59 protein-coding genes, 1 pseudogene and 1 riboswitch (2 of these 61 running past the window's edge) are annotated in these 56,489 nt (G+C 49.4%); of the genes and pseudogenes, 51 read left to right on the top strand and 9 right to left on the bottom strand.

All coding sequences use genetic code 11. The annotated features are described in order from the left end of the window. The 8 genes from T504_RS0101120 to T504_RS0101155 all read left to right on the top strand — a co-directional run. A protein-coding gene (locus T504_RS0101120) for a flavodoxin family protein (RefSeq protein WP_033169182.1) crosses the window boundary here: on the top strand, positions 1-294 show its 3' portion. Its footprint begins 246 nt before the window's first position; only the last 294 of its 540 coding nucleotides appear in the window; its start codon lies off the left edge, out of view; its stop codon occupies positions 292-294. A 50-nt stretch (positions 295-344) separates the two neighbouring features. After that, complete coding sequence (locus T504_RS0101125) at positions 345-842, top strand: cyclophilin-like fold protein (RefSeq protein ID WP_051635121.1); 498 nt, start codon at positions 345-347, stop codon at positions 840-842. A gap of 50 nt (positions 843-892) precedes the next feature. After that, positions 893-2,017, top strand: a complete 1,125-nt coding sequence (locus T504_RS0101130) for an MBL fold metallo-hydrolase (protein WP_033169183.1) — start codon at positions 893-895, stop codon at positions 2,015-2,017. A 186-nt stretch (positions 2,018-2,203) separates the two neighbouring features. After that, the gene (locus T504_RS0101135) at positions 2,204-3,478 is read left to right on the top strand and encodes a purple acid phosphatase family protein (protein ID WP_033169184.1); all 1,275 of its coding nucleotides are present in this window, start codon (positions 2,204-2,206) and stop codon (positions 3,476-3,478) included. A 19-nt stretch (positions 3,479-3,497) separates the two neighbouring features. Next, positions 3,498-3,878 (top strand): PH domain-containing protein, encoded by a 381-nt coding sequence (locus T504_RS0101140; protein ID WP_033169185.1) that lies wholly within the window; start codon positions 3,498-3,500, stop codon positions 3,876-3,878. A 246-nt stretch (positions 3,879-4,124) separates the two neighbouring features. After that, positions 4,125-5,063 (top strand): NAD(P)/FAD-dependent oxidoreductase, encoded by a 939-nt coding sequence (locus T504_RS0101145; protein ID WP_033169186.1) that lies wholly within the window; start codon positions 4,125-4,127, stop codon positions 5,061-5,063. A gap of 1 nt (position 5,064) precedes the next feature. Further along, positions 5,065-5,295 (top strand): glutaredoxin family protein, encoded by a 231-nt coding sequence (locus tag T504_RS0101150; protein ID WP_033169187.1) that lies wholly within the window; start codon positions 5,065-5,067, stop codon positions 5,293-5,295. A 26-nt stretch (positions 5,296-5,321) separates the two neighbouring features. After that, entirely contained in the window at positions 5,322-5,873 is a 552-nt protein-coding gene (locus tag T504_RS0101155; RefSeq protein ID WP_033169188.1) for a glutathione peroxidase, read from the top strand. A gap of 53 nt (positions 5,874-5,926) precedes the next feature. Here the strand turns inward: T504_RS0101155 and T504_RS0101160 are convergent, their stop codons facing one another. After that, the gene (locus T504_RS0101160) at positions 5,927-6,769 is read right to left on the bottom strand and encodes an alpha/beta hydrolase (RefSeq protein ID WP_081823327.1); all 843 of its coding nucleotides are present in this window, start codon (positions 6,767-6,769) and stop codon (positions 5,927-5,929) included. 35 nt (positions 6,770-6,804) lie between these two features. Next, positions 6,805-7,725 carry a hypothetical protein gene (locus T504_RS0101165; protein ID WP_033169189.1) on the bottom strand — a complete coding sequence of 307 codons (921 nt, stop codon included), beginning with the start codon at positions 7,723-7,725 and terminating at the stop codon, positions 6,805-6,807. Positions 7,726-8,060: 335 nt separating this feature from the next. Between T504_RS0101165 and T504_RS0101170 the strand changes: the two genes are divergently transcribed. Next, positions 8,061-9,095 (top strand): Gfo/Idh/MocA family oxidoreductase, encoded by a 1,035-nt coding sequence (locus tag T504_RS0101170; RefSeq protein WP_033169190.1) that lies wholly within the window; start codon positions 8,061-8,063, stop codon positions 9,093-9,095. Between the two features lie 69 nt (positions 9,096-9,164). On the opposite strand, the gene T504_RS0101175 is transcribed toward T504_RS0101170, so the two are convergent. Further along, the gene (locus T504_RS0101175; RefSeq protein ID WP_033169191.1) at positions 9,165-9,731 is read right to left on the bottom strand and encodes a PadR family transcriptional regulator; all 567 of its coding nucleotides are present in this window, start codon (positions 9,729-9,731) and stop codon (positions 9,165-9,167) included. A gap of 193 nt (positions 9,732-9,924) precedes the next feature. Here T504_RS0101175 and T504_RS0101180 point away from each other — a divergent pair, with 193 nt between their 5' ends. The 8 genes from T504_RS0101180 to T504_RS0101210 all read left to right on the top strand — a co-directional run bounded on the left by T504_RS0101180 (position 9,925) and on the right by T504_RS0101210 (position 17,346). Continuing rightward, a complete protein-coding gene (locus T504_RS0101180) occupies positions 9,925-11,034 on the top strand; it encodes an alpha/beta hydrolase (RefSeq protein WP_033169192.1) in 1,110 nt (369 codons plus the stop codon). Between the two features lie 27 nt (positions 11,035-11,061). Continuing rightward, on the top strand, positions 11,062-11,208 hold the full coding sequence (locus tag T504_RS14855; RefSeq protein WP_072022678.1) for a phenolic acid decarboxylase: 147 nt from the start codon (positions 11,062-11,064) through the stop codon (positions 11,206-11,208). A gap of 202 nt (positions 11,209-11,410) precedes the next feature. After that, positions 11,411-12,601, top strand: a complete 1,191-nt coding sequence (locus T504_RS0101185; RefSeq protein ID WP_033169193.1) for an MFS transporter — start codon at positions 11,411-11,413, stop codon at positions 12,599-12,601. A gap of 164 nt (positions 12,602-12,765) precedes the next feature. After that, positions 12,766-13,494, top strand: coding sequence for an ABC transporter ATP-binding protein (locus tag T504_RS0101190; RefSeq protein ID WP_033169194.1), 729 nt, complete (start codon positions 12,766-12,768; stop codon positions 13,492-13,494). Between the two features lie 15 nt (positions 13,495-13,509). After that, positions 13,510-14,436: a SufB/SufD family protein gene (locus T504_RS0101195; RefSeq protein WP_033169195.1), complete on the top strand. Its 927-nt coding sequence runs from the start codon at positions 13,510-13,512 to the stop codon at positions 14,434-14,436. 129 nt (positions 14,437-14,565) lie between these two features. Then, the gene (locus T504_RS0101200) at positions 14,566-15,051 is read left to right on the top strand and encodes a MarR family winged helix-turn-helix transcriptional regulator (RefSeq protein WP_033169303.1); all 486 of its coding nucleotides are present in this window, start codon (positions 14,566-14,568) and stop codon (positions 15,049-15,051) included. A 59-nt stretch (positions 15,052-15,110) separates the two neighbouring features. Next, positions 15,111-16,205, top strand: coding sequence for an HlyD family secretion protein (locus T504_RS0101205; protein ID WP_033169196.1), 1,095 nt, complete (start codon positions 15,111-15,113; stop codon positions 16,203-16,205). Continuing rightward, positions 16,186-17,346 carry an ABC transporter permease gene (locus tag T504_RS0101210; protein WP_033169197.1) on the top strand — a complete coding sequence of 387 codons (1,161 nt, stop codon included), beginning with the start codon at positions 16,186-16,188 and terminating at the stop codon, positions 17,344-17,346. The genes T504_RS0101205 and T504_RS0101210 overlap by 20 nt, the downstream gene beginning before the upstream one ends. On the opposite strand, the gene T504_RS0101215 is transcribed toward T504_RS0101210, so the two are convergent. Next, a complete protein-coding gene (locus T504_RS0101215) occupies positions 17,327-17,857 on the bottom strand; it encodes a hypothetical protein (RefSeq protein ID WP_033169198.1) in 531 nt (176 codons plus the stop codon). The two genes, T504_RS0101210 and T504_RS0101215, sit on opposite strands and share 20 nt — an antisense overlap. A gap of 187 nt (positions 17,858-18,044) precedes the next feature. Between T504_RS0101215 and T504_RS0101220 the strand changes: the two genes are divergently transcribed. Genes T504_RS0101220 through T504_RS0101230 form a run of 3 tightly spaced genes read left to right on the top strand, consistent with a single transcriptional unit; the run spans position 18,045 to position 21,094 of the window. Further along, positions 18,045-19,034: an ROK family protein gene (locus T504_RS0101220; protein ID WP_051635122.1), complete on the top strand. Its 990-nt coding sequence runs from the start codon at positions 18,045-18,047 to the stop codon at positions 19,032-19,034. A gap of 1 nt (position 19,035) precedes the next feature. Continuing rightward, positions 19,036-19,902 (top strand): histidinol-phosphatase HisJ family protein, encoded by an 867-nt coding sequence (locus tag T504_RS0101225; protein ID WP_033169199.1) that lies wholly within the window; start codon positions 19,036-19,038, stop codon positions 19,900-19,902. A 19-nt stretch (positions 19,903-19,921) separates the two neighbouring features. After that, positions 19,922-21,094 carry an MFS transporter gene (locus T504_RS0101230; RefSeq protein WP_369793593.1) on the top strand — a complete coding sequence of 391 codons (1,173 nt, stop codon included), beginning with the start codon at positions 19,922-19,924 and terminating at the stop codon, positions 21,092-21,094. A gap of 89 nt (positions 21,095-21,183) precedes the next feature. On the opposite strand, the gene T504_RS0101235 is transcribed toward T504_RS0101230, so the two are convergent. Continuing rightward, positions 21,184-21,837, bottom strand: coding sequence for a YczE/YyaS/YitT family protein (locus T504_RS0101235; RefSeq protein ID WP_072022679.1), 654 nt, complete (start codon positions 21,835-21,837; stop codon positions 21,184-21,186). 103 nt (positions 21,838-21,940) lie between these two features. Between T504_RS0101235 and T504_RS0101240 the strand changes: the two genes are divergently transcribed. Both T504_RS0101240 and T504_RS0101245 read left to right on the top strand, forming a co-directional pair. Continuing rightward, on the top strand, positions 21,941-22,831 hold the full coding sequence (locus tag T504_RS0101240) for a DMT family transporter (protein ID WP_197018653.1): 891 nt from the start codon (positions 21,941-21,943) through the stop codon (positions 22,829-22,831). 40 nt (positions 22,832-22,871) lie between these two features. Next, positions 22,872-23,255, top strand: coding sequence for a VOC family protein (locus T504_RS0101245; RefSeq protein WP_033169200.1), 384 nt, complete (start codon positions 22,872-22,874; stop codon positions 23,253-23,255). 9 nt (positions 23,256-23,264) lie between these two features. Here T504_RS0101245 and T504_RS0101250 read toward each other — a convergent pair whose 3' ends face one another. Further along, positions 23,265-24,191, bottom strand: a complete 927-nt coding sequence (locus T504_RS0101250; RefSeq protein ID WP_033169201.1) for a ketopantoate reductase family protein — start codon at positions 24,189-24,191, stop codon at positions 23,265-23,267. 85 nt (positions 24,192-24,276) lie between these two features. Between T504_RS0101250 and T504_RS0101255 the strand changes: the two genes are divergently transcribed. The 6 genes from T504_RS0101255 (at position 24,277) to T504_RS0101280 (ending at position 31,233) form a co-directional block, all read left to right on the top strand. Then, complete coding sequence (locus tag T504_RS0101255; RefSeq protein WP_033169202.1) at positions 24,277-25,152, top strand: ATP-binding protein; 876 nt, start codon at positions 24,277-24,279, stop codon at positions 25,150-25,152. Between the two features lie 73 nt (positions 25,153-25,225). After that, positions 25,226-27,160, top strand: a complete 1,935-nt coding sequence (locus T504_RS0101260) for an LTA synthase family protein (RefSeq protein ID WP_051635123.1) — start codon at positions 25,226-25,228, stop codon at positions 27,158-27,160. A gap of 140 nt (positions 27,161-27,300) precedes the next feature. After that, on the top strand, positions 27,301-27,681 hold the full coding sequence (locus T504_RS0101265; RefSeq protein WP_033169203.1) for a methylglyoxal synthase: 381 nt from the start codon (positions 27,301-27,303) through the stop codon (positions 27,679-27,681). 316 nt (positions 27,682-27,997) lie between these two features. After that, the gene (locus tag T504_RS0101270) at positions 27,998-29,470 is read left to right on the top strand and encodes a class I adenylate-forming enzyme family protein (RefSeq protein ID WP_033169204.1); all 1,473 of its coding nucleotides are present in this window, start codon (positions 27,998-28,000) and stop codon (positions 29,468-29,470) included. Positions 29,471-29,667: 197 nt separating this feature from the next. After that, positions 29,668-30,915, top strand: coding sequence for a GspE/PulE family protein (locus tag T504_RS0101275; protein ID WP_033169205.1), 1,248 nt, complete (start codon positions 29,668-29,670; stop codon positions 30,913-30,915). A 36-nt stretch (positions 30,916-30,951) separates the two neighbouring features. Then, positions 30,952-31,233: a DUF1294 domain-containing protein gene (locus T504_RS0101280; protein WP_033169206.1), complete on the top strand. Its 282-nt coding sequence runs from the start codon at positions 30,952-30,954 to the stop codon at positions 31,231-31,233. Positions 31,234-31,291: 58 nt separating this feature from the next. On the opposite strand, the gene T504_RS14500 is transcribed toward T504_RS0101280, so the two are convergent. Further along, a complete protein-coding gene (locus tag T504_RS14500; protein WP_033169207.1) occupies positions 31,292-31,975 on the bottom strand; it encodes a hypothetical protein in 684 nt (227 codons plus the stop codon). Between the two features lie 118 nt (positions 31,976-32,093). Between T504_RS14500 and T504_RS0101290 the strand changes: the two genes are divergently transcribed. From T504_RS0101290 to T504_RS15015, 4 genes are all read left to right on the top strand, one after another. Next, positions 32,094-32,708, top strand: a complete 615-nt coding sequence (locus tag T504_RS0101290; protein WP_033169208.1) for a hypothetical protein — start codon at positions 32,094-32,096, stop codon at positions 32,706-32,708. Between the two features lie 121 nt (positions 32,709-32,829). Next, the gene (locus T504_RS0101295; RefSeq protein WP_033169209.1) at positions 32,830-34,632 is read left to right on the top strand and encodes a UvrD-helicase domain-containing protein; all 1,803 of its coding nucleotides are present in this window, start codon (positions 32,830-32,832) and stop codon (positions 34,630-34,632) included. A gap of 128 nt (positions 34,633-34,760) precedes the next feature. Further along, entirely contained in the window at positions 34,761-35,375 is a 615-nt protein-coding gene (locus tag T504_RS0101300) for a flavin reductase (protein WP_033169210.1), read from the top strand. A gap of 78 nt (positions 35,376-35,453) precedes the next feature. Next, positions 35,454-35,831 (top strand): ATPase, T2SS/T4P/T4SS family, encoded by a 378-nt coding sequence (locus T504_RS15015; RefSeq protein ID WP_033169211.1) that lies wholly within the window; start codon positions 35,454-35,456, stop codon positions 35,829-35,831. 7 nt (positions 35,832-35,838) lie between these two features. Here T504_RS15015 and T504_RS0101310 read toward each other — a convergent pair whose 3' ends face one another. Beyond that, the gene (locus T504_RS0101310) at positions 35,839-36,060 is read right to left on the bottom strand and encodes a helix-turn-helix transcriptional regulator (protein WP_033169212.1); all 222 of its coding nucleotides are present in this window, start codon (positions 36,058-36,060) and stop codon (positions 35,839-35,841) included. 391 nt (positions 36,061-36,451) lie between these two features. Here T504_RS0101310 and T504_RS0101320 point away from each other — a divergent pair, with 391 nt between their 5' ends. The 4 genes from T504_RS0101320 (at position 36,452) to T504_RS0101335 (ending at position 41,905) form a co-directional block, all read left to right on the top strand. Beyond that, positions 36,452-36,976 (top strand): helix-turn-helix domain-containing protein, encoded by a 525-nt coding sequence (locus T504_RS0101320; protein WP_033169214.1) that lies wholly within the window; start codon positions 36,452-36,454, stop codon positions 36,974-36,976. A 94-nt stretch (positions 36,977-37,070) separates the two neighbouring features. After that, positions 37,071-39,167 (top strand): tetratricopeptide repeat protein, encoded by a 2,097-nt coding sequence (locus T504_RS0101325; protein WP_033169215.1) that lies wholly within the window; start codon positions 37,071-37,073, stop codon positions 39,165-39,167. A gap of 469 nt (positions 39,168-39,636) precedes the next feature. Continuing rightward, a complete protein-coding gene (locus T504_RS0101330) occupies positions 39,637-40,659 on the top strand; it encodes a type IV pilus twitching motility protein PilT (protein ID WP_033169216.1) in 1,023 nt (340 codons plus the stop codon). Between the two features lie 25 nt (positions 40,660-40,684). Beyond that, entirely contained in the window at positions 40,685-41,905 is a 1,221-nt protein-coding gene (locus T504_RS0101335; RefSeq protein WP_081823329.1) for a type II secretion system F family protein, read from the top strand. Positions 41,906-41,915: 10 nt separating this feature from the next. On the opposite strand, the gene T504_RS0101340 is transcribed toward T504_RS0101335, so the two are convergent. Then, positions 41,916-42,731, bottom strand: coding sequence for a tRNA 2-thiocytidine biosynthesis TtcA family protein (locus T504_RS0101340; protein WP_033169218.1), 816 nt, complete (start codon positions 42,729-42,731; stop codon positions 41,916-41,918). A 91-nt stretch (positions 42,732-42,822) separates the two neighbouring features. Between T504_RS0101340 and T504_RS0101345 the strand changes: the two genes are divergently transcribed. From T504_RS0101345 to T504_RS0101410, 15 genes and pseudogenes are all read left to right on the top strand, one after another. Next, the gene (locus T504_RS0101345; RefSeq protein WP_051635125.1) at positions 42,823-44,040 is read left to right on the top strand and encodes an MFS transporter; all 1,218 of its coding nucleotides are present in this window, start codon (positions 42,823-42,825) and stop codon (positions 44,038-44,040) included. 47 nt (positions 44,041-44,087) lie between these two features. Continuing rightward, complete coding sequence (locus T504_RS0101350; protein WP_033169220.1) at positions 44,088-45,419, top strand: TrkH family potassium uptake protein; 1,332 nt, start codon at positions 44,088-44,090, stop codon at positions 45,417-45,419. Positions 45,420-45,434: 15 nt separating this feature from the next. After that, positions 45,435-46,085 carry a potassium channel family protein gene (locus T504_RS0101355; protein ID WP_033169221.1) on the top strand — a complete coding sequence of 217 codons (651 nt, stop codon included), beginning with the start codon at positions 45,435-45,437 and terminating at the stop codon, positions 46,083-46,085. A 14-nt stretch (positions 46,086-46,099) separates the two neighbouring features. Continuing rightward, complete coding sequence (locus tag T504_RS0101360) at positions 46,100-47,452, top strand: MATE family efflux transporter (RefSeq protein ID WP_033169222.1); 1,353 nt, start codon at positions 46,100-46,102, stop codon at positions 47,450-47,452. An 18-nt stretch (positions 47,453-47,470) separates the two neighbouring features. Beyond that, complete coding sequence (locus T504_RS0101365; protein WP_033169223.1) at positions 47,471-47,884, top strand: peptide deformylase; 414 nt, start codon at positions 47,471-47,473, stop codon at positions 47,882-47,884. Between the two features lie 91 nt (positions 47,885-47,975). After that, a complete protein-coding gene (gene queC, locus T504_RS0101370) occupies positions 47,976-48,659 on the top strand; it encodes a 7-cyano-7-deazaguanine synthase QueC (protein ID WP_033169224.1) in 684 nt (227 codons plus the stop codon). An 81-nt stretch (positions 48,660-48,740) separates the two neighbouring features. Further along, a riboswitch (ZMP/ZTP riboswitch) is annotated at positions 48,741-48,822 on the top strand. 74 nt (positions 48,823-48,896) lie between these two features. Further along, a complete protein-coding gene (locus tag T504_RS0101375; RefSeq protein ID WP_033169225.1) occupies positions 48,897-50,108 on the top strand; it encodes an L-lactate MFS transporter in 1,212 nt (403 codons plus the stop codon). A 97-nt stretch (positions 50,109-50,205) separates the two neighbouring features. Then, the gene (locus tag T504_RS0101380) at positions 50,206-50,778 is read left to right on the top strand and encodes a nitroreductase family protein (protein ID WP_033169226.1); all 573 of its coding nucleotides are present in this window, start codon (positions 50,206-50,208) and stop codon (positions 50,776-50,778) included. 133 nt (positions 50,779-50,911) lie between these two features. Then, a pseudogene (locus T504_RS15050) lies at positions 50,912-51,034 on the top strand (hypothetical protein); the annotation flags it as partial. Between the two features lie 222 nt (positions 51,035-51,256). After that, positions 51,257-52,264: a cobalt transporter CbiM gene (cbiM, locus tag T504_RS0101385; protein WP_033169227.1), complete on the top strand. Its 1,008-nt coding sequence runs from the start codon at positions 51,257-51,259 to the stop codon at positions 52,262-52,264. A gap of 24 nt (positions 52,265-52,288) precedes the next feature. Next, the gene (locus tag T504_RS0101390) at positions 52,289-53,089 is read left to right on the top strand and encodes an energy-coupling factor transporter transmembrane component T (RefSeq protein WP_033169228.1); all 801 of its coding nucleotides are present in this window, start codon (positions 52,289-52,291) and stop codon (positions 53,087-53,089) included. Next, the gene (locus T504_RS0101395; protein ID WP_033169229.1) at positions 53,086-53,754 is read left to right on the top strand and encodes an energy-coupling factor ABC transporter ATP-binding protein; all 669 of its coding nucleotides are present in this window, start codon (positions 53,086-53,088) and stop codon (positions 53,752-53,754) included. Before T504_RS0101390 ends, T504_RS0101395 begins: the two co-directional genes overlap by 4 nt. Before the next feature lie 107 nt (positions 53,755-53,861). After that, positions 53,862-55,316, top strand: coding sequence for an aminotransferase class I/II-fold pyridoxal phosphate-dependent enzyme (locus T504_RS0101400; protein ID WP_033169230.1), 1,455 nt, complete (start codon positions 53,862-53,864; stop codon positions 55,314-55,316). Between the two features lie 65 nt (positions 55,317-55,381). After that, positions 55,382-56,242, top strand: a complete 861-nt coding sequence (gene speE / locus T504_RS0101405) for a polyamine aminopropyltransferase (RefSeq protein WP_033169231.1) — start codon at positions 55,382-55,384, stop codon at positions 56,240-56,242. Next, on the top strand, positions 56,239-56,489 hold the start of the coding sequence (locus T504_RS0101410) for a saccharopine dehydrogenase family protein (RefSeq protein ID WP_033169232.1). The gene runs 1,009 nt beyond the window's last position; only the first 251 of its 1,260 coding nucleotides appear in the window; it begins with the start codon at positions 56,239-56,241; its stop codon lies off the right edge, out of view. The genes speE and T504_RS0101410 overlap by 4 nt, the downstream gene beginning before the upstream one ends.

Genomic DNA, 56,489 nt, shown 5'->3' on the forward strand with positions numbered 1-56,489 from the left:
GCGACGCCGGTCTATTACTATGGCATGTGTGGCCAGCTAAAGACGCTCTTGGACCGGGCAAATCCCTTGTTCCCAGCGGATTATCGCTTCCGCGAAGTTTACCTGCTGGCCACGGCGGCAGAAGATGAGGAAGACACGGTGGCCGGAACCCGCATCGGCGTGCAGGGCTGGGTGGACTGCTTTGACAAGGCTGAACTGAAAGCGACGCTGTTCTGTGGCGGTGTGACGGATACAGGCGATATTGCCGGCAATGCCGCCTTAGAAAAAGCCCGGCAGGCTGGCAAGAATATTTGAAGTCTGCAAAATAATGTCTTGCAGCTGTATTTGCATAAGGAGAGAGGGCAATGCCAAATCGGAAAATCATAAGTGTGGTCATGCTGTCGGTGATGCTGCTGCTATCCGGCTGTACAGGTGCGCAGGAGACTGCTGCGGATACTGGCAGTAAGGTGCAGGAGGCCGTTCCACAGGAAAATAAATCCGTGGCAGAACCTAAGAAGGAGCAGGCGATGAAACTCATCATTGAGGATAAAGTTGTTCCCGTTACCTGGGAACAGAATGCTTCTACGGCGGCGATGCAGAAATTTTTGCCGTTGACCATCAAAATGTCACCTTATGGCGGCTTTGAGCAGGTGGGTTCTATTGGTCATAGTATTGACAGTGCAGATGAGCAGATGACCACGCAATATGGTGATATCGTCCTCTATGCGGGGAACAAGCTGGTCATTTTTTATGGCTCCAATTCCTGGTCTTACACGCGATTGGGGCATATTGAACTGTCACAACAGGAAATGACAGCTTTATTAAGCCATGATGAAGTAACGGTCGCACTTGTGGCAGAGTGAAAAAGGAATTGCGGGGGATAAGCTAGTCATTTAGCAGAAAGGTTATCTATATGAAGCGAAGGACTTTTATTTTGGGAGGTTTGGGCGCATTGGGCATGATGGCTGGAGGTGGGGCGTTGTTTGTGAACCGCCCGGAATTTGGCAGGCCGCCCCAGGGAGCGCGGCTGGCCCGTATGGAGGCATCGCCTCACTATATGAACGGTCAGTTCCAGAATCTGGTGCCGGTGCAGGTGATGAATGAAGATAACGGCGAAAGCCGTTTGACTGCCACGGCGAAATTCCTGTTCGGCGATAAGTCCCAGCTCTCACCCCAAGAGGCAATGCTCTCGGATAAAACGGATTTGAAGACATTGGACGTTTCGCAGGATGCGGTTGTCTGGATGGGACACTCCACGTTTTTCCTGCAGCTGGGCGGCCGGCGCATCCTGATCGATCCAGTGTTCAGTTCTTACGCTTCACCAGTGTTTTTCATCAACAAGGCCTTTCCGGGCAGCAATATCTATACGGCAGCGGATATGCCGGAGATTGATGTGCTTGCCATCTCCCATGACCATTGGGATCACCTGGACTATCCCACGGTAATGGCACTAAAAGATAAGGTGAAGAATGTTGTCTGTCCGCTGGGCGTGGGGGAATATTTCGAGCAGTGGGGCTTTGACCTCTCCATTATCCATGAGGAAGATTGGGATACGGAAATCAGGTTGGCGGATGATTTTTCCGTCCATATCCTGCCCTCCCAGCATTTTTCGGGGCGTTTTCTGAGGCGCAATCCGACGCTGTGGTGCGGCATGACTTTTGTGACACCCACGCGCAAGGTTTACTACACCGGCGATGGCGGCTATGGGGAACACTTCAAGGCCATTGGGCAGAAGTTTGGCGGCTTTGACCTGATGCTGGGGGAAAACGGCCAGTACAACATGGCCTGGCACGCCATCCATATGCTGCCCGAGGAAACGGCCCAAGCAGCGGTGGATGTGGGGGCCAAGCTGCTCCTGCCTGCCCATGGCGGCAAATTCGCTCTGTCTCGTCACCCTTGGCAGGAGCCCTATCGCAGGCTGACTGAAGCCAGCCAGGATAAGGACTATAAGCTGCTGACCCCGGCAATCGGGGAGCTGGTCCATATAGATAGTAAACAGAGGCGGTCCTTTGACGCTTGGTGGGAAAAGATGGCGTGAAGAATATTTAGACCAATGATGAGATAGAATTTGCACTATCAGTTGACCGGTCAACTTGACGAGTCAATTCGCCGTTGGTCCGAGCAGATTGAGTATAGTACCGAGAATGTCAAAATCTTGTTGGAATTGCCGGCGTGATAAGAGGCTATTGGGGCTGATAGAAGTTGATAGAAAACAGGTGGAGCGATGAATAGAAGAACATTTATTATCGGCGGCGTGGGCACGCTGGGGCTGCTAGCGGGCGGTGCGTTCTTAGCCCCAGGTACTTTGTATCGCAAGGCGGCTAATGGGGTTCGTAGTCTGGCGGGAGATTTGGATGCCCAATATCTGCGCCAGCTGATTACAGCCGATGCGGCCCATAGCCGGACGATTATGTGGCAGGCGGAGGATGTTTTAACTAGGCCGGCCATCGAATACCGCATCCAGGGGCAGGCGGAAGTGCAGCAGGTTCCTGCCCGGGAGGATTTTTTCAGCGATGATGGGGTCAAGAACAAGCAGTATCTGGCACAGTTGCAGGATTTGCAGGCCGCTGCTACTTATGAATATCGGGTGGTGACAGAAACAGCTGCCAGCGACTGGCATACCTTGCAGACGGCGGGGGATGGTGATTTTGAGTGCCTGCTGTTTCCCGATTCCCAGTCCAGCGATTACAGCGATTGGGAGAATTTAGCGCAAAATGCGGCAAAGCGCAATCCCCAGGCGGCCTTTTTCATCAATATGGGGGATATCGTGGACAATGGCGAAGACCATACCCAGTGGCAGGCCTGGTTTCATGGCGTCGAGGGTATTATTGACCGCCTGCCTTTTGTGCCCCTGATGGGCAATCACGAAACCTATGACCAGAACTGGAAGGTGCGGCTGCCGGAGGCCTACCTGCATTACTTTGCGGTGCCGGAAAATGGCAGCCAGGATTTTTCTCGCTACTATTATTCCTTTGACTATGGCCCAGTGCATTTTATCGTGCTTAACAGCCAGTGGCAGGAGACGGAGGACTTTAAGCCAGGTCTCATGGAAGAACAGCTGAACTGGCTGCGGCAGGATGCCAGCGCGAGCCGCAAGAAATGGAAGATTGTGCTGGTGCATAAGGATGTCTTGCAATACCGCATCCACAAGCGTCCCGAACGGCAGGAGGGGATTTCCGATTTAGGCAGGAACTTTATGCCCTTATTTGATGAGCTGGGCATTGATCTTGTCTTTACGGCCCATCTGCATACCTACCGTAACCGAGGACATATCAAGAACTTCCAGCGGGATGGTTCAGGGCCGCTCTATATCCTGACAGGAGTAGCCGGTAACGTCCGCTATCCTGGCCTATGGGTGGACCATCAGCTGGACGAAGTGGTGGCGCCTCAGCCGGAAACGGATAATTATCTCACCCTAAAGGTGACGGATAGGGAAATAACGGTCAAATGTTTCCTGCCGGATGGACAGGAGATTGATAAGGTAAAGGTGACGAAATAGCTTAAGGAGGCGTATTTTCGTGGGGATTATCAGTGGTTTGATTGGCAATGCAGCGGAGACGGATATTGAGGCTGTCAAGAAGGAGTATGGCAAACTCTTGGGCCGCAGTGAAGATGTGCTCCAAGCCTATCAATGGGTCAGGGATCTGCTGATTTTTACTGACTTCCGGCTTATCCTGGTGGATATTCAGGGGGCCACGGGGAAGAAAGTGGATTATCATTCCATTCCTTATAAGAGTATTCGGCATTTCGCCGTGGAATCCACAGGCCACTTTGATTTGGAGGCGGAGCTGAAAATCTGGGTAGCAGGGCTGGGGGCAGAGCCACTGGTCTACACTTTCAGTAAAGATGCGGATGTCTATAAGGTGCAGGCCTTGCTGGCCGAATGTGTAGGTAAGTGAGGCCGTAGGATTAAGTCGTATATTAAAAAAGCCAGCTTTAGTCGCTGGCTTTTTTGACATGTCAATTTGACGTTTGGTTAACTTATTTTGTGAGATGTCAGTGAGTGGTGTTGACAAGTCAACAACGTTTTTTTATATCTGTTTTTACAAAATAAAAGATACTAAAATTATAATTGACAAAATTGAATTTTGGTATATAATAAAGCCATAAGAACACAGAGCAATGAGGTTGAAGGAGTTGATGATATGGAAAAAAAGCGTATCCACAAGGATATTGTCATTATCGGCGCCGGCATGGCTGGGCTGACTGCCGCGCTTTATGCAGGACGTATGAATCTTGATGTACTGGTGCTGGAAAACGGCATTATCGGCGGTCAGATTGCTAATGCCACTGGCATTGAGAATTATCCGGGCTTTGCCAAGGTTTCCGGCAGGGAGCTGATTGGCACATTGCAGCAGCAGGCGGAGAGCTTTGGCGCTGTCATTGACGAATTTGACTCCATTGTGAAGGTATCCCTCAAGGCAAATCCCAAACTGGTGGAGACTGAGGAATACATCTACGAAGCCGATGCCCTGATTATCACTTCGGGCATGAATCGCCGCAAGCTGCCCCTGCCGGAGGAAAGCAGATATGCAGGCAAGGGCGTGCACTATTGCGAGCTTTGCGATGGTCATATGTATCAGAACAAGGTCATCGCGGTCATGGGCGGCGGCAATGCAGCCGTGGATGCGGCAAACTTCCTAAGTAAGTATGCCAAGAAGCTCTATCTCATTCACCGCTCGGAGATCCGGGCGGATGAGGTTTCCTGGCAGCGCCTGCAGGAAAATCCCAAAGCGGAGGTCTTCCTGCAGACGGAAGTCAAAAGCCTGCATGGGGAAGGCCGCTTGGAGTCCATCGAGATATTCGACAAGGCAGCGGGGGAGACTCGCCAGCTGCCGGTGGACGGCATCTTCGTCAATATCGGCGTGGTGCCCAATACGGAGCTCTTTGCAGATGAATTATCGCTGACTCCCAGTGGCCGTATTGCGGCAGGTGAGGATTGCCGCACTTCCATTCCCGGCGTATTTGCCGCCGGTGATGTGCGGGAAAAAGAAATACGCCAGCTGACTACCGCTGCTGCGGATGGTACCACGGCAGCCCTGCTGGCAGAGAAATATATCGTGAAGTTGAAGGAGGGGAATTAATATGGTAAAGGTTTATTCGATTAACAACTGTCCCTGGTGTGACAAGGTCAAGAAGTATCTGAAGAGCAAGAACGTGGAATTTGAGGAACACAATATCGAGGAGAACGATGCCGATCGTGATGCCTGCTATGCCCTCACAGGAGATTTGGTGGTGCCGATTACCACGGTTAATGATAAGGATTATGTGCTCAGCTTTGACAAAGCCAAACTGGATGCAATGCTGGGACTATAAGACAGGAACGGTAAGGAGGAGACACAATGGGGATTTATGATTTCGAAGTCAAGACGAGTAAAGGTGAGCCGAAATCTTTGGCTGATTATAAGGGTAAGGTGATGTTGATTGTCAATACTGCCAGCAAATGTGGTTTTACGCCGCAGTTCAAGGAGTTACAGGATCTTTATATGAAGTATAAAGATCAGGGATTGGAAATCCTGGGCTTTCCCTGCAATCAGTTTGCCGAGCAGGATCCTGGAACCAATAGTGAAGTACAGGAATTCTGCCGCCTGAACTATGGCGTTACATTCCAGATTTTCGAGAAGGGCGATGTACGCGGCGATACGGCCCAGCCTTTGTTCAAGTATTTGGTGGAGCAGCAGGGCTTCAAAGGCTTTGACGAAAATCATCCCATTGCGGCTAAGCTTATTGGTGCCTTGGAGGAAAACTTCCCAGAGATTCTGGAAGGGGATGGCATCAAGTGGAATTTTACCAAATTTCTGGTAGACCGCGAAGGAAAGGTAGTGGCCCGTTTCGAGCCCACAGCTTCGCCGGCAAATATGGCTGCGGACATTGAGAGATTACTTGGCCAATAAGTGTATAAATAAGAACTCACTGCGAACTTGGGAAAGTTGCAGTGAGTTCTTGTTTATTTTAATTGCTGTTTAAAGAAGTCGGTAACAAGCTTAGCGGCTCCCTGGATATCCTTGGAGAAGCCATGGTCTTCCGCAGGGATGAGTTTGACTTGACTGTTGAAGTATATTCGCTGATAGCGGAGGCTGTAGGTGTAGGGGACCAACATATCCCCAGTACCATGCAGTATGAAGGCCGGTCCCTGATATTGGGCGGATGTTTCGTAGATAGGCAGATCGCGGGCGGTTTTCACATAGTTTGCACCTAGTTTCAATCCGTTGAAAAGTTCTACGGTTTCAGGCGGATTGAGGGAGTCATACTGCTTGCCCAACAGCAGGCCGCGGATAGCATCTTCCCGTAATACAGCGGCCGGAGCCATGAGGGCAATGCTTTTTACATTCTGGGTTCCGAGGATGCCGGCGGTCATGCTGGTGACGACGCCACCTTGGGAATGGCCGGCCATGGATATGGAAGTAACCTGGGGCAGTTTGCGGGCATATTCGTAAACATGCTTGGCATCTTCGATTTCATTGGGCACGGTCATGTCCTGAAAGCGGCCTTCACTCTGGCCGTGGCCGTTGAAGTCAAAACGCAGGGAGGCAATGCCTTCTTTTTCCAAGTCATCCGCTAAATTCGTCAGCAGTTCAAATTCTTTGTTGGACGTGAAGCCATGCATGAGAATGACTAGCGGATAGTTCTTCGTTTTATTGGGAGTTTGCAATATGGCGGCGAGTTTGCCATGGTCACCATCGATAGTGATGTTCTGGCTTTGGGCGAAACTGCTGCCTGTGGTGCCAGCAATCATACTCATAGTCAGCACTGCGGTTAAAGTGATTTTTTTCCAACGATTTTTCTGCAAGTGAAATCCCTCCCATACGATATGTTCTGCTGATGTTAGGAGTTGGTATTGGCAAGTGTTGCATACCAGTCCTGCATAACGGAAAGAGCTTCCGCGTGTTCTTCGATGGGAATGCTCTTATAGAGTGTGTCTTCCAGCCCAGAACGTCTTTCCAGAACGTAGGTGATACCTTCGCTTTGAAAGAAAACCAGCGCAACATTTTCCCCAGGCAAGGTGAGGGTTATAGATTCGCCTTTGGGGGAGTGCTTTTTCGGAACCATTTCAAAGCTGTTCCCGTATAGCAGCATGTTGATAAAGGAAGTGGCTTCGTCAACATCTCCGGTTAGCGTTTTTCCTGACTTGGACACGGTATAATTCGTTCCCCGTTTGTAGAGAATGCGTGCCAGATAAATGCCGATAGAGCTATTATCGGCGCTTATGGATAATAGGTCGTTATCGGCGATAAACTGTTTGGGTACATCGTTCCATGCCCAATGACACAGTTTGCTCCAAAGCTCCTGATCTTTTTGCATTGCCTCAGGTGTTTCACGCATATAGCGTACATCGGTGGGATGATAGAAAATGTAATAGTTTCCCGTGCGATCCTGGGCAAAAAGTTTCCGGCCGGTCATGTCTTCACAGAGCATTTTATGTAGCTCTTGGGTGGATACCTTGCCAAGAGCAAAGAGCCATCCAGCACCTTCATATTCGGGATATTCCTTTTTCGCGGCTTCGAGGGAAGCGCGTTCGGTAACGGAAAAGAGCATTGGGCAAGTTCCGACTTTTGTTACGAGCAAGGAATCATAGTTGCGTGGGATTCGCAGACAAAGCCCGTCCTGCCGATAAAAAGAATCGCTATAGTTTGCGGTATAGCTGGCAGGCGGATGGTTGGAGCAGGTTGGCTCGCAACAGGTCGCAGATGGCAAAAGGGAACAAGCAGCCATGGCCGTTACAGCTATCAAAATCCTGTGCTTCATAGTGACTCTTCCTTTCTATACGTCAAATACTATCTATGCGGGATATTCTTCAAGAAAGAAGGATTTCCTTCTGTGTTAGCAGTTTTTGGCTTGAGGAATTAAGGCCGCCAGGCAAGCGAATTGCTTCCTGACGGCCTTCTATGGTATTTAGTTCCTGGCTAGGCGAGAGATATGGATGGCGAGGAAGGCTTTTTCCTCGGCGCTGATTTCCTTGTGATAGCGGTTCAGCAGGTGGGGGGGGATTTCAGCAGCGATGGTTTCTTCGATGACATTGCGGATAAATAAAGGAAATGATAAGTTGGATAACGAATTGATTGCTTTGAGGTGATAGGATAATGCAAAATCGAAAATTAGTGATTGGCTATATTGGCAATGGCAAGAGCACGAACCGCTATCATTTGCCCTTTGTGCTGAACCGGCCCGATAAGATTCGCGTGAAGATGATCTACCAGCGGAATCTGGCCAAACAGGACTGGGCGCAGATTGTGGGGGTGGAATATACGGATGACCTGGAAAAGATCCTGCATGACCCGGAAATCGATGTGCTGGTCGTGACGACGGCTACGGCAGCCCATTATCCGCTGGCCAAGAAAGTGCTGGAAGCCGGGAAGAACTGCGTGGTGGAAAAGCCCTTTGCCACAAGTGCAGAGGAAGCAGCGGAGCTGTTCCAACTGGCCAGGGAAAAGGGCGTAATGGTGCAGTGCTATCAGAACCGCCGCTTTGACAGCGATTTCCTGACCGCACAGAAGGTATTGGCCTCCGGCAAATTGGGTGAGCTCTTTGAAGTCAATATGAACTATGACTATTACCGGGCCTATGTGCCGGAGGGGGCAGAGAGCTATCGGAAGGAGGATGCCTTCCTCTATACCCATGCCTGCCATACCGTCGATCAGGTGCTTTCCTGGTTTGGCAAGCCTTTGGAGGTTCGCTCGGATGTGCGGCAGCTTCTGGGCCAGGGCCATATGAACGATTATTTTGATCTGGATCTGTTCTATGAGGGGTTCAAGGTATCCGTGAAGTCCAGCTACTTCCGGGCCAAATCCCGTCCAAGCTTCGAGCTTTACGGACGGCGCGGCTATTTTATCAAGGAAACCGAAGATAGGCAGGAAGCAGATTTGAAGAAGTTTTACCTGCCCGCCGGCCATCCGGATTTTGGCCTTGACCTGCCGGAGCATTACGGCACGTTGATCTACTATGATGAAGCGGGAAATTACCATGAAGAAAAAGTCCCCAGTGAAAAAGGGGACTATGCCAGGTTCTATGATGCGCTTTATGAAACGTTACTCCATGGTGTGGCACCGCTGGTGACGGAAGCGCAAACCATGGAGCAGATGCGGATCCTGGCCGAGGCCGGGAAAGTGCTTGGCTGAATGACGACGGCGTTATAAAGGGAGCGATATTTTATTGTAAAAACATCGTATAAGATAGCTTTTTTTGACCTAGATGGCACCTGGATTGACAGTCTGCTTAATATTTTTCAATTCTTGATGCAGCCATTCGAGACGCTGTTTTTCCCGCAGAATGGCCTGCTGCAGGATGCAGCGGTGGCCGAAGTGTTTGTGCTGCTCTTTTTCATCGGCAAACAGCAGCTGCCAGCGGGCCTGCAGGTATTGGTATTTTTCCTCGTGCCGGGCGATTTCTTCCTGGAAGAGCCGGGTGACCAGTGGATGGTCGGCTGAGTCAAGCAGATAGAGTTTCATCGTGAACTCATCACGGGTAGGTACCGGGGGATTTAGGGGTTCATCCATCCAGGCGGACAGAAGTTTCTGTCCGTCTTTTGTGATTTGGTAGAATTTCTTTTCGAGTTTTTTGCCGACGAGTTCCGTGCGCGAGGAAATCAGGCCGTCTTCCTCCATGCGCCGCAGCTCGGGATAAATCTGGCTGTGGTTGGAGTACCAGAAGTCACCAAGTTCCTCTTCAAACAGCTTTTTGATATCGTAGCCGGCCAGTTCTTCGCGGTTCAGCAGGCCGAGGATAATATATTTCAAAACATTTTTTTGTGCCATGATAAGTCGACTCCTCATTAAATATCTGACATTAGTATAGCATAGAAAAAAAGAATAAACATGTATCTTTTTACATGATGTTGACAAGTCAAGAAAAAATGGTTATGATAGGAGTATGGTTATTATGTAAATAAATACATGATAACATAAAAGATTGCCTAGGTAAGTCAAAAAGATAACAGGAGGTATTCGGATGAAAGCAGGCAAATGGCGGAAGCTGTCGGTGGCAGTGTTGCTATCGTTGGCTTTGGCGGTGCCGATGGCTGGTGGCAGCTGTGAGGCGGCGGATAAGGTAGCGAATCTTATCGATATGCAACCAACCTATCGGGATGTAGTAGTGGCCAATGTGCAGAATGACAATGGTGCAACGCGACAGTTGCGCATGAATGTCTTTGTGCCGCCGAAGGCCAAGGCGGAAAAAGTTCCTGTGCTGGTGTTTGTCCATGGTGGCGGTTGGGCCAAGGGCACCTATGAAGGCGATGATGCCCCAAAGAAAGCAGCTGATTCATCTCAGAGCAGCACGAATGCTCTGATGGCGCAGGATAATAATTCGTCTTATAAGATTTTCAAGGATGTGCTGAATCATGGAATCGCCTTTGTTTCTGTAGATTATCGGCTGAACAGTGAAGCGGCTTTTCCTGCCCAGATCTATGATGTGAAGGCGGCGGTGCGCTTTGTCCGCGCCCATGCCGATGAATATGGACTGGATGCGGAGCGGATTGCCATTGCCGGAACTTCCGCCGGCGCCCATTTAGCTGCAGAGCTTGCCGTGACCAGCGGCAACAAGGCACTGGAAGGTGACGAAGGCGGTAATCTGGAATACAGCAGTCGCGTCAAAGCCTGCGTGGACTATTATGGGCCGACGAATCTTTTGACTATGGCGCCGGAGATGAATCCTGCGCTGGAGGCTCCGGATAAGGCAGCAGAGACGCATGATTCCGTCCGGGCGAATGAGTCCATCCTGCTGGGATTCACCGGCGAGGGACAGGGCGTAGGCACCCTGCGCAAGCTTGATGAAGCAGGAGATACAGCTTCGCCTTATTGGCATATGGTGGAAATGGCCAAACTGGCAAGCCCCGTGTATCAGGTGACGAAGGATGCACCGCCGTTCTTCATTGCCCATGGTGGTCATGATTCGCTCGTGCCCATCCAGCAGAGCATCAGCCTGCAGAAGGCTTTGACTGATGCCGGCGTGGAAAATATCTTTATGTGCAATTCTAAAGCTCCGCACGGCTATCAAGGCGAAGATACCAACAAGGCCATGATGCGCTGGCTCTGCCGTCAGCTTGGCGTTACGTATTGATTTCATTTATATGAGGAGGAACTAGGTATGAAATTTAAGGAGCTGGATGATTTTTTAGGAACGCATTTTATCTACACGTATGATAATGGCTGGGAAATGGGGCTTTTCTATCTGGAAGATGGCCATGCAGAAATCCGTGGCATGCTTGAACAGAAGGAAGCCTTTGACGTTTGAGGATAAAAAGGAACTGGCGGGCAGTTGACCGGTCAATATGACTGGTCAGTTGCCCCTTTTTGTTGTCGGCAATCCATTTATTCCGCATTGACTGGTCAAATTTTGACATGTCAAAATTGACAAGTCATTTTCAGCGTGTTATAGTAGCAATTGCACTATATATGTAAATAATTACTTATTTTAGGAAAGGGATGTATCGCAAGTGACTCGTGAAAAACTCTGGACAAGAAATTTTATCGCGTTGATTGCGGCAAATGGTTTTCTGTTTGCCAGCTTTCATTTTCTACTGCCAACCATTACGGTGTATGCGGCTAGCCTAGGGGCTACGGGCGTGCAGATTGGCTTGATCGGCGGCATCTTCGGTTATTCGGCGATTTTTATCCGCTTGTTTACGGATACGGGGGTGCGGGCTTTCGGCAAGAAGAAGTGTTTGTATGCCGGCTTGCTGCTCTGTGTAGCGGCGGTGCTCGGCTATATGATTTTTCCAAATGCAGATGCGATTATTTTTGCCCGCGTGCTTCATGGCCTGGGCTTTGGTCTTTCGACTACTTTTGCGGCAGCGATTGCGGCTGATGTCATTCCGGCGGCGCGCCGTGGGGAGGGGATTGGTTACTTCGGTATGGGAAGTACCGTGGCTATGGCGCTGGCACCGGCCTTTGGACTGTATCTGCTGGCCGAAAGTGCGACTTGGCTGTTTACGGCATCCATTGTGGTGAGCCTTTTGGCAATCCTGATGGCGTATGTCTGCAAGACACACGAGGCCGTGACAGAATTGCCACCAACACCGCCGCTGCATTCTTCCATTCGCAACCGTATCTGCGAGCATGGCACAGCGGGTCCATCGCTGTTGACAATTTTGTTTGGTGCAGGTTATGGCAGTGTCAATACCTTTATTGCCATGCTGGCGGCCGAAAAATCCGTGGAGAATGCGGGGCTTTTCTTTGTGATTGGCACCTTGTTTGTCTTTATCTCTCGTCCGTTTGGCGGACGGTTGCTGGATAAGTATGGTGCCTTTGCAGTAGTCCTGCCCGGTGCGGTTTCCTATCTGTTAGCATTGGGAATTATGGTTATGGCCGATTCCCTTACGGGTTTGCTCGTCGCTTCGGTATTCTATGGACTGGGGGCAGGGGCGCTCTTGCCGGCGCTTCTAACCTGGATGCTGAACATGGTGCGTCCGGACAGACACAGTGCTGCTAGTGCTACCTTTTATAATATGCTGGATATCGGCACAAGCACCGGTTTGATCGTTTTGGGAGCTGTAGCGGGCAGTGTAGGCTATACCAACATGTTCTGGTATGTGATTGGCATCATGTCGATGTTCCTGGTACTGGCAGTATTCCAATATTACCATCGCAGCGAACAAGTGCTGGAAGAAGTAGAGGAAATTTCATGAACAAAGAACCGCAGGAATTATCTCAGTTCCTGCGGTTTTTGCTGGAAAAAGTGGTATTTGTGTGAGGGAGAATCTATCAGTCGACAAAAAGGAAACAATAGAGTTATAATATAAAAAAGAGCGAGAGCATAAATTATGCAAATAAAAGGGAGAGCTGAATATACATGTTGGAATTGAAGAATATTTCCTTCCATGTCACTGAGGGCAACAGCCAGGTGGATATTATCCAGAACCTGAGCCTCACGGTTGACAACCGGAAGTTTGTGGTCATCACAGGACCGAACGGCAGCGGTAAGTCCACCTTGGCCAAAATCATTGCGGGCATTGAGCAACCCACGTCTGGTCAGATATTGCTCGATGGTGAGGATATCACGCATAAGAGCATTACGGAACGCGCCCAGCTGGGCATCAGCTTTGCCTTCCAGCAGCCTGTGCGCTTCCGCGGCTTGCAGGTCATTGACCTCTTGCGTCTGGCAGCTGGGAAAAAGATTTCCCATATCAAGGCCTGCGATTATCTCGCGGAAGTGGGACTCTGTGCCAATGATTATCTCAACCGCGAGGTGAATAGCTCGTTATCCGGTGGCGAGCTCAAGCGTATCGAGATTGCTACCATTCTGGCCAGAAAGACCAATCTTTCCATCTTTGATGAACCGGAGGCGGGCATTGACCTTTGGAGCTTCCAGAATCTTATCCGCATCTTTGAAAAAATGCGGGAGGAAATCGAGGACAGCTCGATTATCATCATTTCCCACCAGGAGCGCATCCTGCAGATTGCAGACGAAATCATTGTGCTGGCCGATGGCCGTGTGCAGGAACATGGTGCTGGCAAAGATATCCTGCCGAAAATCATGGACACGGAAGCCAGTATGCCAATGTGCCGGAAGTTTCAGTAAGGGGGAAGTCACGCAATGTTGAAGATGGATGAAATACAGAAAAGACTGTTGCTGGAGGTGGCCGACCTCCACGATGTTCCGATGGGAGCCTACAATCTGCGGGCTAATGGCAAGTCCGTGGGCCGCAGCAGCAGTGCCAATATTGAAATAACGCCGAAGGAAGATGGCTCGGGCATCGATATCCATATCAAGCCTGGCACCAAGAATGAGAGCGTGCATATTCCCGTGGTCATGAGCGAAAGCGGCATGAAGGAAACGGTGTATAATGATTTCTATATCGGCGAGGGAGCCGATGTGGTAATCGTGGCTGGCTGCGGCATTGACAACTGCGGTACCCAGGATTCGGAACACGACGGCGTGCATCGCTTCTTCGTCGGGGAAAATGCCAAGGTCAAGTACGTGGAAAAACATTATGGTTCCGGTGATGGCCAGGGGAGCCGTATCTTGAATCCCGTTACGGAAGTGACCATGGAGGCCGGCAGCTCCATGGAGATGGAAATGGTGCAGATCAAAGGCGTAGATTCCACCAGCCGTACCACCAAGGCCAATCTCAAGGCAGATGCCAGCCTCATCGTACGCGAACGCCTCATGACGCATGGCAAGCAGTATGCATACAGCGAGTACGAAGTTTCGCTGGATGGCGAAAATGCCAGTGCTGATGTGGTATCCCGTGGCGTAGCCAAGGATAAGTCCTACCAGAAACTGGATTTGCGCATTGTGGGCAATGCTGCCTGCCACGGTCATACGGAGTGCGACTCCATCATCATGGACGAGGGACGGATTCTGGCCGTACCTTCCCTGGAAGCCAACAACGTGGATGCCATGCTCGTGCATGAAGCCGCTATCGGCAAGATTGCCGGAGACCAGCTCATCAAACTGATGACATTGGGCTTGACGGAAAAAGAAGCCGAAGAACAGATTGTCAATGGCTTCCTGAAGTAAGAGATATGGGGCTGTTCTTTAAGTGTGTTGCACTTGAGGAACAGCTTTTTGCATTCGATGGCGTTGACAAAAGGAAAAAAATCAATATAATAAATAGTTAGCAAGCTAATTATTTTAATGGAGAAGATTATGAAACGAGAATTGGTACCGACCTTTGCCGAGTTGGAACGCCATAAGAAAATGGTGCCGGAAATCAATCCGGCGGCAGTCATTGCCATGCTGGGCATCAAGACGGCCAGCGAGGAAATCCAGCAGTCCATTTTGGATGTGCTGCAGCGGGACTATCAACTGTCAGAGGGCAAGTTCTGTGCGCTGGTGGTACTTCATCAGTACGGCAAGGAGGGCATTGCGCCATCGCTTTTGGCAGCGAAAGTGGGGGTTACCCGGGCCACCATCAGCAATATGCTCCAGCGCATGGAGCGGGATGGCCTGGTGGATATCCGTCCCGCAGCGCAGGATGGCCGCGCGAAAGTCGTGCGCTTGACGGAAGCAGGCTGCGACTTCATGGAGGAAATCCTGCCGCCGCATTATCTGCGGGTCAGCAAACTGATGGAGAAGCTTACAGAAGCGGAGCAGAAAGAACTCATCATGTTGTTGGAAAAATTAAGTGCCTAAGGCACTTATTTTTTGTTAAAGTAGTTAGTTAGCAAACTACAACGAGGGGAGAATGGAGTATGAATACGAAGGAAAAAGCCAAGCGCACGGGAATGCTATTTATTGCCCTGTTACTCATCGGAGGGCTCGTGCTGATGTATACGGGCAATGATGCCCTGGTTCTGGCTACGGAAAAAAAAGAAGGGATCCTCACGGCGGAACAGGTCAAGATGTCTTTTGATTCCGTCAGCGGCCGGCTTATCAAAGAGGCGGTGAAGGAAGGAGACTATGTCAAAAAAGGCGATGTAATCATGGAGCTGGATTCCACGGATACTGACCTTGCCATCGAGAAACTCAAGACCCAGATCGCGCAGATGGAAGCGCAGATAGCATCCACCAGCGGTACGCAGGGCATCAACTATCTCAAAGCGGATACGGATGCAAGCCAGAATTACCGTGGTATCGATCAGCAGCAGGCGGCGGTACAGTCGGCTGCTGTGACCTTGAAAAATGCCCAGCTTGACTATAATCGCAAGGCTGCTTTGGTAGAGGCAGGTGCTATTGCTCAATCGCAGCTTGACGATGCGGAAATGGCCCTTAATGTGGCTCAGGCTAACGTGGAGCAGCAAAAACAGCTGCTGAATAAATTGACGGCGGTTACCAATGGCAGTGGCACGGACGCCATCGCTCAGGAGCGCTTGGCTGCCGCTAATATGAGCAATGATGTAGAAGCCCTGCGCCAGCAGAAGGAGGCTTTGGAAGTTCAGCTCAAAGAACTCGAAGTTGCTAAGGAACGGTTAACGCTGCGGGCCCCTGAAGATGGCAAGATTCTCAAGGTGCTCGCCAAGGAAGGCGAGATGATTTCGCCGTCTACGCCAGTGGTACTGCTCGAAAGCAGCCGCAGCTATTACGATATTTATGTCAGTGAAAAGCAGGCGGCTCACCTTGCCGAAGGCAAAGCGATTACAGGGACTACGGTAGCCGGAGATAAAGAAGTGACTGGAACGATACGTCTGTTGACGCAAGCGCCGGGCTTTGCAGATTTGAAGAATTCCCGGGAAAAGGGCCAGTCGGATCTGTCGGCCTTCCAGGTGCGCATCTATGTCGATAAGCAGGAAGGCATCATTCCCGGCATGACGATTGAGGTGAAAGATAGTGAATTCACTAAGAGATGAGATAAAGTTCTTATTTTCCGGTCAGGGGATGCCTTATGAAAAAGTCTGTCTGATGGTGGCCATGGTCATCACGGTCATCATGTCAGTGCTGCTCAGTGGCAACATTGCCAAAGATGCCAAGGTCGCTGTTATCGATTTGGATAACTCGGCGTATTCGCGCGAATTGATTAACCATATCGAGGCTTCCGAGTTTATGAAGGTCACAGCGGTACTCAATACCCCGCAGGACCCCAAGGATTTATTCTATCAGGATAGGGCAGTAGCCGTGGTCTATTTCCCCCAAGGGCTGGAAAAAGCCCGCTATACCGGCATGGCGGCGAATATCGGTGTTTTCTACGATAACACCAGTTCAGCTGCTACCAGCAATGTCAAGGAGGCCTTGAATGAAATCGTAGGGCTCGACAATGCGGCGGCTAATGGCGATGTGGGCAGTACCAACGACAGCCTGCAGGGGCAGCTGAATCTGGCTTCCCGCAATCTCTTCAATCCCCAGGATTCCAAGGACAATGGGGAAACCTTAGGGTTTCTGCTGTTCTTTGGCTCCATGTTCTTTACCTTTGCCACCATCGGCATGATTCCCCGGCTGCGGCTTAGCCAGCAGCTTGACGAAGTGCTGCTGCATGGCACGCCCTGGGATTTACTGATCCGTCTGGTGCCTTATGGATTCTGCCTGCTGGTGTCGTGGGTAGTGGGGCTGGCGGTGCTCCGCGTCTGGGGGGATTTGACTTTCTCGGGAAGCCTTTTGACCTTTATCTTCGTGCAGCTCTTTATGATTCCCACCATTGGGGCGCTGTCCCTGTTCTTTGGCTGGACGGCGGCCAATCCGGGCATCGCCTCGAGCCGCATGATTCTCTTTATTCCCGGCGGCTTTATCTTCGGCGGCATGACGGCGCCTACTACTTTCTTTGCGGACTGGGTGGTGAAATTCAGCCATGTGTTCCCGCTGACCTGGGAATTTCATTTCCAGCGGGATATCATCGCCCGAGGTGCAGGTTTCGGGGACATTTCCCAGACCTTTGGTGCTTTCCTCATCTATATGGGTATTGTGGGCATCCTGTTTTGTCTGCGGTTCAATGCGTCACGTAGGGAACTTTTGGCAAAACGGGCAGAGAAAATGGTGGTTATTGATCGCTGGCAGTGAATCGCATATAGGCAATATTGCCGTGTTGTTTGGACATTTCCAGGAATATTCTGCGGTTGCTTACTGAACACCAGGCGTTAGAGCCATGGGGGCCGTGATTGCCGATTAATATCTTTGCTTCATCATCGCTAAGGTCAAGGGCTTTCATGACTACATAGGTGGCTAGAAAATTAAGATTAAGTGCTTCCTTTATATCATCGCGTGACATGACCGTGATTTTTGATACATAGCCTGCTCGGTTAGCATAGAGCGTAACTACTGCGCCCTGTTGTCCAGATTTTAATACGGTCATATAGCTAATATATGCAGCATTTTTATCCATTTCAATCGGTGGAGATAATTCATCGAACGTATGAGTAGCTCTATGATCGGTGTAAGCTAATGCTAATTCACGATTCATTTTTGCGTAAAAATTGGGAACAGTTAGGTCACAAACTTGGACTAGTTGTGCATTGGCTATGGGGGTGAAGAAAAGGAAGAACAAAAGCACGGTAAGGATAATCTTGGGCATAAAATCAGCTCCTTTGCAGTGAAAAAATTTATTTTTATATAAATTCGATGATTGATGAAAATATCCTTGTGTGAGCAAAAAATATGTAACGTAAATTCTTAACTATAAGGTTGACAAGTCAATAACTGCTTTGATATAGTGTGTTTATAAAGTTACTTTATAAACACACTATTTTGAGGTTTACGCTATGGATAAAAAGGATATGCGTCGGGCGAATCGGCAGCTTTTGCGGCAGGCATTGATGGAACTTGGGCAGGCTACAAAGCCTAAGCTTGCGGAAGTCACGGGCTTTAGTGTTGTGACGGTCAATGCGCTGATGAAGGAGTTGTTGGCAGCTGGCGAAGCAGAGGCCGTAGAAACTATAAATTCGGGTGCGGCTGGTGGGCGGCCGGCGCAGCAGTTTGCTTATTGCCGCAATCGGAAGCTGGTGCTGTTGCTGTATATGTTTGAGGAGCAGGGGCGGGATAAACTGGTGCTGGCCGTGGAAAACCTGCTGGGGGAAATCATCTGGCAGAAGGAAGCGTTTCCCGCTGAAATTACGGAAGCTGTCCTGTTGGCGAACCTGCAGGCCGCTTTAGCGGAATTTCCCAAGACCTGTCAGGTGCTGTTGGGAATGCCCGGTGTGGAAGTGGCAGGCAAAATGCTAGTCATTGATTATCCTGAGCTACGGGATTTGACTTTGACATTTGACTTGTCAAAAAAACTCAGCCTGCCGGTACAGTTTTGCAATGATATCAATGCGGCGGTGATGGGGTATGGCAGAGAATGCCCGCAAGCTGATGCGGAAACTATTGTCGGCCTTTACTGGCCCCATGGATATCCGCCAGGGGCGGGCATCTTGCAAAACGGCAGGCTCTATATTGGCCGGGATGGCATTGCTGGTGAAGTGGGATGCCGTTTTTCGACGGGAGAGCCTTATCATGAAGGAGACTTCGCGCAGCTTGCGGCAGCTGAAATCATCCGCTTAGTACGGTATTGGAATCCGCATCGACTGGTTATCTATCGGGAGGGCTTGACGGAAGATAGGCTGGAGGAAATCCTGTCAGCTTGCCGGCGAGAGCTGCCCGGCGAATTGCTGCCGCAGGTAGAGCTTAGAGCTGATCTGGCACAGGATTATGTGCAGGGATTGCGGCAGATTGGCAGAGAATTACTGTTACGTTCTGAAGGAGGCTATTAAGATGCTGGCGGATTATCATGTGCATACGGAGTTCAGTGACGATTCCCGGGAACCCATGGAAGAACAGGTCAAAAAGGCCATCAGCCTGGGGCTTACGGAGCTTTGCTTTACCGATCATGTGGACTATGGCATCAAGAAGGATTGGGCCGAGGGGAATATCGAATATCGGGGCGGGGACGGCGTCGGCCTGGCAGCAGAAGAACAGCAGCCCTTGGCCAATGTGGATTATCCGGCGTATTTTGCCAAGTTCCGCCGAGTGCGGGATGCATACAGCCGGGAGATTACCTTGCGCTGCGGCTTGGAATTCGGCGTGCAGATGGGGACGATTCCCCGCTATGAGGAACTCTTTGCCCGTTATGAGCAGGAGCTGGATTTCGTACTGCTCTCTATCCATCAAGTGGAGAACAAGGAATTCTGGAATCAGGAGTTCCAGCAGGGGCGGACACAACAGGAATACAACGAGCGTTACTATCAGGAAATGTATGATGTGATCAAAAACTTCAAGCAGTATTCGGTGCTGGCTCATGTGAATCTTATCAGCCGCTATGATAAGCAGGGAAAATATCCCTTTGCCTCAGTCCGGGATATGGTGGCGGAAATCTTGAAAGTGGCCATCGCCGACGGCAAAGGCATAGAGCTCAATACTTCGTCCTGGCATTATGGTCTTGACGATACCATGCCTTCCCGCGATATTTTACGCTTGTATAAGGACTTGGGCGGCACAATCATCACCATTGGCTCCGATGCACATTCGACGGAATATCTGGCAGATCATATGCGCGATGCCCGGGAAATCCTGGCTAATGAAATCGGTTTTGCGAAAATCTATACCTTTGTGCATGGCGAGCCCATAGCGTATGATTTTTGATGTTTGACGAGAGGATTTTATGGAAATGACACAATCGCTCCGAGAATCGGAGTTTAATCCGGCAAACCTATGGACACAGCATGCCACGAGGGCCGTGTTCTTTATCGGCGGCTTTGGTGCTGCCTCCTGGGCACCATTGGTGCCGCTGTTACGCCAACGATTGGCCATTGGCGAGGATATCTTGGGGCTTTTGCTGCTCTGCATTGGCATTGGTTCCCTGCTGACCATGCCGCTCTCCGGGGCCGCGGCCGTAAGGCTGGGCTGCCGGAAGGTGCTGACCTTTGCCAGCATTGCCTTTGCCCTGTTACTATTCCTGTTGAGCCAGGTCGGCGACATTCTGCTGGCCATTCCGGTGCTGCTGCTCTTTGGCGCCATCATGGGCTGCATTGATGTGGTGGCCAATGTGCAGGCTGTTATCGTGGAAAAAGCTGCGGGCAAACGGCTGATGTCCGGCATGCATGGCCTTTGGAGCGTCGGCGGTTTTGCCGGGGCTGGCCTGTTTGGAGTCTGGGTAGGCGGATTGGGACTTACGCCCACGGTTTCTACGCTGATTGCCGCTGGCATCATGGTGGCGGCGATTTTGTTCTTTGCCCGCTTTCTGTTGCCCTATGGCGGTGATGCCGGTGGCAAGATGCTGGCCATTCCGAAAGGCATCGTGGCTTTTGTGGGCATTATCGCCTGCATTGCCTTCCTGGTGGAAGGAGCCATTATGGATTGGAGCGGCGTATTCCTGACCACTGTGCGCGGCTTTGACATGTCGCTGGCGGGCACGGGCTTTACGGTCTTTTCCGCCGCCATGCTGACGATGCGACTGGTGGGTGACAGGCTGGTACAGAAAATGGGACAGAAAGTCGTTATCCTGGGCGGCAGCGTCTTAGCCTTTGCTGGCTTCCTGGCCGTAATCTTTGCGTCGCAGGCTTGGCTGCTCTACGCAGGCTTCTTCGCCATCGGCGTGGGCAGTGCCAATATCGTGCCGGTGTTCTTCTCCCTGCTGGGCAAGCAGCAGGATATGCCCATCGGCCTGGCGGTACCTGCTGTGAGCACGCTGGGGTATCTGGGCATCCTGATGGGCCCCGCGGCCATCGGCGCCCTGGCTCATGCCACGAGCCTTTACGCCGCCTTCGGCCTGCTGGCCGGGCTGGTGGCCCTGCAGTTCATTATTGCCCGCTATGTTTATCAAAAAGTTTTATAAGTATTTTAGGCGGAGATAAAGAAGGCACCCCTTGCCAGATTCACATGGCAAGGGGTGCCTTTGTATGATGAAAACAAAAGAATAAAGATTTACCAATGGGGGTGAAAGACTAATTGGCCCTGGGCATTTACTTTTCCCAGATGCTTCAGGAAAAAGCGGGCAATCGAGCCGGTTATCAAGGCAGATATCAGGGTTCCTTCCCGGATGCCTTCAATGCCATTCAGATAGATAAGCGAGATAATGGCAGCAAAGATGACCAATAACACATCGTTGCCGGTCTTGACTTTGCCGAAGTCGATATGGAACTTCCGGGAGATGGCGTAAACGATGCCTTCGCCGGGGAGCATGAGGACATTGGCGATTCCCTGCACGGCGACGCCAAAGGCGATGAGGGTGGTGCCGATAAGCAGCGGGAGCAATTGCAACAGGTAGTTGGTGGGGACGACCCAGCTCCACATTTGCATGTAGAAATCGATAAACCAGGCAAAAATCATCGTGACGGGAATCTGCAGGAACTGGACATTATCGAAATCCTTGCGCAGGAGCAGGTATTGGCCGGCAAACATCAGCATATTGATGGTAAAAGTCATCTGTCCCAGCGAAAATGGCGAGGCCAGGCTGATGACGTAGGGGAGACTGGAAATCGGTGATGTGCCGAGCAGGCTTTTTACAACTAAAGCGATGCCGGAAGCCTGGACAATCACGGCGAAAACAAACAGGGAATAACGGGTAACAATGGACACGAATGGATAACCTCCTAGAAAAAAATTCAATTCTATTATAGAGGTTTTTCGCGGTATAATAAAGGTATCGCATGGGATTGTTGCAAAACGAGGGGGGAAGCTATTGGACGAACGGAAAAGGGGACTGCTCATGGTATGTTTGGGTGCGTCCATGTGGGGCGGCAGTGGTGTCGCCGGGCAGTATCTGCTGCAGGATTGCGGCTTTTCTACGGAATGGCTCGTGGTGTCCCGGATGCTGCTGGCAGGTGTCATCTTATTGCTGATAGATACCTGTATTTACAGGGAAAGCATCTTGCATATCTGGCAGGATAAGAAAGATGCTTTGGAAGTGCTGCTGTTTGCTGTTTTGGGGATGCTGGCGGTGCAGTATACGTATTTTGCCTGCATCAAGGCGGGCAATGCGGCCACGGCTACGGTATTGCAATATCTTATGCCGGTGTTTATTGTCGGCTATACTGCGTTGCGTGTCTGGAGATTTCCCCGGTATCAGGAAATACTCTGCGTGGGTATGGCTGTGGGCGGAACTTTCCTGTTGGTCACCCATGGCAGCCTGGATACGTTGTCGATTTCGCCGCAGGCCTTGTTTTGGGGATTGGCGGCGGCAGTGGCGGCGGCATTCTACACCATGCAGCCCAAGCGGCTGATCCGCAAATGGCGGCCGACCTTGGTTGTCGGCTGGGGCATGCTGCTTGGCGGTACAGCCCTTTCGTTTCTGTGCCCGCCCTGGAATTTTGTGGGGATTTGGCATCCTTTAGCCGGTCTTATTTATGCCTACATCATTATCTTCGGAACCGTGGTGGCCTTCGGCTGTTATCTGGGCAGCATGAAATATATTCAGCCGGCGGAAGCCAGTATCCTTGGTTCGCTGGAGCCTTTGTCGGCGATTGTCTTTTCTTTGCTGTTCCTGGATGCCAGTTTCGGTCTTATGGATTTACTGGGTACGGCGTTGATTTTGGGGACAGTATTCCTGCTGGCTCGGCATGGACAGCAGTGACGGATTAGAAATAGAGCATATTATTAAGGAGGAAATTTCGATGGAAAATAAAGTGTCTTACCTGGAACATGCGGCGGTGACCGTAGCCGATATCGAGTGGAGCCTGAACTTTTTTCAGACGGTGCTGGGCATGACGGAAACTCGGCGCAAGGAACAGGATGGCGTGTTGCAACAGGTCTGGCTGAAAGGCGGATTGCAGTTGATCGCCGCCCCTGAAGATGCTGCAGCAGGCCGGGGCCACCATTTGGGCATTGTGGTACAGGATTTTAAGGCCACGTTGCAGGAAATGCTTTCGTATGAGGGCGTACATGCTATGGAGGGCAAGCCAGAAAAATGGGTGCAGCTTCCCGATGGGCTGGTGCTGGAGCTTTTCCAGGAAAAGCCTGGGGCGATTGAAAAAGTTTTAGCGGTAGAGGTAAAGTGAATGATGCGATTAAAGGATATGGTGTTCGTGGCCCCATTGGTCAACTTGTTGATACAGGGGGGTGGGAACATCATATTTTTTACCTAAAGCAACGATGCGGGAAACGAGTCCAGAGAATTCCGAGGACTTGCCTGCGAGAACGTCTCGTTGCATCGAGGTGCGAAGACCAGGTTTAAACGCATCAATCATCTTTAGTCCGATTGCTACCAAATCGTTTTCCCAGGTGATTCCCATGGCATGGCCGATGGCTACGACTTCGCGAATCAGGCCGGTAAAGAAATCGCGCAGTGGGCCTTCGTGCTGGAAATCTTCACTGACGGCATCAAAGTAGAGCCCGGCGGCGCCCATAGGCGAGACAAAGGCGAATTTCTGTAACGCATCGCGCTGAATATGCTTGGTATAGTGTGCATGAATGTCCGCGTCCTGCATGATTTTTTCGAGCGCTTTTGCCTTATGAGCCAGTCGGGTATCCTGTCCTGGGCGGAAGCCAAAGAATACCCGAAGGATTTTTTCCGGTTGAACGATGATGCCAGGGCTTTCGATTTTCGCAAAGATATACATACAGCCGTCCAAACAAGTGAGGTCAGGCAGTGCCTGTTGCATGACTTCGCCTGTGCCGAATACGTTTAGGATGGGGACAATGAGGGTGTCTGCATTGGCGGTGCGGCGGGCCAGTGCAATGGCATCGTCGATGTTGTAATATTTCACGCAGACGAGCATGACGTCAGGGGTATCGGTGTATTCGTCCATCGTGCAGGCTTTGGCCGGTTTTATGAGAATATCGCCGCGGTGTTCCGTGCGGATGGTTAGCCCGTTTTGACGGATGGCTGCGAGATGCTTTCCGCGAGCAATAAAGGTTACATCCTGACCAATGCTGGCAAGGTAAGCGCCTAAAGTGGCGCCAGTACCACCGGTGCCGACAATTGCAAATTTCATTTGAATCCCTCCAATTGTTTTTATGTTTACATTGTAACAAATGGATCTAGCAGGGGCAAGGCGAAGTCAAGGAAGGTTTTTCCGATTGGATGCAGAATTACAATACCGTATTCTGTTTTTGCTGGGAGAGGATAATATGGCGAAACGTACGATAATGTTGACGCGTTGCCTATTTCAATATAATAACGTTCATTGCAACCGTTGCGAACGGATTTGTCCCCAACAGGCAATTCATAATCGGATCGTCGATGAAGCGCGTTGTGATAACTGTGGCCTTTGTACGGCAGTATGTCCGACGGGGGCCATATTGTCTGGGGTCGATTACGATGGCTGTCTGGCAAGGACAAAGGAACTTTGTCCCCAGGTACTCATGTGTCGGAAGGTGGATAAAAAGGGAATGCCCTGTTTGGGCGCTCTCAATCGCAGATTGCTTTGGAGTTTGGCGGAAACGAATGATCTTGCCATCGATACCTCGCGCTGCCAGGAATGCAATCCGGCGGTGTTTTTGTGGTTGGATAAGGAAATCGCTGCCTGCAATGCTGTGCTTGAGCGACAGGGACGAAAAAAAATCACATTGGTTCATGTGAAAGCGGCACAGCCCGCAGCCAAACAAGTGGCACGGCGCGGATTTTTCCGTTCCTTATTTCAATCTACCGCGCAAGGGGTCAAGGATTTTACCGAGGAGCAGATCAAGCGGCAATATACCTTTGATGGGGTGTTTTGGCTGGAAAAACAGCAAACGACGCCGAATGAGCTCTTCTTTGGCATGGAGATATCGGATGCTTGCAACGCGTGTGGGCTGTGTCTGTCACTTTGTCCGGAAAAAGCCTTGCACTTTTTCGAAAATGCTGGGGGAAAATCGGTACAGTTTGATGCGCGAAAATGCAGCGCCTGCGGACTTTGTAGTGGAAACTGTCCGCAACAAGCGATGAAGCTTTTGCCATCTTGGGAAAAAACGTAACAGTATTTCATTTTTTTCTCACCCAAATTTTGCTATAATTTAATGTAGTTATTTCATTAAAGGTGGTTTATTTATGCTTCGTTTTTGTCAGCCTTCGGTGCGGTCGGTTGATCGCATGGGCTTGCTAGGGATTATGTTTGGCAGTTGGATGATTTGGGAGAGTTTGATTCGGCTGCTTTTGGGGATGCGGTTTTATTCGGAGTTATCGTGGAGTCCTTTGGATTTGTTGCGAACCTTTTTGCTGGGACTTGTCTATGATGCCTCGGCTGGTGTCTTTTTCTGTTTGCCCTTGGCGTTCGTGTTCTTATTGCCAGCAAAAGTGCTCTCGACTGCTTGGGGAAAATGGTTGGGAAAATTACTGGTATTTTTGCTTAATGGATTTATGGTCGGTTCCGGTGTGACGCTCTTTTTCTATTTCCAGGAATTTCACACCTGTTTCAATTTCATTGCAGTAGATTATCTGATTTATTCCAGCGAAATGCTCGGGACGATTCAAGAGTCGTTCCCACTAGGCATCATTGTGCCCGTGATGTTGGTCATAACGCTGGGAATTACTTGGTTGCAGCTTCGTAGACGGGAGTTTATTCCGAAGGTGCGGGATTGGCAGCATTTCGTTACCGCGGTAGGATTCGTGGCTTTGGTGCCGGCCGTGGCGGCGGCATTGCCGCAATCGGCATGGCGTTTGCAGGTGGCAGCGGACAAAATCAATCAGGAGCTTGCCGGTAATGGCCCTTATGAATTTGTCCGTGCCTATTTCACCAACGAACTCGACTACGATTCCTTTTATGCGAAAGAGACCGATACGACGGTACTTCGTCAGCGCCTGCGCAGTGAGGTGAAGGGAAACAACGAAGCCCTGCTGGGGGATAATGGGGTGACGCGCCGCGTCGAAAACCAAAATGAACTGACTGGCAAAAAGCCCAACGTTGTGTTGATAACGGTGGAGAGTTTCAGTGCGGATTATGCTGGCTTCCTTGGCTTTGCGAACAGCTTGACCCCGAACCTGGATGAGGTGGCGCAAAAGTCTTTGAGCTTTACCCGTCTCTATGCAACGGGGACGCGGACCGTCCGCGGCCTTGAGGCGCTGTCCCTTTCAGTGCCGCCAACACCAGGACAGTCCATCGTTCGCCGTCAGGATAATAGCAATATGGAAAGTCTGGGGGATGCGTTCCGCCAGAATGGCTATCAGAGCGACTTTATCTATGGCGGCTATGGTTATTTCGATAATATGAATGACTTTTTCGCTGGCAATGGCTATACGGTGAAGGACCGGAAGGACATTCCGGAAGAAAAAATTCACGATGAAACGGTTTGGGGAGTTCCCGATGAAATTCTCTTTGACCAAGTGCTAAAATCCTTGGACGAGCATCAGGCAAAAGGGGAGCCGGCTTTTGAGATGGTACTAACTACGTCAAATCATCGTCCGTTTAAGTTCCCAGAGGGTCGAGTCGATGCGCCGCAGGGGGTGCGGAACAGCGTCGTGCGCTACACCGATTGGGCGATTAAGGACTTTTTGGATAAGGCAGCGAAAAAGCCTTGGTTTGATAACACGGTATTTGTCATTGTGGCAGATCATCAGGCCTTAGCAGCGGGTAAGGCCGATTTGCCTATTAACCGCTATCATATTCCTTGCCTGATTTATGCGCCAAAACTTATCAAGGCCGGACAGTGTAATCGCCTGATGAGTCAGATTGATGTGGGGCCGACTTTGTTGGGGCTCCTCGGTATGTCCTATACGTCGCGGTTTTTCGGTCATGATGTGTTCCAGGTACCGGAGTCGGAGGACCGCGCCTTTATCAGTACCTATCAGTTGTTAGGTTTGGTAAAGGATGACCAGTTGACGATTCTGTCCCCGAATCAAGGGGTAAAATCGTATCGTATCGATGATTGGTCTAAGGCGGATTATACGCCCATTACCACCAGCGAGGAAATGCGGCAGCAGGCGGTTTCGTGGTACCAGGGGGCCAATATGCTCTATCATGAGGGATTGTTAAAGGCCCCGCAGTAAAAAAGTGTGATGAGAGGCTGTAAAAAGCCTCTTTTTATTATTCAAATTTATTGCAAAATTAAGAATATCCATTGAAATTATAACCGCGGATGCGTTATAATATAATAAAGAAGCTAAAAATATTTGGAAAGGGTGGTTCCATGCAAACCATTGCACTTATCGCACACGACAAGAAAAAAGATGAAATGCTCGATTTTGTCAGTCATCACCAAGACCTCCTCAAACACTTCCATTTGATTGCAACGCGGACTACTGGAACATTGATTAATGAAAAATATCAGTTGAATGTGGAGACCATGATGTCAGGGCCATTGGGCGGTGACCAGCAGATTGGTGCTCGCGTGGCCACCGAGCAGGTTGATTATGTTATTTTCCTGCGTGATCCGTTGACGTCACAGCCGCACGAGCCGGATATCAATGCACTCCTTCGACTCTGTGATGTTCACAACATTCCATTGGCAACAAATCGCAAGAGTGCACATATCTTGTTACAGTATGCGGATAAAAAACTCAGCGTATAAAAAGTTCTTGAATTAATGGCCCGTATCTCTTAGAATAGAATTGATGGGGATTACCCGCTATCACACCGAGCCCAAAGTGACCCAAGGAGGTAACGAGCAACATGGTACCATCATACGTGTGGCTGATTCTGGCAGTAGTGGCAACATTAATCACATACTGGGTGGAATACGGTCAAGAGGAAGATTGAGCGATTATACTTCGAAGAGCGCAGCTGATTCGGCTGCGCTTTTTATTTTCTCTTTGACAATAATTGGTACCTGGTATAAAATTAGCATCAGGTACTAATTTTTGTCCAAAAAGAAAAGAGTGATAAAAATGCTTATTCATGATTTGATTTACCAAGGGGCGCCGGATGATCTGGCAATCGTTGACCATGAGCGCCGTTTCACTTATAAAGACCTTCAGGCAGCCGTAAAAGCCTGCCGTGACAGGCTTTATGCAATGGGCGTTCATCAAGGTGACCGAGTGGGGATCTTTACGCGCAATAGTGCCGAATTTATCTTTGCTTATATGGGCATTACGTCGCTGGGAGCGATAGCGGTTCCCCTCAATTTCCAATTGAGTAGTCGCGAGATTGCCTACATTATTAAAGATGCGGGGATACGAGTCCTTTTGACGTATCAGCCGTTGAATCTTGTTGATGCTTTGGCACAGCTGCGCTGCCAGCTCAAAGTGGCGCAGTATGATATTCGCTCCATTGGCAAGCCGAAAACGGGAATTGAAGAGGCACCAGATCTTTCGGAGTATTTCAGCGCGGACAATCCGTGCCAGATCATCTACACGTCTGGTACAACGGGCAATCCGAAGGGAGCAGTCATTTCTCATCATAACATCCTCTTCAATACGAAGCAGATTGATTACATGGGTTGTCGGCCGGGGCATAAGGCGCTTTGCGTTTTGCCGATGTATCATTGCTATGGTCTTACCTGTGCGGTGTTTTATACACTAAGCGTTGGTGCTGCCATCGTGATTCTCGATTCGTTTACGCCGCGGACGACAATCAGCACAATTCGTGAGGAAGGGATAACGGAGCTCTATATCGTGCCGTCGATTTGCAGCCTGCTGACCAAGCTGGGGACTCTGGAAGATATGAAGAGTGTACGGCTGGTCGTCAGTGCTGGTACGACACTGCCACTGAAAATTCAGCAGGACTTTACCGAAAAGTTTGGTTTGGATATCTGCGAGGCTTACGGCCTGTCTGAGACGGCACCAATCGTTACGATGACGCCATTGGGGAAGACGAAAGTCGGTTCCTGTGGTCCCGTGGTTCCCCATTTGCAATGGAAACTCATTGACGATGAGGGCAAGGAAGTTCCCTGTGGTGAAGTCGGTGAGCTGATTGTCAAAGGGGAGAACGTCATGCTGGGTTATTGGAATCTTCCCGATGTGACGCATGATGCCATGCGGGGGGGCTGGTTTCATACCGGTGATGTAGCCCGTGCCGATGAAGATGGTTATATCTACATCGTCGACCGCATTAAGGACATGATTATCAGCATGGGTGAAAACGTTTATCCGCGTGAAGTTGAAGAGGTGATTTACCAGTTCCCAGGTATTCATGAGGCTGCTGTCGTTGGCATTGAGGATAAACTCCGCGGGCAGGCGGGGGCTTGCTTCTATAGTGTGAATCAAGGGGCTGTGGTAAACGTCCGGGAGCTCAAACAGTTTCTGCAAAATAATTTGGCTCTTTACAAGATTCCGCGGGAGTTTCATGTTATGGATAAATTGCCGCGTACGACAACTGGTAAGATAGCCAAGAAGAAGATATTAGCAGAATTTAAAAAATAAATAACAAATAATACCCAAAACAGTTCCATGACGGTAATGATGCGTTATCGTTATGGAACTGTTTTTGTATTGGAATAATAAACAATAGGGTATCAAAAGAATTATTGGCTATTCTTGCATCGAAGCAGGATTTCATCGTTGCCCTATAGAAATGGAGTCGCAAAGACAAAAATTTCATTTGTAAGGACAGTGATTTTATGCAGGAGAAAGCGTGTTCCTGGTATATTTGGGTGCGACAGGCTGTACGCGAAGTCAACCAGAGTGGTGGCAATAGTTTATCCGCTGTAGTTAGTTTGGTTAATAGCATGATTGATCAGGCTATTTTGTGGCGGGTCAGTGATCTTCATCTTGAGCCGATGCGTGATGGGATGCGTGTTCGTTATCGGCGAGATGGATTGCTGCAGGAGGATGTGCGAAAGTTGCCGAAGGAGATTGAAGCAGCGGTGATTTCGCGTCTTAAGGTAATGGCTGGGATGGATATTGTTCAGCGGCAGCGACCACAGGATGGACATATCCGCTATGAGCGGGATGGGAAGAAATGGTTGGATATTCGCGTGGCGTCTATGCCGGTTACCAATGGCGAGATGATGGTTCTGCGGTTTATGAATCTTGAGGATGAGATGCTGAAGGTGGCAGAACTGGGATTTTCGAAGAGGAATCAGCAAAAGTTTGAGACGCTTATCCATAGACCTGCGGGGATGTTAGTGATATGTGGTCCTATGAATTCGGGAAAAACTACATCGCTATATGCTGCAATGAATGCGTTAAATGTGTCAGAAGCGAAGTTGATCACATTGGAGGATCCTGTGGAACGGGATTTGGCTGGCGTGAATCAGGTTCAGATCAATCCGAAAGTCGGGCTCGACTATGTGACGGGATTGCGTGCTGTTCTAAGACAGGATGCAGAGAAAGTCTTGCTCGGGGAGATTCGTGACAGCCAGACGGCGGAGATGGCTGTTCGTATTGCACTGACGGGGCATTTGCTCATGACGACACTTCATACGGAGGATGCGCCATCGGTAATTTTTCGTTTGTTGGAGATGGGAATAAAACCATATCTTCTCGCAGCGACTTTATCAGGGATTGTGGCGCAGCGGCTCGTGCGTTGTGTCTGCCCTGCATGTCGCTGCTCGCATGTGGTGGAGGAAGGCTCCTGTGAAGCGGCTCTGCTGGGGGATAGTTATGAACCGGGAATGGTGCTGTGGCATGGTAGGGGATGCATCCATTGTGGCGGAACGGGATATTACGGCCGGATGGCGCTACACGAGGTGTTGGTCATGGATGATTGTCTGCGACAAGCGGTGCTCCAGCAATGTGAGCGGCAGGAGTTTTCTCACATTGCTGTGGAGCATGGCATGGAATCTCTTTGGCAGGACGGAATTTTGAAAGTAAAAGCAGGATTTACCACGTTGGCGGAGGTACGAAGAGTGCTTTACGGCAGCTAGGAAATTTCCGTTTTCGATTGGATGAGGAGGATAACGATGGAAATTTATGGTCATCATGTAATCACTTGGTATTTGGTTATTTTAAATGTCGTGACAATTTTAATTTATGGGTGGGATAAAGTATGTGCAATGCGCCAATGGTGGCGTGTGCCGGAATTAACCCTTTTACTTTTGGCGGTGGCAGGGGGAAGCATCGGGGCCATGATCGCTGTTCAAGTGTTTCATCATAAGACGTTGCATTGGAAATTCAAATATGGTTTGCCATTGATACTTATCCTGCAGGTGGCCGGGCTGATGTATCTCTTTTGGCAGAATTAATGAAAAAACAGCCATGCAGGTTCATGAGTTGCCTGCATGGCTGTATGTGTACGTGCGCTTATTGTTCGGCGTTGGTCAGTTTTTGAGGGAGCAGGCCTTTGTAGTGGAAATACATCCACAACTGCAAAGGCAGCATCAAAAAGAAATAGACCGTAGCAATGGCCGTCAGTTCAAATACATTGAAAATATGCATGGACAAGTAGTCCCACCACATGAGGGTCAATACTATGACTACGATGGCATCAAAGAGCAGCCAGCTCGAAGTTTTGAAGCCTCGAGTTCCTTGGGTAAAGGGTGGTTTTAATGATGCTATTGTAGTGCTTCCCATCCGTTTTGCCCATTGGTCATGTATGGACCAACAGATGGAAAGTACGCTGGCCGTGGCTGTCAGCCAGATAAGAGAGATAATGTAGATGGTCCCTGCAATATGAAAGAGATAGGGGCTTTGCATCAGGCCGTTATGGAATAGATACATAAGTACGACCGCCTCGAGGATAATACCAAATTTGATGAATTTTAGCGAGGCATAATAGCAAGTGGATAGGAAGGATAATTCCTCCGGCCATTCAATCAAGGGGCTTTGCCAGCCCTCTTTCCGAGATTCTAGATAGAATCCCACGGCCCCGGCAAATACAAATACCTCCATTTTGTGCGGTTCATCCACGATAAATAATGCCAGCAATACCAGTCCCATATAGATTAGATAGCGGGCGGATGTCATAAAGTTTTCTTCCTCATTCATTATATCAACACCTCCAAAAGATAGCGTAGCAGGTTATTCTTAGGGGGGGATGAAAATATAACGAGATTCGAATTAAAGGATTCGTGTGGAAAAAGATGGTAGAGCAGGAGGGATGAAGATGGGAACGATACAGAGAGGAAGCGATGGAATCTATCGTTGGGTCTATGAATTGAATTTATATACGAATCCAACAATTTTTTTGCTGGTTTGTAAAATATTTTTGTCGATTGGTCTAGGACTCTTTGTGTTTATTGGTTTATTGGAAGTGCTAGAAGATGGCTTCCAATTCGAGCGGTTGCTAGATTGTGGGGTTATGTTTGCAGGTTTTTCGGCGGGGATATTGGTTTTGTCTGGTGTGGGGTATTTGGTTTATGCTTTTATTATGGGAGGAAAATATTGTGTGCTGTTTGAGATGGATGAGCGGGGCGTAAAACATACCCAGCTGCCGCATCAGATGAAAAAAGCGCAGGTAATTGGGATATTGGCTGCTATGACGGGGGCAGCTACGGGGAATTTTACGACAATGGGAGCGGGTGTGCTAGCTGCCTCTCACAATAGTATGTATTCGGAATTTTCTAAGGTGAAACGTATGGAAATTTTGCGGAATCGAAATGTCATAAAGCTCAATGAACCCATGAATTACAATCAGGTCTATGTGGATGATGATAATTTTGATTTTGTTAGGACGTTTATCCAGGCGAGAGTGGGGCAAGGCGAGGCGAAAATGAAATGACGGTATTCTGGCGATTGTTGACATTATATCGACGAAAGTATTAAATTATTACTTAAATAGTGTACGGAACTTGAACCGGTTGGTGGGAGAAACGAATGAACAAGGAAATGAGAGAGAAATAATGCGTGCATCATCGGAACAGATAGAGATAATACGAGCATCACAGGCGCTGCAGCGCGGGCAGGTCATGAAGATTGACGCCTGCGCAGGTTCAGGCAAGACCACTACGCTGGTGGCAGTGGCCAATGCCAATCCGCAGAAACGCTTCTTGTATTTGGCGTTCAATCGCAGTATCGCCGACAAGGCCAATCAGGTATTTCCGGGAAATACCAGGGCGATGACTATGCACAGCATGGCCTATCGTCATTTTTTTCGCAGTGGGGTGCGTCCTGCTTTAGCGGCTATCAAGATCGATATGCTCCATGATGCTTTTCCACACAAGGCGAATCACGAGCTCTTCCAACTGCTCAGCCGGTATAAGGAATTCCTTATTTCTTCCGGGCGAGATTTTCCAAGCCTCGAGATCAAGAAGATTTTTGCGCTGGTGGCGGCAGGGAAACTTCCGATGCCGCACGACCATTATCTGAAGCTTTTTCAGATGCTTTCGCCAGAGGAACAAGGTTTGGGCCGGAGGTATGACTGCATTCTGGTGGATGAGAGCCAGGACTGCAATCCCGTGACGCTCAGCATCATCAATCGGGCTGCCTGCAGCCGGATTTACGTGGGCGATTCGCATCAGTCAATCTATGGTTTTCGCGGGGCAATCAATGCACTGGCGCGGCAGAAAGCGGACGTGACACTGCAGCTGACCAATTCCTTTCGCGCCCGGCAGCCGATTCTTGATCGAGCGAATCTCTATATGCAGGTGTTCATGGATATCCTCTACGATGGGCAGGTGCCGTACTATCCGATGAATTCCCTGATCAATGAAGCGAAACTCAAGAATAAGCAGACCGCCTGCATTACCCGGACCAATTCGGCGTTGGTGGATTTGATTGATGCGCACCGCGAACAGCCGGAGCGGGTTTATTTGGTCAAGAAGCCCGAGAATGTGTTCAAGACGGCCATTGCCGTCAAGGAGTTCCTCTTTGACCGGCGTAACGACTTCGTGGGGGAATACAAATTCCTGAACCGGTTGCATGGCAAGGAAGAATTGAAGGATTATGCGGAGAGCACTGCCGATGTGGAAATCTTGTCGGCCATGAAGATTGCGGAAACCTACGAGGATGATCTGTATGAGCTTCTGGATGTTGCCGGCCGAATGAACAGGCCGGAGGCACCTGTCGTGCTGACCAATGCGCATACCAGTAAGGGCCTGGAATGGCATACCGTAAAATTGATGGATGATTTCCCGGATTTAGGGGTTCGTTATATGAGCTGCCGCTTCCATCCGGTAAAAATTCGTTCGGATATGAGCCATTTAGAGCAGCAGGATGAGCGGTTCAAGGACTTTATCCAGGAACTCAATCTTTATTATGTCGCGGTAACCAGGGCGCAGATCAAGCTGGTGGATATGACGGAGAATGCTGCTTATCAAAGTCGGGAGGCAATCCTTGCGCACTTACAGGAATGTGAGGCACAGGTCCGGAAGGCACAGGACAGGCGCAAGCTCCAGCGGGACAAGGAGCAGGAAAGGGCTTGGATAGCGAAAAATGCCAGCAAGCACCGCAAAACCTCACAGCTTACGATGTGGGAAACGGAACGGGAGACGCTTCTAAACCGCATGCGGAAAAACATCAGCGATTGTGCGGATTCGGCTCATAACTTCAAGGAGTTCAAGAATCTGTTGGCACTTGGCGGCATACTGCTCCAGAAGAGGAAAAGCGGCTGGGCCTATGTGGACTTCTATGGCCGGGGGATAACGGATGAAAGACTGGGGAAGGAGTTTACTAAGGATAACATCATGAAAGCGCTGAACGGCTGAAGGAAAAAATTCTGCTCGAAGCAGGAAAGGTTAGGTTGCTGTCAGAAAAATAACATAAAGGAATGCGCACTTTCCTTGGGAAAAGATCCGGATGTCGTCGGGAATAAACCGAGAAAGGGGATACTCAAATGAGCGGAAATCCTATGTTTAACATTTCCTATGGACTATATGTGTTGACGGGGAACGATGGGCAAAAGGACAATGGCTGTATCATCAATACCGTGACGCAGGTTACTTCGGAACCCAATCAGATAACCATTGCCGTAAACAAGGGAAATTATACGCATGACATGATTAGGGATACAAAGGACTTCACGGTATCCGTGATAAGCGAAGCGGCGGATTTTGCGTTGTTCAAGCATTTTGGCTTTTGCTCCGGCCGTGATGTGGACAAGTTCAAGGATTTTGACGCAGCCAGGCGCACGGCTAATGGAACGTTAGCCGTGACAAAAGGAACCAACGCGTATATTTCCGGCCGTGTTACCAAAAACTGGGATGTGGGAAGCCACACCATATTCTTGGCGGACGTCGTGGAGAGCATGATATTATCCGCGGATAAATCTGCCACCTATGGCTATTATCAGGAGAAGATCAAACCGCGGCCGCAGGCAGCAGCCAAGGGGAAAACCGTATGGCGCTGCACCGTATGCGGCTATGAATACGAGGGTGAGGAGCTGCCGGAGGGCTATATATGCCCGATTTGCAAGCATGGCGCAGCAGATTTCGAGAAAATAACCGGTTAAGAGACTGCTGACGGCAGTAAAAAAGCACTTCCAGATGGGAGTGCTTTTTTTGCAGGTATTGGGAGGGAAATGTAGAAGATGTACCGTATCATTAGAAGCTACGAGGTGATAGGCCATGATGGATTGTGCCGATTGGCAGGATATTATCAGCAGGGAACTCCTGCGCTTGCCATCCGCCTGTTGCCAGAGCGGATTCCGAGTCTTGCGGAGATTGGGGCACCAAAAGCCTGGCAGAAGATGAAGGCGCTGGAGCAGGGGCTTATTTTAGTGACGGGGCGGACGGGGGCAGGCAAGACCACGACGCTGGCAGCCTTTATCGAGGCGCTTAATCAAGAGAAATCGTATCATATCATCACGTTGGAAAAAATCAATACCAAAGATATGATACAAATGTATGAAGTGTCTCGAAGCCTTATAATATTAGGTACTCTAGGTGTCAATTTCTTTTGCTTGTAGTTAATGCTCATTCATCCTCGTCTTCTTCATCTACGAATACAAATACTTCTTCGACTGTCTTGTCGAAGTATTTAGCAATGTTCATGGCTAGCCGCAAAGAAGGGTTGTATTTGCCATTCTCTAAGAGAGAAAGGGTTTCTCGACGAATGTCAACAGCCTCGGCTAGTTCTCCTTGGGATAGCTTCCTGGCGAGGCGCAATTCATGTATCTTAGTAATCAGTTCTGCCATGGGTTATTCTCCATCCCGCTCAAGGGTGTAGAATTTCCAGCCGGCGGCAAGGTTTCCAATACCCATTACAAAATACCCAGCAAAACTAAATGGTATGCCTCCGTCGATGAAATGTTTATCAATCGGGAGTAGGAACAGAATAGCAAAGCAGGATGCTAGAAAACCTACAGTGTATGCTTCATGTCTGTGAGCGATTGCCATTTCATCACTGGCTTCAACTTTCCCACAGACGATATATATAAGCATCATATTACGACTAGTGACAATAGTGGTAGATACCCGATAAGAAGCTATAATGGTGCTGTGCGATACTGGAAAAATAATTATTTTGATGTAATCAGTAACTACAACGAAAATGCAACCGACTAATATGTGCCCGGGAGATGATGGTATGGAACAGTCCTTATTGGAACAGCTTGATGAATATATAGAAGAGAACTACTGGTATTCGGATAGAGCATTAAAGATACGTGAGCAATTGAAAGATGTAAAATTTTCCATAGCTCGTATTGAAGAAACATGGTCTCAGCGGATGAAAAAAAGGTTGGATTTCATCTTTGCTCATTTAGAGGATACTTTTACGCAGCGTTTATGGAAGCTGATTAAGAAAAAGGGAATGTCAGATGTGGAGGTGTATAAAAAAGCCAATCTTGATAGGAGGTTGTTTTCCAAAATTAGAAATGAGAAGGCATATAGGCCTAGTAAAGGTACGGCAATCGCATTAGGGCTGGCATTAGAACTTAGTCAGGAAGAATTTGAGGATTTGTTAAAACGAGCTGGATTTGCATTATCTGGTGGTAATAAAGAAGATGTTATAGTCAACTATTTCTTGGAACATAGGAACTATGATGTGTCAACAATCAATGAAGTTTTAGTACACTATGGTTTACCGACATTAGGCGAAAGGAAAAGTTAAAATGTCGCCTAGTGAGCGACCTAAAAAAACTAGAAGTTTGCTATAATATAAAACAAGAAGCATATTTTCGTGAGCAGCATAAGGGGGTGTTGGTATGTTGGATATAGCTTTTCAATACAGCTATGAGGAAAATGATTGGATAAAATGTACTAACACTGACTATGCCCAAAAAGATATAGAAAAATTACCGGTTGTACCATTGATAGAATGGACGGGGCGTGAAGATGAAAAAGAGAATGGATTGTATGTTTATTGCCGTGAACATAATAGAATAGAAGATATACAACAAATCAAAGATGGTAAGATTATTTCTAGCGATGGATGCATTATTGAAGGATTATTTGGTATAAAAAAATGTGTGGAAAAATCTCGATACGATTATTATTATTATAGCTTAGTTCCATATAGATGGAGAATTTTTCAACGGGATGTATGTTCGAGTATAAATGTAGCAGCCGATGTCTTGGATATGGTGTGTTTGGATAGAAGAAAATATCATTGGTATAATTTTGCATTCTCGATAGATATAATAAAGCGAAAATATATAATTTCAAAATATGGATATTCCCGTCGGGACAGAAAAGATTGGACAGAGTTAAATGATGTTGATATCCCAGATGTCGTAGTTGATGCAGCAATAAATGCTATGAGAGAAAGTGTTAAACAAACTTATGGCATAGAACCCAGTGTGTTAAGCCAGATTAAGGGGAAAAATAAGATAAAAGCATATATAGAACGACCATTTGATGTAAATATTGTGTTTTTGAAGTATTTTTTTTGGAAGTATACTTGTGAGAATGGTAGAGATGATTTTGATAAAATCTTTCCTTATGAAGAGAAAGATAATTATAAAATAATCTGTAAATTGCTGGATATAAAGCCGCCTAAGAGCTTAAGAAAGGCATATACATATAACCCATATTCGATTGTGTGGTATATGATATTTAAGCAATGGAATATCAAAGATATAAATTATATGCAAAAATTCTTCTATCTTGATGATTGCATTGCGAATATGTATCTCAAGAAGTTTTATTACAATCCAGTTGAAAAAAGAACAACCCGTACCGAGCGGGATGCACTAGACCGTTGGAAAGCAGTAGAGTATTACTGTCAATGGTTGATGAGATATAAAGGCGAAAAAAAGATGATGAAGTGGCTGTATTATGTATCTGCTGAAAGAGAAATGTCGAGACTTCAGTGGGATATTATAATACCTTTTTACCAGTATCATAATGATTTGTCAGAAGAAGTAAAATCCCGGTTGTTGCGAGATGGCTTGACTGAGTATGTACACGATGCAATCAGTGTGGAAGTCACGGCTTTATCTAAAAATTGGAAACATACCAGGATAAGATATGATGAGGACATATTAGCATATGAATGTAGAATAGGGGACTATGAGTTTAGACTGGTACATAACACCGGGATGCTTCCAAAACTTGGAGCGGTGTTTAATAATTGTGTAGCAACATATCGAGATAGCGTGATAAAACATAAATCCATCATTGTTTATCTGCTTAATAAATTCGGATATCAGGCTTGTATAGAAATACAAAAGGACTGTCATATTGTGCAAGCATTGGGGAAGTATAATCATAGATTGCAAAACGATATAAATCGTATATGTTGTTTTTGGGCGAAGTATCATAATTTAGTGATTGAATCAGGGACGTTGAAGCTTTTGTCTGATGAAGAACTGCGTGCATTTGATGATATTTTGGTTGAACAGATCCCTTATGTTAAAGAAGTAGATGAAATGAATTTAAATGAGTTGCTGGCTCTGGGTGCTAACAGAATAGTGGATGGATACTATCTGAGATTGGAGGAAATGATAAGTAAGTCCAATAAGCAGCGCTTGTCGGCACCTTATTGGATGAATTTTCCGGATGAGAAGAGTAAACTATCCTATATCATACCTGATGGACAGCGCATATATGAAGCTGCATTTGCCGGGAATACTGAAGCTATGCGGGCATTAGGCTTTATGTATTACAAGGGAAAAGTCTTAAAGCGTGATTGTGACAAAGCATTGCAGTGGTTCTTGAAGGCTGCAAAATTGGGAAGTAAGGAAGCCAAGACTGAAATGAAAAGGTTGAAAAGCCTGATCAAGCATCAAGGGAATGAGCGTGACCTTGCAATACAACAGGCCTTGTATAATTTGCGACGGCGCATGACAGTGGGGCAGTGAAAAGAAAATAGGTTTCTATAAGCGACCTCTATCGGAATAAATTTAATACAATTATCATAAACAGCTTGATTAGGCAGATAGACTGCCTTATAATTAAAATGTAACAACAGATGACTTGATTATCTGTTAATTGGTGTTGATTCATGGGGGCGTGCTAGGATGCGTTGCCATGATGAGCCACGTTTCCGGGCTTGCACGTTGCCACGACCTAGCTTATGCCATGAAATAGTTGGCTGACAGAAAATGTGCAAAAGGCTCTGCTGCGGCAGGGCCTTTACTATGTATTTTTATCCAAGGATGGAAAATCATGCTACATTACGCGCTCTTTGTTCCGTGATACCGTAATGGCAGCGAGGTCAAGGTATAAGAAAAGCATCTTCATTTTGCATGGAGGTGTTATTTTTTTTGCAGGTATTCGGCTTTGTATGTAGAAGATGTACAACGTCTTTAGAGAATACGGGGTGATGATATGTGCGAGGATGTAAGTTGGCAGGCTTTTATCAATAAGGCGATTGAAAAAGAGGCATCGGATATTCATCTGACGGTAGGGCAACGGCCGCATATGCGCTGTGATGGGGTCTTGGCGCCTATGGATGATCGCCCGCTTACGGAGCAGTTTATGGTTTCGTTTTGTGCGGTCATCATGGATGATGCGCAGCGGCAGCGGCTGGATAGGGAAAAGGACATGGACCTTTCCTGGAGTTTTGCGGGGCGGCGGTTTCGTGTCAATGCGTATTATCAGCAGGGGGTTCCTGCGCTTGCCATCCGCCTGTTGCCAGAGCGGATTCCGAGTCTTGCGGAGATTGGGGCGCCAAAAGCCTGGCAGAAGATGAAGGCAATGGAGCAGGGGCTTATTTTAGTTACGGGCCGGACGGGTTCCGGCAAGACCACGACGCTGGCGGCTTTTATCGAGGCGCTTAATCAAGAGAAATCGTATCATATCATCACGTTGGAAAATCCGGTGGAGTTTCTGTATGAGCCAAAGCGCTGCTTTATCAGTCAGCGGGAGTTGGGCTGTGATTTCTTTTCGTTTCCACAGGCACTTCGCAGTGCTTTGCGTGAGATGCCGGATGTCATCCTGGTCGGTGAGATTCGTGACCAGGAGACGATGAAGACGGCGCTGATGGCTGCAGCATCTGGGGCGCTGGTACTCGGAACACTTCATACCCTATCGGCTAGGGATGTGGTTATGCGTATTGAGGGCATGTTTCCTTTGAATCAGCAGGATTCGATTCGGGCGCAGGTGGCAGAGGTGCTGCTGGGTGTTTTTTCCCAACGGCTGTTGCCCTGCCTCTCTGGCGGACGGGTGTGTATGACGGAGGTGCTATTGACGAATCCAGCGGTACAGAGCCTTATTCGTCAGGGGAAATATAGTCAGTTGGAGTCGGTGATGATGAGCCATCAAGAAGAGGGAATGCAGACGGAAAAGGCAGCTCGGGAACGGTTATATCGAGCGGGGCTTATTGCGCGGGCTGGTGAAGCAGAATGTTAGTTGGGGTGGATGGGAGGCTGACCGTATGGCGGCATACGCATATAAAGCGCGAAACCAAAGTGGGGAATTGTTTACGGGCAAGATAAAAGCCGCCTCACGCAGAGAGGCGGCTCATGAGATTCGGGCAAAAGGATTATGGGTGGCGAGTTTGCGAGAGCTAGAGCCAGTCCCAACGTCAAAGGCTAAGTCGAGGAAGTCTTTTTTGTCAGCTCAGCCATCGAGATTGGAAGTCGTTTTATTTTGCCGGCAGCTTGCCGTGCTGCTTTCAGCCGGTTTGCCGGTTCATAAAGCCTTGCAGGCCTTGTGTCAGCCAAATGGCAAGGGCGCCTATCAGCAGCTGCTTGGCAGGCTTTTGGAAGAGGTTACACAGGGAAAACCGTTGCATGAAGCGATGAATGGTTTTCCAAAAGTTTTTTCCGCGCGCATTGTCAGCATGGTCAAGGCAGGAGAAGCGGCAGGGGCGCTGGATATTCTGTTCCTGCGGTTAGCCGATTTCTTGGAAAAATCCTTTGCCGCCCAAGAAAAGTTGAAGTCGGTGCTATTATATCCGCTGATTCTTGCGGTGACGACTTTGCTGGCACTTTTGGGGATAACGGTTTTTATTCTGCCGACGTTTGCCTCGCTGCTAACGGATTTTCGGGCAGAGCTGCCACTGCCGACGAAGCTGTTGCTGGAGCTTTCGGTTATTCTTCAGCAGCATGGTCTGGTGGTGACGGTGCTGATAGGTTTTTTCGTATTGGCAGTGGTGATAGCCTGGCATCAGCCGGCGGTTCGTTATTATCTGGATGCTTGGCAATTGCGAATTCCCCTTTATGGACGGCTCGTTTGTTATGCGGAGTGGCAGATCTTGCTGGGAACGTTGGCGGTGTTGCTGGCAAACGGAATATGCCTGCATGAGGCATTGAAGCTGCTGCCTGCGGCAACCCATAATCATTATTTGCAGGCGGTTATCTCGTCTACGTGTTCAGCGGTGGAGCGTGGACAGTTGCTAGGGGCGGTTTGGTATCAATGTGATGCCTTTCCTGAGGTGTTGAGAGAAATGGTCATGGCCGGCGATATGTCTGGCGAGCTGGAAGGGATGCTGGCTAAGGGGGCGGAACTTTGTGCCGTGATTGCGGAAAATGAATCCGCACGGCTACAATCGCTGGCGGAGCCGGTGGCGATTTTCGTTGTAGGTGGTTTGGTTTTCTTTTTTGCGCTGTCGGTGCTGTTGCCACTCTTGGGAATGATGGAAGCTCTGTCGTAAGATGGAGCTTTTATTTTTTTTGCTTGATGTGGTTTCCCATGTAACGGTAATAGGTTTCTCGCATTTCTTTCCGGCTTTGGGCCGCTGGCCAAAGCTGACCTAAGGCACCTTGTCGCATGCTGGCGGCAAGGTGGTTGTAACAGTCGGGAATTGACTGGTCAAGTTTGGCGATGAGTTCTTTTACGGTTTGACGGCTGGTATTGCCATCGTGGGGACAGGGATTCTTGACCGGGTCGAATCCGTGGAAGGCCTGGGCGTCGATGATTTCCTGTTCACGGAAGTAAATGAGTGGTCGGATGACGGTGATATCGGTGCGGTCAAGGTAGGTGACTGGCGTGAAAGTATGAAGCTGTCCGGAGTACAGCAGTCCCATAAAGAAGGTTTCAACCGCGTCATCGTTGTGATGGGCATAGGCGATTTTTCGGATACCGTGTTCGTTTGCATAGCGGTTCATTGCTCCGCGGCGGAAGAAGGCGCAGGTAAAGCAGGGGCTTTTGTAGTCGGTTTCGGCCATGGCACCTTCGATATCGACATCGATGACATCATAGGGGATTTCTAACGCCTGCATGAATTTGCGAGCCCGGTCAATGTCAAAAAAAGCGGGCTGTCCGTTTTCGTCTTTAAACATCGGATTGATGGTCAGAGCAGACAGTTTGAATTTTTTATGTAAACGCTGTTGGAGAATTTTCATGGCATAGGCGAGAAAGATGCTGTCCTTACCACCAGAAATTCCGAGTAAGATGTGGTCGCCGTCCTGAATCATATCAAATTCGACAACCGCGCGTAACAGTTTGCTGAAATAGGACTGGGGAAGATTGATTTTCATAGCTACCTCTTTTTCTTTGCTAAAAATAAACAATAGGTTTATTATAACGGAAAAGAGCTTTTTATACAAAATGGGAGGAGCTTATCGTCGTATGAACAATCGCAACATATTGGCTGTTATCATGATGGCTTCGTTTCTTACTCCCTTTTCCGGCAGTGCGTTGATCCTTTCGCTGCCGGCGATGGGACAGGAGTTTCAAGTAGGGGCAGAAACCCTTAGTTGGGTGATTGAAACCTATCTGATTACGTCGCTGGTCTTTTTGCTGCCGATGGGACGTGCCGCAGACCGCTGGGGGAAGGTGCGTGTGTTTGAACTGGGAAATTTCTTGTTCCTGTTGTTTTCCTTTTTGCCCGTGCTGTTTGATTCCTTTGCGTTGCTGCTGTTGGCGCGTGGATTGCAGGGACTGGGGTCGTCTATGATTTTTGCTACGAGTACTTCGATCCTTGCCGATGCGTATCCGGGGAAAAATCGTGGCAAGGCGATGGGATGGATGGTATCCGTGGTTTATGCCGGGCTTTCGTTTGGACCGGTGATTGGCGGCTTTATGAATGATGGTCTTGGCTGGCGGAGCTTGTTTTGGTTTATGGCCTTTTACGCTGGACTGGTTTTGTTGGTGGCGCTGCGGGTGCTAAATCCTGAAAATCACAACGCCAATCAGCCACAGGAAGCAATGCCGAGGATATCTCTGCGGCTTTTTACCGAGAATCGGGAGTTTTCGTTGTCCTGCCTTACGGCGATGTTAAACTACAGTGCGACATTTGCCATCAGCTTTTTGCTTTCGCTTTATTTGCAGAGTGTATTAGGCATTAGTGCGAAAATGACTGGCTTTATCCTGTTGACGCAGCCGGTTCTCATGATGGTGTTGTCTCCGTTGACCGGGGCTTTGTCGGACCGCAAGCCGGCGTCGCTTTTATGCTCGATTGGCATGGGAATCATCACCTTGGGGCTTTTGCTGTTGGCCGTTTTGGTCGCTTACCAGGCCTTGTGGCCGGTCATTCCTATCATTATGGGAATCGGTGTCGGTTTTGCTTTTTTTGCTGCGCCCAATAATAATGCCATTATGAGTTCGTTGCCGCGGGAGTATTACAACATGGCTTCTTCGCTTTTGAGCACCATGCGTATGAGTGGACAGGTGCTGAGCATGGCGCTGGTGACGGGAATCCTTTCCTTTTCCTGGCCGGAGCTTTCGCCAGCGGAGCTTCTTACCCGCAATGTCGTGATTTCGTTCGTATTCTTTTCGGTACTTTGCTTTGCGGGTGTCATTCCGTCCTGGTTGCGTGGGAAAATGTCAAAAGGGCTTTACAGGTGAGTAGTTGCGTAGTATCCTAAAGTGGTCTTTGTGGAAAGGGGATATTTATGCGCTTATTTCACTGGGGACACCAGTTATCACCATTTCAAATTATTATGCTGAGTTTCTTGCTTTTGATTGCGCTGGGAACTTTTGCGCTGATGCTGCCCATGGCAACTAAGAGCGGCCAGCCGGCTCCGTTTTTGACGGCACTTTTTACGACGGTTTCGGCTGCCTGTGTGACTGGGCTGACACTGGAAAACACGGCGTTGTACTGGTCGGGCTTTGGTCAGTTTATTATTCTGCTGCTCATTCAAATCGGCGGGCTGGGGGTCGTGACAATGGCGGTGGCGATTGTCATGGCATCGGGCCGCCGCATCGATTTGATGCAGCGCAGTACGATGCAGGAGGCTATTGCTGCGCCGCAGCTTGGTGGTATTGTCCGCATTTTACGTTTTATTTTAAAGTTTACGGTTTTTGTTGAAGGATTAGGGGCGGCGATTCTCTTTCCGATTTTTGCCCGGGATTACGGATGGGCAGATGGCCTGTGGATGGCTTTTTTTCATTCGGTTTCGGCTTTTTGTAATGCGGGCTTTGACTTGATGGGTGCGCATCATGGTGGCTCGCTAATGGGCTATGCGGAGGATCCATGGGTCAATCTGACGATTATGGGACTCATCATAGCCGGTGGATTGGGATTTATAACCTGGGCAGATCTGCATTGGAACGGGCTTCGCTTTTCCCGTTATCGCCTGCAGACGAAAATTATTTTGTTGATGACGGCTGGTCTTATTTTGATTCCGGCGATACTTTTTTTCTTTTTGGAGTTTCAGGATTTTCCCGAAGAAGTCCGTATCTTTCAGGCGCTGTTCCAATCGGTAACTGCCAGGACGGCCGGATTTAATACGGTGGATATCAATCTGCTTAGCGAATCCGGACGATTGATGCTGGTGGTCTTGATGCTGGTGGGCGGGGCTCCTGGGTCGACGGCCGGCGGCATCAAGGCTACGACGGCCTTTGTCTTGTTGACTTCGGCGTTTGCTTCGCTGCGTCGCAAGCGGGATGTGACGTTCTTTTCCCGCCGCATTGCCGAGGAGACAAATCAGCAGGCATTGACGATTTTCCTGATGTATTTGCTGCTGTTCGTCGGGAGCAGCTGGCTCATCAGTGTCGTGGATGGATTTTCGATGGTGGACTGCATGGTCGAGACTGCTTCGGCGCTGGGGACAGTTGGCTTGTCCATCGGTTTGACAGAAAAATTATCGGTATTTTCCCAGCTGATTTTGATTTTGCTGATGTATTTTGGCCGCGTAGGAGCGCTTACGATGATTTATGCGCTGAATAAGCGAAGTGTTCCCGTTACGGGGCGTCTGCCCCAGGAGAAGATTACCGTCGGCTGACGGCAGGAGGTACTCATGAAAAAATCTGTATTACTGATCGGTCTTGGTCGTTATGGGCGGCATGTAGCACAAGAACTCTACCAAATGAAACACGATATCCTAGCCGTGGATAAGGATGAGGAGCGCGTCAATATGGTATTGCCATACGTGACGAATGCATTAATGGCCGACAGTACGAATAAAAGCTTTTTGGAATCCCTGGGGATTCGGGATTTTGATTTGTGCATAGTAGCCATTGGTGACGATTTCCAGAGTTCGCTGGAGACGACTTCGCTGCTAAAGGAATTGGGGGCAAAATACGTAGTCGCGCGAGCTTCGCGGGGAATTCATGAGAAATTTCTCCTGCGCAATGGCGCCGATGAGGCCGTTTACCCAGAAAAACAACTGGCAAAGTGGACGGCTATCCGCTTTGGCTATGACCATATCCTCGATTATTTCCGATTGAGCGACCGCTATGCGGTTTATGAATTGCCGATTCCGGAAGAATGGAACGGCAAAACCTTGGGGGAGCTTCAGGTTCGCAAGCATTATCATGTCAACGTTCTGGGAATCAAGAAAGCCGGTATTCTCGATGTAGAGATAACGGCTGAGACCACAATGAACCAAGAAGACACAGTATTGGTAATCGGCAAGCGTAATGATTTGGAAAAATATTTCCATATTTAATGAGATGGTGGCAGATGGAAAAGAATCTTACAACCGGCAGTGTGGTTCGCAATATTTTTGTCTTTGCCCTGCCGTTTTTCTTCTCGTATTTTTTGCAGACCCTCTACGGGATGGCAGACCTCTTCATTATCGGTCAATTTGAAGGAGCGGCCAGTATAACGGCGGTTTCGGTGGGCAGTCAGGTCATGCACATGATTACGGTGATGCTGGTGGGGCTGTCCATGGGCACAACGGTAATGATTGCCCAGTCCGTTGGCGCGCGGAATAAGGCCAGCGTCAGGGCGTCGATTGGCAACACCATTACCCTGTTTTTGCTGGTGGCGGTGGTGCTGGCCGTGGTATTGGTCTTAGGTACGGAGCCCATCACCCGCTGGATGTCGACGCCGGCGGAGGCAGTGCCGGGAACTTGCCAGTATCTATTTGTTTGCTTTTTGGGGATTCCCTTGATTACGGTGTATAATATCATCAGTGCCATATTTCGCGGTCTGGGAGATGCCAAATCCCCTATGTATTTTGTGGCAGTGGCCTGTGTGGGAAACATCCTGTTGGATTATCTCTTTATGGGATTTTGGCGGCTGGGGCCGGTGGGGGCAGCCTATGGCACCTTGATTGCCCAAGGTGTCAGTGTGGTGCTGGCCTTAGGTTATATCGCGCAGAAAAAAGCCATGGCGATTGCCTGGTCTGATTTGCGGCCTCGGCAAAAAGTCATGGGGCAGCTCTTGCGCATCGGTGTTCCCATTTCCCTGCAGGATGGGTTCATCCAGATTGCCTTTCTGGTCATTACCATCATTGCGAATATGCGTGGGCTCACCGATGCCGCAGCGGTTGGCATTGTGGAAAAATTCATCAGCTTTGTCTTTCTGGTGCCGTCCTCTATGCTGGCCACGGTTTCAGCGCTGGGGGCGCAGAATATCGGGGCAGGCAAGATGGTTCGTGCCCGCAAGACCCTTTGGTATGCCCTGGACATTTGCCTTATCTTTGGGGTAGTGGTTTCCCTCTTGACCCAGTTCGCAGCGGACAGAATCGTTGGCATTTTTACCCAGGAGCCTGCTGTCATTGTGGCTGGAGCTTTGTATTTGCAAGGGTATATCTTTGACTGTATCTTTGCCGGGATACATTTTTCCTTTAGTGGTTTTTTCTGCGCTCTGGGACGGTCAGAGTTTTCCTTCCTGCATAATCTCATTGCCATCGTTACCGCCCGGATACCTTTGGTTTGGCTGGCTTCCAACTGGTATCCCGATACCCTTTTCCCAATGGGGCTGGCCACTTGTGCCGGTTCGGTGGTATCGGTGGTCATCTGCCTGTTTTTCTTCTGGCGGCTAAAGGGCTGGGGAACCAAGCGCCATGTGTTTTCGTCATTAAAATAATAGATATAGGGGATAGAAATGGTTAGAGAAATTGTAAAAGACGTGTTTTTTTTACAGCAAAAATCGGTTAAGGCAACAAAAGCAGATATTGCCGTGGCCCAAGACCTCCTGGATACATTAGCCGCACATCGCGAAGGCTGTGTCGGCTTAGCGGCCAATATGATTGGCGAAGCCAAATGCATTATTGCCGTAAACCTGGGTGATAGGGACGTTGCGTTGCTAAATCCCGAGATTGTGAAGCATTCGGCTAAGTCCTACAAGACGACAGAGGGCTGTTTGTCGCTAACTGGGGAGCGGGAAACGGAGCGGTTTGAGACGATTGAAGTTAAATACCGGGATATGAACTTTGCCAAGCAGAAAGCAAAATTTAGCGGCTTTACGGCCCAGATTATCCAGCATGAAATCGACCATTGCCAGGGGATTCTGATTTAACCGGCAGGGGCAACTCTAGCAAAAATAGCTAAGTGGGAGTAGAAGCTTCGGATAAAGACGGCAGTATCGATAAAAGAAGGGAAGTAGACATATGAAAGCAATGGTACTTAGCAGTGGCGGCGTGGATTCCACGACGGCTTTGGGGCTGGCAATAAAAAAATACGGCCGGGAAAATGTGATAGCTCTGTCCCTGTCCTATGGGCAGAAACACGACAAAGAAATTGAAGCCGCGAAGGCGGTGGCGGCGCATTATGGCATTGAGCAGCTCTTTTTGGATCTCAGCAAGATTTTCCAGTACAGCAATTGCTCATTGTTAAAGCAGTCCGATGAAGAAATCCCGGAAGAGAGCTACGCCGAACAAATCAAGGAGACAAAGGGGGAGACACCGGTCAGCACTTATGTGCCTTTCCGCAACGGGCTGTTTCTCTCAACGGCGGCCAGCATTGCCCTTAGCAAGGGCTGCAGCATCATTTATTATGGTGCCCATGCCGACGATGCGGCTGGCTTTGCATATCCTGATTGTTCACCGGTATTTAATGATGCCATGAATCAAGCTATATGGGAAGGATCGGGACATCAGCTGAAAATCGAAGCGCCCTTTGTGAACATCAACAAGGCCGAAGTGGTAAAAATCGGCCTGGAACTCGGCGTTCCCTATGAGCTGACCTGGTCCTGCTACGAGGGCGGTGAAAAGCCCTGCGGCAAATGCGGCACCTGCATCGACCGCGCCGCCGCATTCCACGCCAACGGCGTCGAAGATCCAGCTAATTGCTGAGGGCACAGTTTGACATGTCAAACAGGAAAAAGTCTTGACAGGTCAATTAGCTATCTGCTAAACTGAGCGTAACAAGTAAATATAGCCGTGCAGGACTGACGGATTCGTGGAATTGACCACATGTACTGCAGGGCTTTTAACGCCGACCGTCTGGGCAGAGATTATGCTCAGGCGGTTTTTGTCGTTTGAGCATAATCTCCTTTGGATTGCTGCTTGGCAGCAGAAAGGATGGTTCTCATGCGAAATCGTTGGCTCATTGCGTTAGCAGCCGTTGGTATTCATATTTCCATCGGCAGTGTCTATGCCTGGAGTGTTCTTACTCGTCCTATTATTGAGGCGATGGGATTTACCCTTTCGGAAACGACCTGGACCTTTTCCCTAGCGATTCTGTTCCTGGGAATGTCGGCAGGGCTCTTGGGGCGATTCGTGGAAAAGTATGGCCCGAAAAAAAGCGGACTGATATCCATGCTGTTATTTTGCACGGGCATGTTTGGTACAGCGCTGGCCTTGCACCTGCATAATTTGGCGCTATTATACCTTTTCTACGGGGTTATTGGCGGTATTGGCCTTGGCGTCGGCTACATCACGCCGGTATCGACGCTGGTAAAGTATTTCCCCAATCATCGCGGCTTTGCGACAGGTCTTGCCATCATGGGCTTTGGCTTTGCCGCGCTGGTAGCCGGGCCTGTCATGCAGTTTTTGACGGCTCGCGTTGGTCTTGTCAATAATTTCCTGATTTTGGGGGCGGTCTACATGATCCTCATGGGCGCGTCGGCTCTCTACTTGAAACCGCCCGTGCAGAAAAAAGGCAAGGCACAGGTTACGCGCTTGCAGCATGGGGCTACAGCGGCTGAGGCCATCAAGACCTGGCAGTTTGGTGCGCTTTGGTGGGTGTTCTTTGTCAATATCACCTGTGGTATCGGCCTGTTGGCGGTGGCTTCGCCCATGGCCCAGCACGTCGTTGGCATGGATGCCGCGCAGGCCGCGTCGATGGTCGGTATCATCGGCCTCTTAAATGGCGGTGGCCGCATCCTTTGGTCGACGCTGTCGGATTATCTGGGCCGCGGGCTTACCTACATGGTATTTTTCGCCCTCGAAGTCGGTGCGTTTTATCTGCTGGCTGGTACTAAGGATGCCATGCTGTTCCAGCTGCTGGTGTTTTTGATCATCAGCTGCTATGGCGGCGGCTTTTCGTGCATGCCGGCCTATCTTTCCGACATCTTCGGTACTAGGGAACTCAGTGCGATTCATGGCCGCGTGCTGACGGCTTGGGGCGTTGCTGGTGTCGTCGGGCCGACCATCGTCTCGTGGTTTTGGGAGCACACCCATAGCTATACGACGACGCTGACCTTCTTTGCGGGTTGCTTTGTGCTCAATTTCCTGATTGCAACGGTGCTCAAGCTGCATGGCAGCCGCCGGTCTAGCCTCGTCAAGACGGCAAATACTTAACCGAATATCGTCAGCCTCCCTTGGCAGGACTTTTCCGTTTATACGCGAATACTAGCGTATAGTGAGGAGAATTATGCATGATAAGGGAGGTTTTTCTATGGGAATCTTGGAGTCCATCGGCAAGCGTCGCACCTATTATCAGATCAATAAGGAGTTGCCGGTGGCAGTAGAGAAGATCCGCAAAGTGGTGGAGCAGGCAACGGAGCTTACTCCCGATGCCTTCAATATGAAGTCGGCCCGCGTCGTATTGGCGCTGGGGGCGAAGCAAGATGCGCTTTGGGATGCCGTCTATGATGCATTCGGTGGTAAGGTGGCACGGGAGAAAATTGACGGATTCAAGGCCGGCGCAGGCACCGTACTCTATTTTTATGACGAGGAAGTCATCAAGAGCCTGCAGAGCCAGTTCCCCATGTATGCGGAAAACTTCCCGACTTGGGCCCAGCAGGCAAATGGCATGCTGCAGTTTGCCATTTGGACGGCTCTGCGCGACTTGGATGTGGGAGCTAATATCCAGCACTACAATCCAGTTATCGATAAGACGGTGCGGGATTTGTTTGATTTACCAGCATCGTGGAAACTTATCGCGCAGATGCCTTTTGGCGGCATTGTGGCTGAACCGGAACCTAAGGAGCAGGAAGACATCGCTATTCGCGTCCAAGTGCAGGTATGATAGCTAGTGAGGAAGAGGAGATAAAAATGAGCAATCCGATGTTTAATATTTCTGGTTATACGTGTTGACGGCTAATGCTGGGCAGAAGGACAACGACTGCATCATCAACACGGTGACCTAAGTTACATCAGACCCCAATCAGATAACCATTGCGGTAAACAAGGGAAACTACACCCACGATATTATCCTGGAGACTAAGGCTTTTACCGTGTCCGTGATAAGTGAAGCGGCGGATTTTGAGAAGGTCGTCAGTTAACCATCAGGTATTGGGCCTCCTATATTTTTCATCCTGAAGTATGGAAGCAATGGACGAGATGATTCGGCGCATCAAAGCCCTGGGTGTTTCGATAATCTTACGGAACGTAAATTGAATAAATAGGAAGTTTATCCCCCTAGGGGGCTTACGACACCTTTTATCAGGTATTAGAATAAAAGGGTATTCATTTATTCTTTTTCTTGATAAAAGGAGTTGAGGAAGATGCATATTCCAGAGAATTATCTCAGTCCGTCGACTTGTGCTGTTATGACGGCGGCGATGCTGCCGGTTTGGTTCATGGCCGTTCAGAAGGTGAAAAAAGAACTGCCAAAGGAAAAGATGCCTTTGTTGGGGATTGGTGCTGCTTTTTCCTTTTTGGGCATGATGTTTAATGTTCCACTTCCTGGGGGGACTACTGGACATGCCGTCGGTGCTACACTGCTGGCCATCATGTTTGGCCCATGGGCAGCTTGCCTGGCCGTCAGTGTGGCTTTGTTCGTCCAGGCGCTTTTCTTCGGGGATGGAGGAATTCTGGCTTTTGGTGCGAACTGTTTTAATATGGCATTTGTGATGCCCTTTGTGGGTTGGGGAATATTTCGCAAGCTTCGGGGTATGATGCCACAGCATACGCTTTTCGCCGCTGGTATTGGCAGCTATGTCGGCATCAATATGGCTGCGCTGGCGGCGGCTATTGAGTTCGGTGTTCAGCCGCTTTTGTTTACCGATGCGGCCGGACAGGCACTTTATTGTCCCTATCCCTTGTCCATTTCGATTCCGGCTATGATGGCAGGTCATTTGACGTTGTTTGGACTGGCGGAGGTCGTGTTTACCGTGGCGATTCTTGGGTATCTCAAAAAAGCGGCACCTGCTATGCTGGAGGAGCAGAACTCTCATGCGGGTTCGATGGTTTACGGCTTGCTGGCTCTTTTGATTGTCGGCACGCCGCTGGGACTTTTAGCAGCTGGGACTGCCTGGGGTGAATGGGATCCGGAGGAACTGGCGGAGCAGGATTTCCTCGGGACGGAACTTGGTTATACACCGGCCGGTATGGAAAATGGTTTTTCCTTTGAGGCGTTATTTCCTGATTATTCGATTGCAGGGATGCCGGAGTCCTTTGGCTATATTTTGTCGGCCATCATTGGCACGGCGCTTTTGATTGTTGCATTTAAAATTATGGCAACGTTTTTCCATCATCATACCGATTATGATACGTCGGTTCAGGGAAACTGATTGCTTTGTGGTGAGGCGATAGATTTGAATCTTCCCGAATGGGCAAAACAGGAAGAAATATATCGACCCAATCGAGACCGGGATTACTTTATTTCCCGGTCTCTTTTGCGTGTCATGTCTGTACTGGCGGCTATCCGCCGTCAGGCGCAGACCACTTGGGAAAAAGATGTTCCGGCGGTAGGGGCACTTTGTTTTTTATTGGGCTGGCTGCTCTTAAGTGTGGCCGCTCATACGATGGCGTTTCTCATCTGCCAATTGGCTTTGGAAGTGGTCGCTCTTTGTTTTTTGACCGGTCAGGCCTCGCGGCGGATTTTATCGAGTGCGGGTCTGGCGGGCTTGTTTTCGCTGATGCTCATGTTGCCGGCATTTTGGTGGGGAAATAGCGGGCTCGTGCTGCTGCTTCCCGTTAAGACGTTTTTGACCGTGACGGCTCTAGGTATTCTTCAGGAATGCTTGCCGTGGAATCAGCTTACAAGGGCGCTGCGTTTTTTTCATATTCCGCAGCCGGTTATTTTTTTGTTGGATACTACCCTTCGCTATGTGATTTTGCTAGGGGAGATGGCCGAAGATTTACTCACGGCCCTAAAATTGCGTTCGGTGGGTCATAATAGGAAAAAGCATCGCGCAATCGGTGGCGTGTTGGGGGTCCTCTTCCTGCGCTCTCAGGAGATGTCGGAAGTTCTGTATGAAGCCATGGTATGCCGCGGATTTACTGGTGAATATTATCCATCTCCAGGGAAACATTTCCACTGGGCAGACGTTTTTCTACTCCTGGTGTTTCTCGGTTATTGCTATTTGTTTCTGTCGCTGGAGGTGCATTTATGATTCGATTCGAAGATGTTTGCTATGCCTATGATGGTGTTCCGGTACTGCGTCATGTGGATTTTATCGTGAAAAAGAGCGAAGTGGTGGCGATAACTGGCCCGAATGGAGCTGGTAAGTCAACGCTTCTGCGGATGGTAAATGGCCTTATCTATCCGGAGCTTGGCGGTTACTTTTATGAGGGCGAGAAAATCACCGCAGCTAAGATGCGGGAACATCGCTACTCGAAATGGTTTCATCAGCAAGTCGGCTACCTATGGCAGAATCCGGACAGTCAGCTGTTTTGTGGTAGTGTGGAAGAGGAGTTGGCGTTTGGCCCTGAGCAAATGGGGCTTACTTCAAGAGAAGTCCATACCCGGGTCGAAGATGCATTGTCGCTGCTCGGAATCGAAAAACTACGCAAGCGAGCGCCGTTTACGCTGTCGGGGGGCGAGAAGAAAAAAGTGGCAATCGCCTCGGTTCTCACCATGAATCCTTCGGTATGGACTTTCGATGAGCCGCTTAGTTCACTGGATGAAGAATCCCGGAAGTGGCTCTTGGAATTTTTGATGGCGTTGAAGGCGGCCGGCAAGACGCTTATGATATCGACCCATGAAATAGAACGAATCAAGGGCTTGGTGGACAAAGAAATACGCATCAATACGCGACATCAAGTCCAAGTCGTTTGAGTTGTGTCATGTGTCCTAAAATTGACGTGGTCAATCAAAGATGATAAAATTTAACACGAAGAATAAAAAGTGATAATCGTCAGATTGTTTTATCCGGAGGGACGAAATTGGATCGAATCAATCAACATACAGCACCGGTTTATGAGGCACTGCTCGAATTGCGCAAGCGGCGAGTGGTTCCTTTTGATGTGCCTGGGCATAAACGCGGGCGCGGCAATCCGGAGCTGCTGGATTTTCTGGGTGAGAAATGCGTAGGGGTCGATGTCAACTCGATGAAAATGCTCGACAATCTCAGCCATCCAATCTCTGTCATCCGCGAGGCCGAAGAGCTTACGGCGGATGCGTTTGGTGCGCAGCATGCGTTCTTTATGGTCAATGGCACGACTTCGGCCGTGCAGGCGATGGTGCTTGCGACGGTGCGCGCTGGTGACGAGATTTTGCTGCCGCGCAACGTCCATAAAAGTGTCATTAATGCCCTCGTGCTCTGCGGTGGCATTCCGGTCTACGTGCCTGTGCGCGTCAATCATCAGATCGGCATTGCGACGGGCATGGCGCTCAGCGATGTCGAAAAGGCAATCCGCGAGCATCCGCGGGCCAAGGCCATCTTTGTCAACAACCCGACCTATTATGGCATCGCCTCGGATCTTGCGGGCATCGTGCGCGTTGCGCATGCGGCTGGCATGAAGGTGCTGGTCGATGAGGCCCATGGCACGCATCTTTACTTTGGCAAGAATCTGCCGATTTCGGGCATGGCAGCTGGCGGCGATCTGGCGGCGGTTTCCATGCATAAGTCGGGGGGAAGTCTGACCCAGAGCTCCATCCTGCTCTGCGGCGAGGGTGTCGATGCTGAGTACGTGCAGCAGATTATCAACCTCACGCAGACGACGAGTGCCTCGTATCTTTTGATTTCGAGCCTTGACCTTTCCCGCCGCAATCTGGCACTTCATGGCTGTGAGGCCTTCGAGAAGGTCAGCTCGATGGCTGAGTACGCGCGGTCAGAAATCAATGACATCGGCGGCTTCTATGCCTATGGCCGTGAGCTCATCGATGGGGACAGCGTCTACGATTTCGATGTGACGAAGCTGTCGGTTTTTACCCAGGGCATTGGCATGACCGGCATCGAGGTCTACGATATGCTGCGGGATGAGTACGACATCCAGATTGAATTCGGCGATATCGGCAACATCCTGGCCTATATTTCCATTGGCGACCGTATCCGTGATATCGAGCGTCTGGTTGGCGCCCTTGAGGATATCGCCGGCCGCTTTGCCAAGGACAAGCGGGAGCTTTATTGCGGGGAGTTTATCGCGCCGGAGCTCGTCATGAGCCCGAAGGAAGCGTTCTATGCCAGGGGTGAGCGCTTGCCACTCAAGGATACCGTTGGCCGCATCTCGGGGGAGATGCTGATGTGCTATCCGCCGGGCATCCCCATCCTTACGCCGGGGGAGCGCATCACGGAAGAGATACTTACCTATATTGAATACGCGCGGGAAAAAGGCTGTTCCCTGCAGGGAACGCAGGACCCGGAGTGCCGGGAACTGCGCATTTTGACGGAAACTTGACAAGTCAGCTTGACAAGTCAAGTTGACCCGTCAGTTTGACTTGTCAAAAGGGAGGAACCGAAGCAATGGAAATATGGTTTTCACAGATGGATACGGAAAACGTCAAGACTTCCGTGCGCGTGGATAAGCAGCTGTTTTCGAAGCAGAGCGAGTATCAGCGGATTGACGTCTTTGAATCCAACGAATTCGGCCGCATGATTGTGCTCGACGGTGAGATTATCTTCTCGGAGGCTGACGAATTCATCTATAATGAGATGGTCGTACATGTGCCGATGGCCGTCCATCCCGAGGTCAGGAATGTACTGATTATCGGCGGTGGTGATGGCGGTGTGGCCAAGGTGCTCACGCAGTATCCGGAGATTGAGTCCATCGATGTGGTCGAGCCCGATGAGATGTTCATCGAGGTTTCGCGGGAATTTTTCCCCGAGACGGCCAAGGGCTTTGATGATGAACGGGTCAAGATTACGAATATGGACGGCCTGCGGTTCTTGCGCCGTTGCCGGGATAAATACGACCTCATTATCAATGATTCGACGGACCCTTTCGGCCATACCGAAGGACTGTTTACGCGGGAGTTCTATGGCAACTGCTATCGGGCGCTGCATGACGATGGCATCATGGTCTATCAGCATGGCAGCCCGTTCTATGACGAGGATGAAGCGGCCTTTCGCGCGATGCACCGCAAGGCCTATCAAAGTTTTCCAGTAAGCCGCGTCTATCAGGCCAGCATCCCGACCTGTCCTGCCGGCATCTGGATGTTTGGCTTTGCCTCGAAGAAATACCATCCGCTTAAGGATTTTGATGCCAAGCGCTGGAATAAGCGCGAACTAAAGACCTGGTATTATACCACCCATTTGCATAAGGGCGCTTTTATGCTGCCCAAGTACGTAGAGGATATCCTGTCAGAGGAGGAGACGAAGAAATGAGCAAATTGATGATTATCGGCTGTGGTGGTGTGGCAAGTGTTGCCATCCATAAAGTGTGCCAAAACGACGGTGTTTTCGATGAACTCTTGATTGCCAGCCGCACGGTTTCCAAGTGCGATGCCTTGAAGGACAAGCTGCAGGGCCAGACGAAGACGAAAATCACGACGGCTCAAATCGATGCCGATGATGTCGAGGCCTTGACGAAACTCATCAAGGAGTATCAGCCCGATGCGGTTCTCAATGTGGC

The sequence above is a fragment of the Selenomonas sp. ND2010 genome (genome assembly GCF_000702005.1).
Taxonomy (GTDB): domain Bacteria; phylum Bacillota; class Negativicutes; order Selenomonadales; family Selenomonadaceae; genus Selenomonas_A.

What these genes read in the sequence shown, in the direction of transcription:
- T504_RS0101125 (WP_051635121.1), top strand. Translation starts at nt 345, where the DNA reads ATGCCAAATCGGAAAATCATAAGTGTGGTCATGCTGTCGGTGATGCTG.
- T504_RS0101130 (WP_033169183.1), top strand. Translation starts at nt 893, where the DNA reads ATGAAGCGAAGGACTTTTATTTTGGGAGGTTTGGGCGCATTGGGCATG.
- T504_RS0101135 (WP_033169184.1), top strand. Translation starts at nt 2,204, where the DNA reads ATGAATAGAAGAACATTTATTATCGGCGGCGTGGGCACGCTGGGGCTG.
- T504_RS0101145 (WP_033169186.1), top strand. Translation starts at nt 4,125, where the DNA reads ATGGAAAAAAAGCGTATCCACAAGGATATTGTCATTATCGGCGCCGGC.
- T504_RS0101150 (WP_033169187.1), top strand. Translation starts at nt 5,065, where the DNA reads ATGGTAAAGGTTTATTCGATTAACAACTGTCCCTGGTGTGACAAGGTC.
- T504_RS0101155 (WP_033169188.1), top strand. Translation starts at nt 5,322, where the DNA reads ATGGGGATTTATGATTTCGAAGTCAAGACGAGTAAAGGTGAGCCGAAA.
- T504_RS0101165 (WP_033169189.1), bottom strand. Translation starts at nt 7,725, where the DNA reads ATGAAGCACAGGATTTTGATAGCTGTAACGGCCATGGCTGCTTGTTCC.
- T504_RS0101170 (WP_033169190.1), top strand. Translation starts at nt 8,061, where the DNA reads ATGCAAAATCGAAAATTAGTGATTGGCTATATTGGCAATGGCAAGAGC.
- T504_RS0101175 (WP_033169191.1), bottom strand. Translation starts at nt 9,731, where the DNA reads ATGGCACAAAAAAATGTTTTGAAATATATTATCCTCGGCCTGCTGAAC.
- T504_RS0101180 (WP_033169192.1), top strand. Translation starts at nt 9,925, where the DNA reads ATGAAAGCAGGCAAATGGCGGAAGCTGTCGGTGGCAGTGTTGCTATCG.
- T504_RS14855 (WP_072022678.1), top strand. Translation starts at nt 11,062, where the DNA reads ATGAAATTTAAGGAGCTGGATGATTTTTTAGGAACGCATTTTATCTAC.
- T504_RS0101190 (WP_033169194.1), top strand. Translation starts at nt 12,766, where the DNA reads ATGTTGGAATTGAAGAATATTTCCTTCCATGTCACTGAGGGCAACAGC.
- T504_RS0101195 (WP_033169195.1), top strand. Translation starts at nt 13,510, where the DNA reads ATGTTGAAGATGGATGAAATACAGAAAAGACTGTTGCTGGAGGTGGCC.
- T504_RS0101200 (WP_033169303.1), top strand. Translation starts at nt 14,566, where the DNA reads ATGAAACGAGAATTGGTACCGACCTTTGCCGAGTTGGAACGCCATAAG.
- T504_RS0101205 (WP_033169196.1), top strand. Translation starts at nt 15,111, where the DNA reads ATGAATACGAAGGAAAAAGCCAAGCGCACGGGAATGCTATTTATTGCC.
- T504_RS0101215 (WP_033169198.1), bottom strand. Translation starts at nt 17,857, where the DNA reads ATGCCCAAGATTATCCTTACCGTGCTTTTGTTCTTCCTTTTCTTCACC.
- T504_RS0101220 (WP_051635122.1), top strand. Translation starts at nt 18,045, where the DNA reads ATGGATAAAAAGGATATGCGTCGGGCGAATCGGCAGCTTTTGCGGCAG.
- T504_RS0101225 (WP_033169199.1), top strand. Translation starts at nt 19,036, where the DNA reads ATGCTGGCGGATTATCATGTGCATACGGAGTTCAGTGACGATTCCCGG.
- T504_RS0101230 (WP_369793593.1), top strand. Translation starts at nt 19,922, where the DNA reads ATGGAAATGACACAATCGCTCCGAGAATCGGAGTTTAATCCGGCAAAC.
- T504_RS0101245 (WP_033169200.1), top strand. Translation starts at nt 22,872, where the DNA reads ATGGAAAATAAAGTGTCTTACCTGGAACATGCGGCGGTGACCGTAGCC.
- T504_RS0101250 (WP_033169201.1), bottom strand. Translation starts at nt 24,191, where the DNA reads ATGAAATTTGCAATTGTCGGCACCGGTGGTACTGGCGCCACTTTAGGC.
- T504_RS0101260 (WP_051635123.1), top strand. Translation starts at nt 25,226, where the DNA reads ATGCTTCGTTTTTGTCAGCCTTCGGTGCGGTCGGTTGATCGCATGGGC.
- T504_RS0101265 (WP_033169203.1), top strand. Translation starts at nt 27,301, where the DNA reads ATGCAAACCATTGCACTTATCGCACACGACAAGAAAAAAGATGAAATG.
- T504_RS0101270 (WP_033169204.1), top strand. Translation starts at nt 27,998, where the DNA reads ATGCTTATTCATGATTTGATTTACCAAGGGGCGCCGGATGATCTGGCA.
- T504_RS0101275 (WP_033169205.1), top strand. Translation starts at nt 29,668, where the DNA reads ATGCAGGAGAAAGCGTGTTCCTGGTATATTTGGGTGCGACAGGCTGTA.
- T504_RS0101280 (WP_033169206.1), top strand. Translation starts at nt 30,952, where the DNA reads ATGGAAATTTATGGTCATCATGTAATCACTTGGTATTTGGTTATTTTA.
- T504_RS14500 (WP_033169207.1), bottom strand. Translation starts at nt 31,975, where the DNA reads ATGAATGAGGAAGAAAACTTTATGACATCCGCCCGCTATCTAATCTAT.
- T504_RS0101290 (WP_033169208.1), top strand. Translation starts at nt 32,094, where the DNA reads ATGGGAACGATACAGAGAGGAAGCGATGGAATCTATCGTTGGGTCTAT.
- T504_RS0101295 (WP_033169209.1), top strand. Translation starts at nt 32,830, where the DNA reads ATGCGTGCATCATCGGAACAGATAGAGATAATACGAGCATCACAGGCG.
- T504_RS0101300 (WP_033169210.1), top strand. Translation starts at nt 34,761, where the DNA reads ATGAGCGGAAATCCTATGTTTAACATTTCCTATGGACTATATGTGTTG.
- T504_RS15015 (WP_033169211.1), top strand. Translation starts at nt 35,454, where the DNA reads ATGTACCGTATCATTAGAAGCTACGAGGTGATAGGCCATGATGGATTG.
- T504_RS0101310 (WP_033169212.1), bottom strand. Translation starts at nt 36,060, where the DNA reads ATGGCAGAACTGATTACTAAGATACATGAATTGCGCCTCGCCAGGAAG.
- T504_RS0101320 (WP_033169214.1), top strand. Translation starts at nt 36,452, where the DNA reads ATGGAACAGTCCTTATTGGAACAGCTTGATGAATATATAGAAGAGAAC.
- T504_RS0101325 (WP_033169215.1), top strand. Translation starts at nt 37,071, where the DNA reads ATGTTGGATATAGCTTTTCAATACAGCTATGAGGAAAATGATTGGATA.
- T504_RS0101330 (WP_033169216.1), top strand. Translation starts at nt 39,637, where the DNA reads ATGTGCGAGGATGTAAGTTGGCAGGCTTTTATCAATAAGGCGATTGAA.
- T504_RS0101335 (WP_081823329.1), top strand. Translation starts at nt 40,685, where the DNA reads ATGGCGGCATACGCATATAAAGCGCGAAACCAAAGTGGGGAATTGTTT.
- T504_RS0101340 (WP_033169218.1), bottom strand. Translation starts at nt 42,731, where the DNA reads ATGAAAATCAATCTTCCCCAGTCCTATTTCAGCAAACTGTTACGCGCG.
- T504_RS0101345 (WP_051635125.1), top strand. Translation starts at nt 42,823, where the DNA reads ATGAACAATCGCAACATATTGGCTGTTATCATGATGGCTTCGTTTCTT.
- T504_RS0101350 (WP_033169220.1), top strand. Translation starts at nt 44,088, where the DNA reads ATGCGCTTATTTCACTGGGGACACCAGTTATCACCATTTCAAATTATT.
- T504_RS0101355 (WP_033169221.1), top strand. Translation starts at nt 45,435, where the DNA reads ATGAAAAAATCTGTATTACTGATCGGTCTTGGTCGTTATGGGCGGCAT.
- T504_RS0101360 (WP_033169222.1), top strand. Translation starts at nt 46,100, where the DNA reads ATGGAAAAGAATCTTACAACCGGCAGTGTGGTTCGCAATATTTTTGTC.
- T504_RS0101365 (WP_033169223.1), top strand. Translation starts at nt 47,471, where the DNA reads ATGGTTAGAGAAATTGTAAAAGACGTGTTTTTTTTACAGCAAAAATCG.
- queC (WP_033169224.1), top strand. Translation starts at nt 47,976, where the DNA reads ATGAAAGCAATGGTACTTAGCAGTGGCGGCGTGGATTCCACGACGGCT.
- T504_RS0101375 (WP_033169225.1), top strand. Translation starts at nt 48,897, where the DNA reads ATGCGAAATCGTTGGCTCATTGCGTTAGCAGCCGTTGGTATTCATATT.
- T504_RS0101380 (WP_033169226.1), top strand. Translation starts at nt 50,206, where the DNA reads ATGGGAATCTTGGAGTCCATCGGCAAGCGTCGCACCTATTATCAGATC.
- cbiM (WP_033169227.1), top strand. Translation starts at nt 51,257, where the DNA reads ATGCATATTCCAGAGAATTATCTCAGTCCGTCGACTTGTGCTGTTATG.
- T504_RS0101395 (WP_033169229.1), top strand. Translation starts at nt 53,086, where the DNA reads ATGATTCGATTCGAAGATGTTTGCTATGCCTATGATGGTGTTCCGGTA.
- speE (WP_033169231.1), top strand. Translation starts at nt 55,382, where the DNA reads ATGGAAATATGGTTTTCACAGATGGATACGGAAAACGTCAAGACTTCC.